This window comes from Arthrobacter sp. Cza30 (assembly GCF_059090765.1).
This window is the reverse complement of record NZ_JBNHGA010000007.1, coordinates 284,776-342,446: the sequence shown is the minus strand read 5'-3', so window position 1 is coordinate 342,446 and position 57,671 is coordinate 284,776. Positions and strand designations below refer to the sequence as shown.

The 57,671-nt window shown below is 66.9% G+C and carries 41 protein-coding genes and 1 tRNA gene (2 of these 42 only partly in view); 29 read left to right on the top strand and 13 right to left on the bottom strand.

The window, feature by feature from the left end:
• A protein-coding gene (locus AC5RVZ_RS24275) for an RDD family protein (RefSeq protein ID WP_494068192.1) crosses the window boundary here: on the bottom strand, positions 1-281 show its start. It extends 523 nt beyond the left edge of the window; the window shows 281 of its 804 coding nt (coding positions 1-281); it begins with the start codon at positions 279-281; the stop codon falls past the left edge of the window.
• A gap of 111 nt (positions 282-392) precedes the next feature.
• Here AC5RVZ_RS24275 and AC5RVZ_RS24270 point away from each other — a divergent pair, with 111 nt between their 5' ends.
• Together AC5RVZ_RS24270 and AC5RVZ_RS24265 are read left to right on the top strand one after the other, a co-directional pair.
• On the top strand, positions 393-1,385 hold the full coding sequence (locus AC5RVZ_RS24270) for a stage II sporulation protein M (protein WP_494068191.1): 993 nt from the start codon (positions 393-395) through the stop codon (positions 1,383-1,385).
• Positions 1,386-1,707: 322 nt separating this feature from the next.
• Positions 1,708-2,883 (top strand): TIGR01906 family membrane protein, encoded by a 1,176-nt coding sequence (locus AC5RVZ_RS24265; protein ID WP_494068293.1) that lies wholly within the window; start codon positions 1,708-1,710, stop codon positions 2,881-2,883.
• 21 nt (positions 2,884-2,904) lie between these two features.
• On the opposite strand, the gene AC5RVZ_RS24260 is transcribed toward AC5RVZ_RS24265, so the two are convergent.
• Positions 2,905-4,716, bottom strand: a complete 1,812-nt coding sequence (locus AC5RVZ_RS24260; protein WP_494068190.1) for an AMP-dependent synthetase/ligase — start codon at positions 4,714-4,716, stop codon at positions 2,905-2,907.
• Positions 4,717-4,765: 49 nt separating this feature from the next.
• Positions 4,766-6,406 carry a dolichyl-phosphate-mannose--protein mannosyltransferase gene (locus tag AC5RVZ_RS24255; protein WP_494068292.1) on the bottom strand — a complete coding sequence of 547 codons (1,641 nt, stop codon included), beginning with the start codon at positions 6,404-6,406 and terminating at the stop codon, positions 4,766-4,768.
• Between the two features lie 149 nt (positions 6,407-6,555).
• On the opposite strand from AC5RVZ_RS24255, the gene rsmI reads away from it, so the two are divergent.
• Entirely contained in the window at positions 6,556-7,440 is an 885-nt protein-coding gene (rsmI, locus tag AC5RVZ_RS24250; protein WP_494068189.1) for a 16S rRNA (cytidine(1402)-2'-O)-methyltransferase, read from the top strand.
• 220 nt (positions 7,441-7,660) lie between these two features.
• Positions 7,661-9,142: an NAD-dependent succinate-semialdehyde dehydrogenase gene (locus AC5RVZ_RS24245; protein ID WP_494068188.1), complete on the top strand. Its 1,482-nt coding sequence runs from the start codon at positions 7,661-7,663 to the stop codon at positions 9,140-9,142.
• Here AC5RVZ_RS24245 and AC5RVZ_RS24240 read toward each other — a convergent pair.
• Genes AC5RVZ_RS24240 through AC5RVZ_RS24230 form a run of 3 tightly spaced genes read right to left on the bottom strand, consistent with a single transcriptional unit; the run spans position 9,130 to position 13,939 of the window.
• Positions 9,130-11,508: a transglutaminase TgpA family protein gene (locus AC5RVZ_RS24240; RefSeq protein WP_494068187.1), complete on the bottom strand. Its 2,379-nt coding sequence runs from the start codon at positions 11,506-11,508 to the stop codon at positions 9,130-9,132. The two genes, AC5RVZ_RS24245 and AC5RVZ_RS24240, sit on opposite strands and share 13 nt — an antisense overlap.
• A complete protein-coding gene (locus AC5RVZ_RS24235) occupies positions 11,505-12,878 on the bottom strand; it encodes a DUF58 domain-containing protein (protein WP_494068186.1) in 1,374 nt (457 codons plus the stop codon). Before AC5RVZ_RS24235 ends, AC5RVZ_RS24240 begins: the two co-directional genes overlap by 4 nt.
• 5 nt (positions 12,879-12,883) lie before the next feature.
• On the bottom strand, positions 12,884-13,939 hold the full coding sequence (locus AC5RVZ_RS24230) for an AAA family ATPase (protein WP_494068185.1): 1,056 nt from the start codon (positions 13,937-13,939) through the stop codon (positions 12,884-12,886).
• A 148-nt stretch (positions 13,940-14,087) separates the two neighbouring features.
• Between AC5RVZ_RS24230 and AC5RVZ_RS24225 the strand changes: the two genes are divergently transcribed.
• From AC5RVZ_RS24225 to AC5RVZ_RS24205, 5 genes are all read left to right on the top strand, one after another.
• Positions 14,088-15,041 (top strand): TatD family hydrolase, encoded by a 954-nt coding sequence (locus AC5RVZ_RS24225; protein ID WP_494068184.1) that lies wholly within the window; start codon positions 14,088-14,090, stop codon positions 15,039-15,041.
• Positions 15,042-15,370: 329 nt separating this feature from the next.
• Entirely contained in the window at positions 15,371-16,483 is a 1,113-nt protein-coding gene (locus tag AC5RVZ_RS24220; protein WP_494068183.1) for a resuscitation-promoting factor, read from the top strand.
• Between the two features lie 114 nt (positions 16,484-16,597).
• On the top strand, positions 16,598-17,518 hold the full coding sequence (gene rsmA / locus AC5RVZ_RS24215) for a 16S rRNA (adenine(1518)-N(6)/adenine(1519)-N(6))-dimethyltransferase RsmA (protein ID WP_494068182.1): 921 nt from the start codon (positions 16,598-16,600) through the stop codon (positions 17,516-17,518).
• Between the two features lie 18 nt (positions 17,519-17,536).
• Positions 17,537-18,472 (top strand): 4-(cytidine 5'-diphospho)-2-C-methyl-D-erythritol kinase, encoded by a 936-nt coding sequence (locus AC5RVZ_RS24210; RefSeq protein WP_494068181.1) that lies wholly within the window; start codon positions 17,537-17,539, stop codon positions 18,470-18,472.
• A 68-nt stretch (positions 18,473-18,540) separates the two neighbouring features.
• On the top strand, positions 18,541-20,373 hold the full coding sequence (locus tag AC5RVZ_RS24205; RefSeq protein ID WP_494068180.1) for an ABC-F family ATP-binding cassette domain-containing protein: 1,833 nt from the start codon (positions 18,541-18,543) through the stop codon (positions 20,371-20,373).
• Positions 20,374-20,382: 9 nt separating this feature from the next.
• Here AC5RVZ_RS24205 and AC5RVZ_RS24200 read toward each other — a convergent pair whose 3' ends face one another.
• Positions 20,383-20,874 carry a MarR family winged helix-turn-helix transcriptional regulator gene (locus AC5RVZ_RS24200; protein WP_494068179.1) on the bottom strand — a complete coding sequence of 164 codons (492 nt, stop codon included), beginning with the start codon at positions 20,872-20,874 and terminating at the stop codon, positions 20,383-20,385.
• Between the two features lie 124 nt (positions 20,875-20,998).
• Between AC5RVZ_RS24200 and AC5RVZ_RS24195 the strand changes: the two genes are divergently transcribed.
• Positions 20,999-21,574, top strand: coding sequence for an NADPH-dependent FMN reductase (locus tag AC5RVZ_RS24195; protein ID WP_493978714.1), 576 nt, complete (start codon positions 20,999-21,001; stop codon positions 21,572-21,574).
• 166 nt (positions 21,575-21,740) lie between these two features.
• A complete protein-coding gene (gene zapE / locus AC5RVZ_RS24190) occupies positions 21,741-22,712 on the top strand; it encodes a cell division protein ZapE (RefSeq protein WP_494068178.1) in 972 nt (323 codons plus the stop codon).
• Between the two features lie 95 nt (positions 22,713-22,807).
• Here zapE and AC5RVZ_RS24185 read toward each other — a convergent pair whose 3' ends face one another.
• The 3 genes from AC5RVZ_RS24185 to AC5RVZ_RS24175 form a co-directional block, all read right to left on the bottom strand.
• Positions 22,808-23,782: a DMT family transporter gene (locus AC5RVZ_RS24185; protein WP_494068177.1), complete on the bottom strand. Its 975-nt coding sequence runs from the start codon at positions 23,780-23,782 to the stop codon at positions 22,808-22,810.
• 115 nt (positions 23,783-23,897) lie between these two features.
• On the bottom strand, positions 23,898-24,677 hold the full coding sequence (locus AC5RVZ_RS24180) for an ABC transporter permease (protein ID WP_494068176.1): 780 nt from the start codon (positions 24,675-24,677) through the stop codon (positions 23,898-23,900).
• A 47-nt stretch (positions 24,678-24,724) separates the two neighbouring features.
• Complete coding sequence (locus AC5RVZ_RS24175; protein WP_494068175.1) at positions 24,725-25,693, bottom strand: ATP-binding cassette domain-containing protein; 969 nt, start codon at positions 25,691-25,693, stop codon at positions 24,725-24,727.
• A gap of 256 nt (positions 25,694-25,949) precedes the next feature.
• Here AC5RVZ_RS24175 and AC5RVZ_RS24170 point away from each other — a divergent pair, with 256 nt between their 5' ends.
• A complete protein-coding gene (locus AC5RVZ_RS24170; protein WP_494068174.1) occupies positions 25,950-27,671 on the top strand; it encodes an ATP-binding response regulator in 1,722 nt (573 codons plus the stop codon).
• A gap of 80 nt (positions 27,672-27,751) precedes the next feature.
• On the opposite strand, the gene AC5RVZ_RS24165 is transcribed toward AC5RVZ_RS24170, so the two are convergent.
• A complete protein-coding gene (locus AC5RVZ_RS24165; RefSeq protein WP_493978674.1) occupies positions 27,752-27,913 on the bottom strand; it encodes a hypothetical protein in 162 nt (53 codons plus the stop codon).
• A 208-nt stretch (positions 27,914-28,121) separates the two neighbouring features.
• On the opposite strand from AC5RVZ_RS24165, the gene AC5RVZ_RS24160 reads away from it, so the two are divergent.
• From AC5RVZ_RS24160 to pth, 15 genes are all read left to right on the top strand, one after another.
• The gene (locus AC5RVZ_RS24160; RefSeq protein WP_493978675.1) at positions 28,122-29,156 is read left to right on the top strand and encodes a hypothetical protein; all 1,035 of its coding nucleotides are present in this window, start codon (positions 28,122-28,124) and stop codon (positions 29,154-29,156) included.
• A 214-nt stretch (positions 29,157-29,370) separates the two neighbouring features.
• Entirely contained in the window at positions 29,371-29,748 is a 378-nt protein-coding gene (locus tag AC5RVZ_RS24155; protein WP_494068173.1) for a DUF7793 family protein, read from the top strand.
• A complete protein-coding gene (locus AC5RVZ_RS24150) occupies positions 29,738-31,321 on the top strand; it encodes a bifunctional diguanylate cyclase/phosphodiesterase (protein WP_494068172.1) in 1,584 nt (527 codons plus the stop codon). The genes AC5RVZ_RS24155 and AC5RVZ_RS24150 overlap by 11 nt, the downstream gene beginning before the upstream one ends.
• A 109-nt stretch (positions 31,322-31,430) precedes the next feature.
• A tRNA-Gln gene (locus AC5RVZ_RS24145) sits at positions 31,431-31,502 on the top strand.
• A 56-nt stretch (positions 31,503-31,558) separates the two neighbouring features.
• Positions 31,559-33,097, top strand: coding sequence for a bifunctional UDP-N-acetylglucosamine diphosphorylase/glucosamine-1-phosphate N-acetyltransferase GlmU (glmU, locus tag AC5RVZ_RS24140; RefSeq protein ID WP_494068171.1), 1,539 nt, complete (start codon positions 31,559-31,561; stop codon positions 33,095-33,097).
• A complete protein-coding gene (locus AC5RVZ_RS24135; RefSeq protein ID WP_494068170.1) occupies positions 33,094-34,074 on the top strand; it encodes a ribose-phosphate diphosphokinase in 981 nt (326 codons plus the stop codon). Before glmU ends, AC5RVZ_RS24135 begins: the two co-directional genes overlap by 4 nt.
• Before the next feature lie 314 nt (positions 34,075-34,388).
• On the top strand, positions 34,389-36,656 hold the full coding sequence (locus AC5RVZ_RS24130) for a LuxR C-terminal-related transcriptional regulator (protein WP_494068169.1): 2,268 nt from the start codon (positions 34,389-34,391) through the stop codon (positions 36,654-36,656).
• Positions 36,653-39,355: a LuxR C-terminal-related transcriptional regulator gene (locus AC5RVZ_RS24125; protein WP_494068168.1), complete on the top strand. Its 2,703-nt coding sequence runs from the start codon at positions 36,653-36,655 to the stop codon at positions 39,353-39,355. The genes AC5RVZ_RS24130 and AC5RVZ_RS24125 overlap by 4 nt, the downstream gene beginning before the upstream one ends.
• 596 nt (positions 39,356-39,951) lie before the next feature.
• Positions 39,952-41,310, top strand: a complete 1,359-nt coding sequence (gene ectB / locus AC5RVZ_RS24120) for a diaminobutyrate--2-oxoglutarate transaminase (protein ID WP_494068167.1) — start codon at positions 39,952-39,954, stop codon at positions 41,308-41,310.
• 101 nt (positions 41,311-41,411) lie between these two features.
• Positions 41,412-42,902, top strand: coding sequence for an aspartate kinase (locus AC5RVZ_RS24115; RefSeq protein WP_494068166.1), 1,491 nt, complete (start codon positions 41,412-41,414; stop codon positions 42,900-42,902).
• A gap of 364 nt (positions 42,903-43,266) precedes the next feature.
• Entirely contained in the window at positions 43,267-48,510 is a 5,244-nt protein-coding gene (locus tag AC5RVZ_RS24110; protein WP_494068165.1) for a Pls/PosA family non-ribosomal peptide synthetase, read from the top strand.
• A gap of 22 nt (positions 48,511-48,532) precedes the next feature.
• Positions 48,533-49,783, top strand: a complete 1,251-nt coding sequence (locus AC5RVZ_RS24105; RefSeq protein WP_494068164.1) for a heparan-alpha-glucosaminide N-acetyltransferase domain-containing protein — start codon at positions 48,533-48,535, stop codon at positions 49,781-49,783.
• Positions 49,784-49,983: 200 nt separating this feature from the next.
• A complete protein-coding gene (locus AC5RVZ_RS24100; RefSeq protein WP_494068163.1) occupies positions 49,984-51,003 on the top strand; it encodes a M20/M25/M40 family metallo-hydrolase in 1,020 nt (339 codons plus the stop codon).
• Between the two features lie 188 nt (positions 51,004-51,191).
• Positions 51,192-51,794, top strand: coding sequence for a 50S ribosomal protein L25/general stress protein Ctc (locus tag AC5RVZ_RS24095; RefSeq protein ID WP_494068162.1), 603 nt, complete (start codon positions 51,192-51,194; stop codon positions 51,792-51,794).
• 115 nt (positions 51,795-51,909) lie between these two features.
• The gene (gene pth, locus AC5RVZ_RS24090) at positions 51,910-52,503 is read left to right on the top strand and encodes an aminoacyl-tRNA hydrolase (protein WP_494068161.1); all 594 of its coding nucleotides are present in this window, start codon (positions 51,910-51,912) and stop codon (positions 52,501-52,503) included.
• 706 nt (positions 52,504-53,209) lie between these two features.
• On the opposite strand, the gene AC5RVZ_RS24085 is transcribed toward pth, so the two are convergent.
• A complete protein-coding gene (locus AC5RVZ_RS24085) occupies positions 53,210-53,836 on the bottom strand; it encodes a glycosyltransferase (protein WP_494068160.1) in 627 nt (208 codons plus the stop codon).
• A complete protein-coding gene (gene pssD, locus AC5RVZ_RS24080; RefSeq protein WP_494068159.1) occupies positions 53,833-54,282 on the bottom strand; it encodes a PssD/Cps14F family polysaccharide biosynthesis glycosyltransferase in 450 nt (149 codons plus the stop codon). Before pssD ends, AC5RVZ_RS24085 begins: the two co-directional genes overlap by 4 nt.
• A gap of 426 nt (positions 54,283-54,708) precedes the next feature.
• Here pssD and AC5RVZ_RS24075 point away from each other — a divergent pair, with 426 nt between their 5' ends.
• Positions 54,709-57,462: a helix-turn-helix transcriptional regulator gene (locus AC5RVZ_RS24075; RefSeq protein ID WP_494068158.1), complete on the top strand. Its 2,754-nt coding sequence runs from the start codon at positions 54,709-54,711 to the stop codon at positions 57,460-57,462.
• Positions 57,459-57,671 carry the 5' portion of a helix-turn-helix transcriptional regulator gene (locus tag AC5RVZ_RS24070; protein WP_494068157.1) on the top strand. Its footprint extends 2,421 nt past the window's final position, so 213 of the gene's 2,634 nt are visible here — the first part of the coding sequence; it begins with the start codon at positions 57,459-57,461; its stop codon lies off the right edge, out of view. Before AC5RVZ_RS24075 ends, AC5RVZ_RS24070 begins: the two co-directional genes overlap by 4 nt.

Here is a 57,671-nt window from a genome sequence, read left to right as displayed (position 1 = left end):
ATCCGCAGGCCCATGGCCCAGCGGCCCAGCGACTTGCCGCGGGTAAGGGTTTCGACGGCGATGGGCACCCCGACCAGGAAGAACAGCACCACGGCGATGACCAGCGCCCGGGCGGCCGCGGCGTCGAACCCGACCTCGAGGGTCTCCGCCAGCAGCACGAAGGCGGCGATCAGCAGGATCACGTTGGCCACCACATCGATGATCGAGCTCAGCGCCCGGACGCCGAACGACGCTGGCCGCAGTTCCAGCACTACCGCCTCGCCGGTGATGACGTTGCTCATCGGATCCCTTTCCCGGGCGGCCTGTGCCGCGCCCGGTTCCACTCTATCGATCCGGGGCGGCGGGCCGGGCGGCGCCGCGGATCTTCCGCGCGCGGCGGCTAGGCTAGGAGCGTGGATATCGATGCCTTCGCCGCGGTGCATGAGCACGATTGGCAGCGGCTGGACGAACTGAGCGCCAAACGCAGGCTCACCGGCGCCGAGGCGGATGAACTGCTCGTGCTCTACCGGCGCACCTCGACCCACCTGTCGATGATCCGGTCGGTGGCCGCCGAGGGCCAACTGTCGGCGGCCCTCTCCACCCGCCTCTCGCGCGCCCGGACGCGGTTCACCGGGGCCCGCTCCAACTTCGCCCGGGACGTGGCGGAGTTCTTCGTGTTGTCGCTGCCGGCCGCGTTCTACCGTCTGCGCTGGCTGACCGTGATCATCGGCGCACTCTTCGTCCTGGTCGCCTGGCTGTTCGGCGCCTGGGTGGCGGGAACCCCCGAGGTCATCAAAGCGATGGGGTCCGACGAGGACATCCGGCAGTACGTGGAAGAGGACTTCGTCAATTACTACTCGGAGAATCCCAACGCCTCCTTCGCCGGCATGGTGTGGACCAACAACGCCTGGATTGCCGCGCAGGCGGTGGCCTTCGGAGTGACCGGACTGTGGGTGCCGTACATCCTGTTCATGAACGCCCAGGGGGTGGGCATGGCCGGCGGGATGATGGCCGCCTACGACCGGCTGGACGTCTTTTTCCTCTACATCCTGCCGCACGGGTTGATGGAGATCACCGCCATCTTCATTGCCGGGGCGGCCGGACTGCGGATCTTCTGGTCCTGGGTCTCGCCCGGCCGGCTCACCCGTACCGCCTCGCTGGCCCGGGAAGGCAGGTCGCTGATTACCGTCGCCCTGGGACTGGTCCTCGTCCTCCTGATCTCCGGCCTGGTCGAGGGCTTCGTGACCCCCAGCCAGTTGCCTGACTGGCTGCGCCTGGGCATCGGTGTGCTGGTGCTGGCCGCCTACTGGATCTATACCCTCGTCGTGGGCCGGCGGGCCTACCTGGCGGGGGAGCGCGGCGACCTGGGCCGGTTCGACGCCGGCGAGGCCGCCGCCACCGGGTAGCTGCCGTCCGGGCAGGCGACGGGGCCGGCAGGCGACGGCCGGGCGGGCCGCCCCCGGGGTGGCAACCGTGAAGCGCCGCCGGCCGGCGGTAGTCTCATAGGCAGAGAGGCCAGCGGTACAGAAAGAGGCGACGGACGTGGCAGTCGAAGACGTGAAATCCGGCGGAGACGAACGCAGGGCACGGACAGCGCCGGGAGAAGCCCCTGGCGCTGAACCGGAGCGCGCCCCCGCGCCTCCGGTCCCCGCGGTCAACGGCCGGTTTCGGGACGGCGCCAACCCGCTGCCCATGCGCCGGCCCAGTCGGCTCCCGGATTTGAGCGCCGTGGCGAACGGCCACGGCGCCGAGCGCGACGGCGGTGCCCCGGACGGCGCCGGAACGAAACCCCGGAGCGACGGGTCCACGCAGCCCGACGCCGAAGCGCCGGCCGCCGGAGGAGCGGGCGCCGCTGCCGAAGCCGCCCGGGTCGGAGCCCCCGTGCCTGCCGGCCGAGCCGCCGGCGGCTCCGCGGCCGGACGGCCGCATCCGGCCGACCCGCCGGCCGCCGCACCGGGCGACGGCCGCCGGGGGTCCGGCACAGCCGCCGCTGCCGACCAGGGCCCGGCTGCCCCGAAGCCGCTGCCGGCGCGCCCGCCCATGCCGCCCGCCGGCACGGCCGCAGCCGCCGCCGGCAGCGACGCCAACCCGGCGACCGGCGCGCTCTCGGTACGCCCGCCGCGTTCCGAGGTGGTCCGGCGCACGACCGAACGTGACGAGGCAATGAACGCCAAGCCGCTGGCCGGGCGAATCCTGCAGGTGGTCCTGGCGGTGCTGTTCCCGCCGCTGCTGATCATCGGGGCTATCCGGCTGGTGGCCACGCCGCTGTTCCTCTGGGCGGAATACCACCGCCCCGGGTTCCCGGCCGACAGCTTCGGCTTCAGCACCGAGGAGCGGATGACCTACGGCTCCTATGCGGTGGACTACCTGCTGAATTTCGCCGGCCCGCGATACCTGGGGGACCTCTCCGGCCCCCACGGCGGCAGCCTGTTTTTGGACTCCGAGGTCAGCCACATGGCCGACGTGAAGGGCGTGTTCCTCGCGACCATGCTTGCCGGGGCGGTCATGCTGCTGCTGGCCGTCGTCGCAGTGGTCTACCTGGCGCGCCGCTACCACGGGGGGATCCGGCGCGGCCTGTTCGCCGGTTCCGCCGCGACGCTGATCCTGGTCCTGCTGCTGGGCGTCCTGGGGGCGCTGAACTGGCAGCAGTTCTTCACCGAGTTCCACCGGATCTTCTTCGCCGACGGCACGTGGACCTTCTTCGTGGACGACACCCTGATCCGCCTGTTCCCGGCCCAGTTCTGGATGGACGCCGGAATCGTCATTGCCCTGCTGGTGCTGATGGTCTCCTCGCTGGTGCTGGCGCTGACCTGGCCGACCCGCGCGCGGCGGAACCGGAGCGCCGCTGCCGCCGAAGAACAGCGCCGCCGGCACGAACTGCTGCTCGCCCGCGAGCAGGACTAGGCGGCGGCTGCCGGCCAGGGCCTAGCGGTACAGGGAATCGATCTCGCCGGCGAAGTCTTCCAGCACGGTGACGCGCTTGAGCTTCAGTGACGGCGTCAGGTGCCCGGAGGCCTCGGTGAGCTCCTGTCCGAGGACCGCGAACTTCCGGATCTGCTCGGCCCGCGAAACCAGCTGGTTGGCCTGGTCCACGGCCTGCTGCAGCTCGGCCAGGACCGCCGGGTCTTCGGCGGCCTCGGCCAGGCCGACCGGACCGCGGCCGGCCGACGCAAGCCAGCCGGCCAGGCCCTCTTCGTCCAGGGACACCAACGCCCCGACGAACGGGCGTCCCTCGCCGACCACCACCGCCTGGGACACCAGCAAGTGTTCGCGCAGCGCGTCCTCCAGCGGACCCGGAGCGACATTCTTGCCGCCTGCCGTTACCAGCAGCTCCTTTTTCCTGCCGGTGATGGTGAGGTAGCCGTCGTCGTCCAACGTGCCGACGTCCCCCGTGCACAAGAAGCCGTCCCGGAAGTACTCGGCATTGGCGTCGTCGTTGTTGTGGTAGCCGCGGGTGATGCCGATGCCCTTGATCAGGACCTCGCCGTCGTCGGCGATTCTGACGGTGGTGCCCGGCAGCGGCAGTCCCACGGTGCCGATCCGGTTGGCCCCGGGCAGGTTCACCGCTGCAGGGGCAGTGGATTCGGTGAGCCCGTAGCCTTCCAGCACCGGCACGCCGATGCCGGTGAAGAAGTGCGCGAGCTTTGGATTCAGTGCGGAAGCGCCGGAGACGGTGTACTCCACGTGCCCGCCGAACGCCGCGCGCAGCTTTCCGTAGACGAGCCTGTCGAACACGGCATGCCGGGCCCTGAGCGCCAGCCCGGGCCCGGCACCGGTGCCGCGTGCCTGCGCATCCCGAGCCCGGGAGTAGGCGACGGCTGTCTGCGCCGCGGCGTCGAAGATCCTGCCCTTGCCGCCGTCGTGTGCCTTCTGCCGGGCGGAGGCATAGACCTTTTCGAACACGCGCGGAACCACCAGCAGGAAGGTGGGCTGGTAGGTGCCCAGGTCCTCGATCAACTCCGCCATGCTGGACGTGTGGCCCATCTTCACTCCGGCGGTCAGGCAGATCACCTGCACGGCCCGGGCCAGCACGTGGGCCAGCGGCAGGAACATCAGCGACTTCGCGTCCGGGCGCTTGAGGATGTCGGCCAGGAACTCCACGGTGTTGACCGCCAGTTCCGCGAAGTTGCCATGAGTGATGATGCAGCCGCGCGGCCGGCCGGTGGTGCCCGAGGTGTAGACCAGCGAGGCCGCGTCCTGCATGCCCCGGGAGGTCCGGCGCAGTTCAAGTTCCTCGTCCGTGATCGCGGTTCCGCGGGCTTCCAGCTCGGCCAGCCCCTCGGCCTTCCCGTCCAGCTGCCAGACCGGAAGCGCGGCCGGCAGCCCGGACATGGCCTGGCGCACCACGGCGGCCTTGGCGGCGTCCTCGGCGAACACCAGCTTCGCCGCCGAGTCCTGCAGGATCCACTGCACCTGGTGCGGGGACGAGGTCTCGTAGATCGGGACCACCACCGCGCCGGCGAACCAGCCGGCCAAGTCCACCACCGTCCACTCGAACCGGGTCTTGGACATCACGGCAATGGTGTCTCCGGCTTCGACGCCGGAGGCCATCAGGCCCTTCGCCACGGCGCTGACCCGGGCCAGGAGTTCGGCGGCCGGAACATCGGACCAGGCGCCGTTGCGCTTGACCGCATAGAGCGCCCGCTGCGGGTCGCGCTGATGCTGGGCCACCAGGATGTCCGTCAGGTTCGACCCGGCCGGCATCGCTGCCAGCACTTCGGTTACTGCTTCGCGCACGTCGTGCCCACTTTCTGAATCCGGTAAAAGTCGTGTTGTCTGGCCTGCATCAAATCCAACTCGGCATCCACATCCGCCAGCGCCACTGGTCGTAGCCGATCATCTCGGCGGTCCAGACCGGCAGGAAGAATGCCGACACCGCGAGTGCCGCCGCCACGAAGAGCCCGACCACCAGCACGCCTTGGCGCCGGCGCCACGGCGGATCCGTCGCCCGGCCCAGCGCCAGCCCGAGTACGTAGGTCAGGGCCAGGATGAGGAACGGCTGGAAGGAGATCGCGTAGAAGAAGAACGTGGTCCGGTCGGGGTAGAGGAACCAGGGCAGGTAGCCGGCCGCGACCCCCGCCAGAATCGCGCCCGCCCGCCAGTCCCGCCGCCCGGCCCAATAGAAGAGCAGCACCAGCAGCGACGCGGCCGCGGCCCACCAGATGAGCGGGTTGCCGACCACCGTGACCGCCTGGGAGCAGCGGGTGGCCGCCTCGCAGGCGCTCCGGCCGGCTTCTTCGGCATGATAGTAGAACGACGTCGGGCGGCCCATGAACAACCAGGTCCAGGCATTGGATTCGTACGGGTGCTCCGAATCCAGGCCGTTGTGGAAGGTGTAGGCGCTGCGGTGATACTCGGCCAGCGAGCGCAGCCAGTCCGGCAGCCAGCCCCAGGCAGCGGACGGGTTCGACGCCGCCCAGTTGCGGTCGTAGGCATCGTCCGAGCGCAGCCAGCCGGTCCAGGCCGCCAGATAGGTCACCGCCGCGGCCGGAATCATGGTGAAGAACGCCGGCACCCCGTCCCTGATCACGCCGGCGGAAAACCACTCCCTGATCCCCGCGGCACGCCGGGCGCCGAGGTCCCAGAACACGCACAGCAGGCCAAACACCGCGACGAACGCCAGCGCCGACCACTTGGTGCCCACGGCCAGCCCGAGGCAGACGCCCGCGGCCAGCCGCCACGGCCGCCAGAGCACCCAGGGCCCGTACAGCAGCCGCGAAGCGTGCGGCACCCCGGAGGGACCCGCCTGCCGGGCGATCTTCGCGGCCAGCCGGCGCCGTCCGTGGAAGCGGTCCAGCAGCAGCGCGCCGAAGGCGGCGACCACCCAGAACATGAGGAAGACGTCCAGCAAGGCCGTCCGGGAGTGGACCAGGTGGTGCCCGTCGATGGCCGTCAGCAAACCGGCGACCCCGCCCAGCGCCGGCGACTTGAACAGCGCCTGCGCGATCAGGGCGATCATCAGGATGGACAGCGTGCCGGCGAGCGCGGCGCCGAAACGCCAGCCGAAACCGTTGTCGGATCCAAAAAGCCACATGCCGGCGGCGATCATCCACTTGCCCACGGGCGGATGCACCACATATTCAGGGGTGTCGAGGAGGACGTCCGGATTGCCCGCGTTGAAGGAGTCGTTGGCGTCCTTGGGCCATTCGCGTTCGTAGCCGGACTGCAGGTAGGAGTAGGCGTCCTTGACGTAGTAGGTTTCGTCGAACACCAGCGAACCCGGCTCACCCAGGCGGTAGAAACGCAAAGCCCCGCCGAGGACGGCCGTGAGCACGGGGAGCAGCCACGCCCAGGGCCCGTACCGTGCCGGAAGGCCGAGCAGCCGGCGGCGCAGCACCGCCTCGCTGAACGCCCGTCCCGGCGATTCCAGCCAGCCGTGGCGGCCGGCAACCGCCGCCGGCGGTGGTGCGGTTCGGGTCACGGCCATCATGTTACCGGCCGGTAGGTGCAGGGGTGCGCGGCGCCACGGGCCGGGACGTCGGCTGCCGAACGGCGGTCCTCGCTGCAGTGGGGCACATACCGACTCTATATAAGGCGCCGCTGAAAGAGGGCAACGCCGCAGGTAGGGTTGTCCATGTGAATGAGCAGGAACGGGGCGCCCCGGCAGGGCGGCAGCCAGGGCAGATCGTGTTGGCCGGAACGCCGATCGGCAACGTCGGGGACGCCTCGCCGCGGCTGGTCGAGCTGCTCCAAACGGCGGATGTAGTCGCCGCCGAAGACACCCGCCGCCTGCACAAACTGCTGCAGTTGCTGGGTATCACGGCCACCGGCCGGATCATCAGCTACCACGAACACAACGAGGCGACCCGTACCGCCGACCTGCTGGAGCTGGTCCGTGCCGGCAGCACCCTGGTGATGGTGACCGACGCCGGCATGCCGGCCGTCTCGGATCCCGGTTTCCGGCTGGTGGAGGCGGCCGTGGCCGAGGGCCTGCTGGTCACTGCCGTGCCCGGGCCGTCGGCCGTGCTCACGGCGCTGGCGCTGTCCGGCTTGCCCACCGACCGCTTCACCTTCGAGGGCTTCCTGCCCCGCAAGCAGGGGGAGCGCGCATCGCGGCTGGAGGAGCTCGCCGCCGAGCGCCGGACCATGGTCTTCTTCGAGGCGCCGCACCGGCTGGCGGCCATGCTGCGGGCCCTCGACGCCGGGTTTGGCCCGGACCGGCGGGCGTCGGTCTGCCGGGAGCTGACCAAGCTGCATGAAGAAGTGCTGCGCGGTACGGTCCGCGAACTGCTGGAGTGGGCCGAAACCCATGAGGTGCGGGGCGAAATCGCCGTGGTCGTTGCCGGCGCGCCGGAAGCAGCACCCGAACAGCCCGAAGACCACGTGGACGGCGTCAACGCGCTGGTGTCGCAGGGTGCCCGGCTCAAGGACGCGGTGGCCGCCGTCGCGGCCGATGCCCGGGTGAGCAAACGCGAGCTCTACGCCGCGGTCCTGGCCACCCGTGCCCCCGGCGGGCGCTGAACTCCAAGCGGAGCCGGTGCGGCCGGCGGTCTTGGATGTCGTCATCTGCACGCTGTGTGACCCGCAACCGGCCCCCGGATTGGTATTGTCGATCTGCACAGTAGGGACCGTGGAACGTAGTGCACCCTCGCATTTACACCCGTGAAGCGGAACACCTACCGTGAAGGAAAACGGGCAACTGCGCCCACGGACTCAATCCCGAACACTTGGAGGCACCGCCATGGCTGAAACCGCAGCCCGCGAAGCAGAACTGCTCGCCAAAGTACCCACCGGCCTGCTGATCAACGGCGAATGGCGCGACGCATCCGACGGCGGGACCTTCGACGTCCACGACCCCGCCACCGGCAAGGTGCTGGCCACCCTGGCCTCGGCCACCAGCGAGGACGCGCTCGCCGCCCTCGACGCCGCCGACAGCGCGCAGGCAGCCTGGGCCCGCACGGCTCCGCGCCAGCGCGCCGAGATCCTGCGCCGCGCCTTCGAGCTGGTCACCGAGCGCTCGGAGGATTTCGCCCTGCTGATGACCATGGAGATGGGCAAGCCGCTGGCCGAATCCCGCGGCGAAGTGGCCTACGGCGCCGAATTCCTGCGCTGGTTCTCGGAGGAGGCCGTCCGCGACTACGGCCGCTACCTGACCACGCCGGAGGGCAAGAACAAGATCCTGGTCCAGCGCAAGCCGGTCGGCCCCTGCCTGTTGATCACCCCGTGGAACTTCCCGCTCGCCATGGCCACCCGCAAGGTCGGTCCCGCGGTGGCGGCCGGCTGCACCATGGTGCTCAAGCCCGCCAAGCTCACCCCGCTGACCAGCCAGCTCTTCGCCCAGACCATGATGGAGGCCGGCCTCCCGGCAGGCGTGCTGAATGTGGTCTCCTCCAAGAGCGCTTCCGGCATCTCCGGGCCGCTGATGCAGGACTCCCGCCTGCGCAAGGTTTCCTTCACCGGCTCCACCCCGGTGGGCAAGCAGCTGCTCAAGGACGCAGCGGACAACGTCCTGCGGACCTCGATGGAGCTCGGCGGGAACGCCCCGTTCATCGTCTTCGAAGACGCCGACCTGGATAAGGCCGTCGAGGGCGCCATGGCGGCCAAGATGCGCAACATGGGCGAGGCCTGCACGGCCGCCAACCGCTTCCTGGTCCAGGCCTCCGTGGCCGAGGAATTCACCACTAAGTTTGCGAACGCCATGAAGGCCCTCAAGCCGGGCCGCGGCACCGAGGCGGACACCACCGTGGGCCCGCTGATCGACGGCGGCGCCCGCGACGACGTGCATGCCCTGGTGACCGCGGCGGTGGAAGCCGGAGCGTCCGTCAGCACCGGCGGCGGGCCCGTGGAAGGCGACGGCTACTTCTACCAGCCGACCGTGCTGTCCAACGTCCCGAACGACGCCGATATCCTGCAGAGCGAGATCTTCGGCCCGGTCGCCCCGGTGACCACGTTCGAAACCGAAGAGCAGGCCATCGCCCTGGCCAACGCCACCGAGTACGGCCTGGCCTCCTACATCTACTCGCGCGACGTGAACCGCATGTTCCGCGTCTCCGAGCAGATCGAGTTCGGCCTGGTCGGCTACAACGCCGGCGTGATCTCCAACGCCGCCGCCCCGTTCGGCGGAGTGAAGCAGTCCGGCATGGGCCGCGAAGGCGGCGCGGAGGGCCTGGACGAGTACACCACGGTCCAGTACATCGGCATCGCGGACCCCTACGCCCGGTAGTTCCGATCCGTCGGCCGGCCGTCCCCCAGGGGCGGCCGGCGGCGGAACAGCGACGCCGGCCACAACAGCCCGGCCAGCCGCCGCCGCCATCCGGCCCGCTCCAGGAGCCTGACCTTGACGGTTTCCACATCGGACCACCGGGCGGTGCCGGCGCCGCCCGGTGGCGGCGTCTCCGGAGCCGCATACGCGGCCCGCTCATAGCCCGCCCGCAGCCGCGCCAGGGCAACGGAGGACTTCCCGGTGACCACGCCGGCGTCGTCGAGGCGTTGCTGGAAGGCCCGCGGTGTCTCCGTTGCCGCGGCCGCCCAACCGAGGTCTTCCGCGGTATCCACGGCTTCCGCCCAGGTGGCCAGGGCGGCGCTCCCGCCACCCCCGGCCATCGCTGCCCGGCGCCAGCCGGTCCGCCGCCGGCGCAGCACCAGCGGCGCCAGGAGGACGGCCAGCACCAGGGCCGCGGCCGCCGCCGACCACAGCCGTTGCGAGAGCATGTCTTCGTCCGCCAGGCCGGCGGAGCCTGAGGCAGTGGAATCCCGGGGGGTGTCGGTGGCGGCCGGCGGCGGCCCCGCCGGCCTGAGCGGGTCGTCGTTGGGAAGCACCGGGCCGCCGGCGGGTCCGGTCTGGGCGTAGGCCGGCAACACTCCCCGCGACGGCGTGGGCTCGAAGGCGACCCAGCCGATTCCGTTGAAGAAGAGCTCGGGCCAGGAATGGGCGTCCCGGGAATCGATCTCGAACTCCTCCAGCTCCGTGCCGGCACCGTCGTCAAGGACCGCACCGGTGGGACGCCCCGGCGCGTAGCCGACCGCCATCCGGCTGGGGATGCCCGCGATCCGGGCCATGATCGCCATCGTCGCGGCGTAGTGGATGCAGTAGCCGGACTTTTCCTCCAGGAACGCTGCCACGACCTCGAAACCGCTCTGGTCGTAGCCGCCGTCGACCGGAGCCTGTTCCGAGTACACGAAGCCGGACGTCCGCAGATACGTCTGGATTGCCATGGCCTGCTCGTACGGATTCTCCAGGCCCGCCAGCACGGTCGCCGTGGTGTCAGCGATGACGCCCGGCATGCTCTCCGGCAGCTCGGAGAAGACCGGATCGACGACGGAATTGGTCGACGGTTCCGATGCGCGCAGCGCCTCCCTGGTCAGCGCCGGCCTGACGCTGCGCACCTCGTACTCCTGGTTGGCGGTGGTGGTGCCGGACTCGCCGCGGATGTTGAGGGTGCGGGGATCCCAGCTCCACGTACCGCGGACGCCCGTGACCCGCGCCGGAGCGTACGGGGCTAGCAGCCAGGGGCTGGTGAAGGATGACGTACTGATCCGCGTGGTGGTCACCTCTCCGTCAGCCAGCAGGTTCCGCACGCTCGGCACCTCGAGTTCATCGATGCCGGTGCGGCGGTGGCCGTCGAAGTCGCTCGGGCTCCAGCGTGCGCCGGTCAGGTTTTCCAGCGTGACCGAGCGCAGATAGAGCGGTTCCCCGGCATCCGTGGCATAGGTCATCCTCCCGAAGGCGCCGGGCCGCCGGAGGTTGTCGCCAAGGCTCACGACCGGGTTGAGGCCCGTCGGCGCGCCCCAATTGAGCCGCGAGCCCTCCGGGAACAATCCGGACGTGAAGCCCGGGATGGCCAGCGGGAGCACCAGCGACACCGCGAGACCGGCCGCAGCTATGCCGCAGGCGCGGCGGATCTGCTCGACGGAGGCCAGCCGGCCCCTGCCGCTGCCGCCGGCGGCAAGCCACTGCGCGCAGCCCAGCACCAGCAGGTAACCCGCCGCGGCGGCCAGAAAACCCGCCGCTCCGATACTGTTCGGTTTGATGATGGCCGGAACGATGGCCAGGCCCAGCAGGCCCAGGCCGCTGATGGCAGGCATCTGCAGCGGAACCGCCAGCGTATCCACCAGCAGGGCGATCAGCCCCACACCCACGCAGGCCGCCAGCGCGATGCCGTCGTTGACCAGCACCGGAGCGACCTGCGAGACAACGGTGTCCCGGGCTTCCTCCAACATGGGATCAAGGGCAGCGAACGTGCCGGGGCCGGGGATCACGCCCAGGAAACCGGTCGGCGCCAGGAACATCGCCGTGACCGACATGACCAGTCCGGCCAGTCCCAGCAGTGCCCCGGCCAGCGGCGACCAGTCCAGCCGGCGTGCCAGCCCGGTGCCCGCCTCGGTGCAACAGACAGTCACGGCGGCTTGGAACAGCCAACTCCAGCCCTCCAGGACCCCGTGCAGGCTGGCCGCAGTGAGCAGGACGGCGAGTGCGACGGCGGCGCTCATCAACCATGGTGCGACGCCGGGGGAGGGCGGCCGCCCGCCGCTCCGGCCGGGTGCATCCGGGCCGCGGAGTTCCGTCTGCTTGTCGACCGTGAGGGTCACGTGACCGCTCCTGTTCCCACCGGATCGATCCGTTCGACCAGGTCGAAGTGCGCCCAGGCGGCCGGCAGCGAAGCCTTGGGGCTGACCGCCACGGCCCGCCAGCCGCCGGCTCGCAGCACGTCCATCGTCGCCCGGGCCTGTTGCGGCCGGTCGGTCACGATCAGGGCGAAGGCATGGGAGCCGAATTCGGCGGCCGGGGCCAGCAGGCGCGCTTCGCCGGCGCTGATCTGGCCCAGGACCGCGACCAGCGGCCCCTTGTACTTATGTAACGCAAGTTTGTCCATCAGCCGGTCCCCGAACGCCGGTTCTCCCGGATGCCGGTCGGACTTCCTGTGGTCTTCGGCCAGCCCCAGCGCGGCCAGCCCTTCGGCGAGGTCCTGATAGCCCGCCGGCCCGTCGAATTGCTCTTGGCCGGGCGACGGGGCCGAGGGGGACTCCAGGACTGCCGCCCGGGCCTGGACGTCCAGGAACCGGACCGTGTAGTTGCGCTGCAGGAAGTCGTTGGCGGCCGAGGCGACGGCAGTCACGGCCCACTCGAAGGAGGGCGAGGTGTGCAGCAGGTCCCCGTGCGGGTCGGCGCCATCGCCGAAGGAGGGCAGCAGCCCCGTGCCGTAGGCCGAGGCCCGGCGGTCCAGCACGATGGTCGCCTGCGGTGTGGTCACCGATTCTTCCTGGCGGACCATGAGCTCGCCGTGACGGGCCGTCGCCGCCCAGTGGACCCGGCGCATCGGATCCCCGTAGCGGTATTCGCGGGTCATCACGTCGTCGTCGCTGGGATTGGCCTGCCGCCGGGTGCTGGCCGTGCCGTCCGAACCCCGTGCGCCGGTCAGCGAGGTGGCCGGCAGTTCCACGGGGGACGGGGTCACCACCAATGGGCTGGTTTCGCCCAGCTGGTGCCGGTGGTTGGCCAGCCCGAAGGGGTCGGAAAAATCCGCCGTCACCGGCCCGATGGCGAACATCCCGCGCTTGCTGGATCGGAGTTTGTATTCGTACACGCTCGCCCCGGAACGGGACGGGTGCCGCGCCGGGAACCGGAAGGACGGGGCCTTGCCGAAGCGCAGCGGCAGCTGCTCTTCCATGTACACCAGCCCCGTCAGGCCGCCGCTGCGGCGCACCGACAACCGGACCTGGACCACGAGGCCGGTTTCGACGGCGGCGGGCCGGAACTTCCGCTCCACGGTGAACTGCGGCTTGAGGAGCACCATTGCCGCCGCGGCCAGCAGCGGCAGGCCGATCAGGAACACCGCCAGGGTCAGCAGGTCCCGGCGGCCCAGGATCTGCGCGAGCAGCAGTGCCAGCACGCCGGCCGCCAGCACGCCCCACCCGCGCAGCGTCACATACCTGGTGGGGAGCCAGCCGAACGCGTCCATGGCCGTCAGGAAGAGGCGCGGCGGGATTCGCCGCCCACGGGAACCTTGGCCAGCACGGAGGCCACCACGCTGGAGGCGTCTTCGCCGGCCGTCATCGCCTTGCGGTCAAGGATCAAACGATGCGCCAGCACTGCCTCGGCAACTGAGGCCACGTCGTCGGGCAGGACGAAGTCGCGGCCGTCCAGGGCCGCCGTCGCCTTGGCCGCACGCAGCAGCTGGAGCATGGCCCGCGGGCTGGCTCCCAGCCGCAGGTGCGGGTGTTCGCGGGTGGCCCGCCCGATGTTGACCGTGTATTCCTTCACGGCCGGCGAGACGTAGACATCGCGGACCATGGCCATCATGCTGCGTACCTCGCCGACCGTGACGACCGGGCGGACGGCCTCCAGCGGCGAGACGGACTGGTGGGTCTCCAGCATTTCCATTTCGGCGCGGGGATCCGGGTAGCCCATCGAGATCCGGGCCATGAAACGGTCGCGCTGGGCCTCCGGCAGCGGGTAGGTGCCCTCCATCTCGATCGGATTCTGGGTGGCGATCACCATGAAAGGCGTATCCAACGGATAGGTGTTGCCGTCCACCGTGACCTGGTGTTCCTCCATGCACTCGAGCAACGCCGACTGCGTCTTGGCCGAGGCGCGGTTGATCTCGTCGCCGATGACGATGTTCGCGAACACCGGTCCGGGGCGGAATTCGAACCGGTGCATGTCCTGGTTGTAGATCGAAACACCGGTGACGTCGGAGGGCAGCAGGTCCGGCGTGAACTGGATCCGGTGCACGCTGCAGTCGATGGTCTTGGCCAGCGTCTTCGCCAGCATGGTCTTGCCGACGCCGGGCACATCCTCCAGCAGCAGGTGCCCCTGGGCCAACAGCACCGTCAGCGCCAGCCGTGCCGCCTCCGACTTGCCGTCGATGACGGTCTCGATCGCGGCCCTGATCCGGCCGCAGGCGTCGTGGAACTCGGTCAGCGCGAGGCCCTCACCGGCCTCCAGGCCCTGACCTGTCCCCGGCCCCGCTGGATCGGAGCGGACGGTCCCGGCCTCTGCCATGTGCTGCTGCGTATCCATGAAGTACCTTCCGGTGTGCCTTCCCCGAGGGCCGGTTGATCCAACCCTACTTGCTGGCTGTGTGATGCGGTAGACACGCGGACCCGGCCCGGCCGGCCCGCCTGTCTTCACGCCGGAACCGCACCCGGCGCTTCAGTAGGCTGGAAACATGTCCAATCCCGCAGCCGCCGTTGCCGGCGAAACTCCTCCCGCCTACACCGCTGACAGCACCGCAGCCCGGACGACGGCGGAGCGGAGCCCCACCGAGGGGGACGGCCGGCGTCGTAATCTCAGCTATCCGCCGGCACCCGAGCCGCTGCCCGTGCCGGTGATGGACAACCACACGCACCTGGACTTCCGCGACGGGCTGGTGGCTGTCACGGTCCGGCAGGCGATGGACGCCGCCGAGGCGGTCGGTGTTGTCGGTGCTGTCCAGGTGGGCTGCGACCTGGAGTCCGCCCGCTTCACGCTGCAGGCCGTCCAGGCCGAGCCGAGGCTGTTGGGAGCGGTGGCCATCCACCCCAATGACGCGCCCCCGCTGGCCGACGCGGGGACGCTGGAGGAGGCCCTGGCGGAGATCGAGGCGATCGCCGCGCACCCGAGGATCCGGGCGATCGGGGAGACCGGACTGGATTACTACCGGACCGGCAGCGGAGGCCGGGGCGCCCAGCAGGACTCGTTCCGCCGCCACATCGACATTGCCAAGCGGCTGGGCCTCGCCCTGCAGATCCATGACCGGGACGCGCACGACGACGTGGTGCGCGTGCTGCTCGAGGAGGGAGCTCCCGAAAAAGTTGTCTTCCACTGCTTTTCCGGTGACGCGGCGCTGGCCAGGACCTGCAACGAGAACGGCTGGCACATGTCCTTCGCCGGAACCGTCACCTTCAGGAACGCCGACGGCCTGCGTGAGGCCCTGGCGGTCGCGGAACCGGCCCTGGTGCTGGCCGAGACCGACGCGCCGTTCCTGACCCCGCATCCCTACCGGGGACGGCCGAATGCCAGCTATCTGGTGCCCTACACCCTGCGCGCCATGGCCGAGGTCCTCGGGAAGGACCTGGCGCAGTTGTGCACCGAGGTGGCGGAAAACACGGGGCGCGTTTACGGCTCCTGGCAGCACGAATAACACGCGGGTAACTGTCCCGGCCAGACCCGACAACGGGCATGCCGGGAGGCCCGGACGGGGAAGCGACGCTCCCTGCCCGGTGCCGCCGACTGCAGGCGCCGCTTGTCGCCATGTCACGTTTCGATTACGGTAGGTAGCTAATGGCCGGGGTCGGGGAAGGCAACCGGACATTGTGACACCTGTGGCGGTAGCCGTTGGACGTTCCGTTCGTACGCCCAAACAGCCGCCGCGGGTGCTGCCTGCACTCGCACCGTGCCGTTAAAGCCGGCACGTCCCTCGCGCGTGTCTTGATGTCCCCGTGCCCGGAAACTGCAACAGATTCGGGAACCGTGACAAACGCACTGAAGAACCGCTGGGTGAAGATCGCCGGCCAGGTCGTCGTCATGACCGCCTTGGTCCTTGGGCTGGTGGCTTTTGTGGGCAACAACAAGTCGGTCACGCTGACCGTGGACGGGCAGGCGAGCACCGTCACCACGTTCGGTTCCACCGTTGCAGACGTCCTGGCCGAATCCGAGGTGCAGGTCGGCGAGCTCGACGACGTCACCCCTGCGGTGGGCGAAGAGATCACCGACGGTGCCAGCATCGAAGTGGTCACCGCCAAACCCGTGGACGTGAACGTGGACGGCGAGGCCTCCACCGTGCACACCACCGCCGCCACCGTCGAGGAACTGCTGGACGAACTGGAAGTCAACGAAAAGTCGGCCCTGTCCGCCCCGTTGACTGCCGAGCTGGCCTCGGTGGGCGCGGTGACGATCTCGACGCCGAAGAACGTCACCATCGCGGTCGACGGCAAGACCCGCAAGGAAATCACCACCGCGACCACCATCGGCGACCTGCTGCAGGAACAGAAGATCAAGCTGGGCAAGGAAGACAAGCTGTCCGTTGCCGAGGCCGAGCCGGTGACCGAAGGCACCAAGGTCAAAGTGACCCGGATCGACCGCGAACGTGTGGAGGAGGCCGAGTCCGTCCCGTTCGAGACGGCCACCACGACCAACTCCGCCATGTACGAGGACGAAGAGAAGGTCACCCGGGCCGGGGAGCCCGGCGAACGCGTCAAGGTCTACGAGGTCGTCCTCACCGACGGCAAGGAAACCGACCGGAAGCTCGTCAGCGAAAAGGTCACCCGCGAACCGGTCAGCCAGAAGATCACGGTGGGCACCAAGAAACGCCCGGCCAAGGTCAACAACGCCAACGTCGGCGGGACCTGGCAGGCGCTCGCCGAATGCGAGTCCGGCGGCAACTGGTCCATCAACACCGGCAACGGCTACTCCGGCGGACTGCAGTTCAGCGCAAGCTCCTGGCTCGGCGCCGGCGGCGGCAAGTACGCGCCCTACGCCTACATGGCCACGCCCTCCGAGCAGATCGCTACCGCCGAAGTGCTACGCAGCAACGGCGGCTGGGGCCACTGGCCTGCTTGTGCCGCCAAGCTGGGACTGCTGTAGGCATCCCGCCTGCCATCCACCGGCCTCGGGCCCGGGCTTCGCTGCCCGGGCCCGAGGTGCGTTAACCGGGCGGCGCCGCCACGGCCGCGGCCGCCGGCCCGATACGATGGCACAGTGACAGAACCCCAATCCGCCTCCGGTACCGACGCACGGCACGACGCCGGGGGAGCCGCGCCCGCCCCCACCCGGCCCTTGCTCGGAGCGGCCGACATCCGCCGGCTCGCGGCCGAACTGGACGTGCGTCCCACCAAGACCCTCGGGCAAAACTTCGTGATCGACGGCAACACCATCCGCCGGATCGTGGCTGCCGCCCATGTTGTCCCCGGCGAGACAGTCCTGGAGGTCGGGCCCGGCCTGGGGTCGCTCACGCTCGGGCTGCTGGACGCGGCCGGGCACGTGGTCGCCGTCGAAATCGATCCCAAACTCGCCGCCCGCTTGGAACGCACGGCGGCCGAATGGCGTCCCGATGCCGCCGGGCGCCTGGACGTGGTGCTGGCGGACGCGCTGCGGGTCAGGGAACTGCCCAAGGCCCCGGATGCGCTGGTCGCCAACCTGCCCTATAACGTGGCCGTGCCGGTGGTGCTGCACCTGCTGGAGCACTTCCCGTCGCTGCGGCACGGACTGGTCATGGTGCAGGACGAGGTGGCCGACCGGCTCGCGGCCAAGCCCGGCTCCAAGATCTACGGTGTGCCCAGCGTCAAGGCCGCGTGGTACGGCACCATGCGCAAGGCAGGGGTGATCGGCATGAACGTGTTCTGGCCCGCACCCAAGATCGCTTCCGGGCTGGTGGAGTTCACCTGCGGGCAGCCGCCGGTTACCCGCGCCCCGCGCCAGGAAGTGTTTGCCGTCATCGACGCGGCGTTCGCGCAACGCCGCAAGACGCTGCGCGCCGCGCTGGCCGGCTGGGCCGGCAGCGCCGCCCGGGCCGAGGAAGCGCTGCGGCTGGCGAACGTGGACCCCGGCGCCCGCGGAGAGGTGCTGGACATTGCCGCCTTTGCCCGCATCGCCGAGTTCAACCATCCGCTTGTCGGCTAGGAAGGTGGCGGCATCGATATGAGCAGAACACGTCCCGTCCGCGTCATGGCGCCCGGAAAGATCAACGTCTCCTTCCGGGTCGGCGGCCCGCGTCCGGACGGCTACCACTCGGTGGCCAGCGTCTATCTGGCGCTCTCGTTGTATGAGGAGGTCACCGCTACAGCGCGTGAGGATGATGCCATCACGGTCAGCGTGCGCAACGGGCCCGGGCTGGACTTCGATCTGGACGGCATCCCGCTGGATGCTTCCAACCTGGCGGTGCAGGCCGCCGACCTGCTCCGCGAAACCTCCGGACACCTGCAGGGCGTGCACCTGGACATCACCAAACGGGTGCCGATTGCCGGCGGCATGGGCGGCGGCTCCGCCGACGCGGCCGCGGCCCTGGTGGCCTGCAGCGCGCTCTGGAACACCGGCTACTCCCGGGACGAGCTGATCGGCCTGGCCGCCGGGCTCGGCGCGGACGTGCCGTTTGCGCTGCACGGCGGAGTGGCCGTCGGCCTGGGGGTCGGCGACCGGCTGACGCCGGCGTTGGCGCGCAGCGAAATGCACTGGGTCCTGGTGCCCGCCTCGTTCGGTTTGTCCACGCCCAAGGTTTACGCCGTGGCCGACGACCTGCGCGCCCGCCGCGGCCACGTCCCGGACGAGCCCGAGCAGGTGGACCCGGCGATCCTGCAGGCAATGCAGTCCGGCGACGTCCACCAGCTGGCCGGCTGCCTGCATAACGACCTGCAGGAGGCCGCCATCGAGCTGGCCCCCGAACTGGCCGATATCCTAGAACTGGGCGAGGCCGAAGGCGCGCTGGCGGGCTTGGTCTCCGGGTCCGGGCCCACGGTAGCCTTCCTGACCGCCGGACGGCGCGAGGCGGCCGAACTGGGGCAGCGGCTCGCGGATGTCGCCGGCGTGGTTGCCCTGCCGGTCCGCGGACCGGTGCACGGCGCCCGCATCATGGCCTGACCGCCCGGCCCCGCCCCTGGAACGCGGCGGCGCGTCCGCCTCTACCAACGCAACAGAAAGCAGCATCCTTGGTCCACCTGCTCGGCGCAGAAAACGTCAGCGTCTCCTTTGCCACCCGCACCATCCTGGACTCGGTGTCCCTCGGCCTGAACGAAGGGGACCGGATCGGCATGGTCGGGCGCAATGGCGACGGCAAGTCCACCCTGATGCGGCTGCTGGCGCACCGCTCCACGCCCGACGACGGCCGGGTCACCAAGCGCGGCGACGTCAACGTGGGCTACCTGGACCAGCAGGATGTGCTGGACGGAGACCTGCCGGTCGGCGTGGCGATTGTCGGCGAAGCGGCCGAGCACGAGTGGGCCTCCAACCCGCAGATCCGCGAAATCATGAACGGCCTCGTCGGCGACGTCGACTGGCACGCGACGGTGTCGTCCTTGTCCGGCGGGCAGCGCCGCCGGGTCGCCCTCGCCAAGCTGCTGATCGAGCCCCATGACGTGATCATGCTCGACGAGCCGACCAACCACCTCGACGTCGAGGGGGTCGCCTGGCTGGCCCGGCACCTGCAGACGCGGTGGCGCCCCACCGAGGGGGCCTTCCTGGTGGTCACCCACGACCGCTGGTTCCTGGACGAAGTGTGTACCCGCACCTGGGAGGTCCACGACGGCACCGTCGACCCGTTCGACGGCGGGTACGCCGCCTACGTGCTGGCCCGTGCGGAACGCGACCGGACGGCCGCCGTCGTCGAAGGCAAGCGGCAGCAGTTGGTGAAAAAGGAGCTCGCCTGGCTGCGCCGCGGTGCCCCCGCCAGGACCGCGAAGCCGAAGTTCCGGATCGAAGCGGCCAACGAGCTGATCGCGGACGTGCCCGAGCCCCGGGACGCGGTGGCCCTGAACAAGATGGCCACCGCCCGGCTCGGCAAGGACGTGCTGGACCTCGAGCAGGTTTCCTACACCCCGCCGCCGCGGCCCACGGACGGCGACGGCGGGCCCGCCGCGCTGTTCGACAACATCACGCTGCGGCTGGCACCGGGGGAACGGCTCGGCCTGGTCGGCGTCAACGGGGCGGGCAAGACCACCCTGCTGCGGCTGCTGAACGGCGAGATCCAGCCCACGGCCGGCAAGGTCAAGCGCGGCAAGACGGTGCAGACGGCCATGCTCACGCAGGAAGTCCGCGAACTCGACGATGTCGTGGACCTTCGTGTGGTGGAGGTGATCCAGCGCGAACGCCAGGTTTTCAACATCGGCGGGCGCGAGGTCTCCGCCAGCCAGCTGGTGGAACAGCTCGGCTTTTCCAAGGAGAAGCAGTGGACGCCGGTCCGCGATTTGTCCGGCGGGGAACGGCGGCGGCTGCAGCTGCTGCGGCTGCTGGTCGGGGAGCCGAACGTGCTGATGCTGGACGAGCCCACCAACGACCTGGATACGGACACGCTGGCGGCCGTGGAGGACGTGCTCGACGGCTGGCCGGGCACGCTGGTGGTCGTCTCGCACGACCGCTACCTGCTGGAACGGGTGACCGACCACCAGGTGGCGCTGCTGGGCGACGGCAAGCTCCGCGGGCTGCCCGGGGGAGTGGACCAGTACCTCGAGCTCCGCGAAGCGGCGCTCGCCGGCAGGCCCGCGCCGTCCCCGGGCGGCGCAAGCGCCGCCGCACCATCCTCCGGCGCCGTGCACAGCGAAGCCGACAAGCGCCAGGCCAAGAAGGACCTCAACCGGATCGAGCGCCAACTGGGCAAACTGGGCCAGCAGGAGGACAAGCTCAAGGAGCAGATGCACAAGGCAGGTGCCAAGGCCGACGTCGACTTCGCCGGGCTGGCGGAGCTGAACCGCAAGCTGCAGGAAATCGCCGAGGAGAAGGAAGGCCTGGAGCTGGAGTGGCTGGAGGTCTCCGAAATCCTGGAGTGATCCCTCGGCTCAGGACGACCTGCCGCTGTTCCCCCAGAGGCCCGCGTCGCGGATGGACTGCTGGATCTTGCTGGTTGCCGAGAGCAGCGCCTCGCGCTCCGCGGCCGAGAGCGGATCGAAGACGTTCTCGCGCACGAAGCTGACGTGGCCGGGGGCGGCCTGCCGGATGGCATCCCAGCCGGCGTCGGTCATCGAGATGTTGAAACCCCGCGCATCCGTGGCACACGCCACCCGCTCCACCAGTCCGCGGGCTTCCATCCGCTTGAGCAGGTGGGACAGCCGGCTGCGCTCCCAGTCCAACTGCTGCGCGATGTCCCGGGCCCGCATGACGCCCTCGTCCGCCTCCGACAGGGACGCCAGGACCGAATACTCCACGCCGGACAGGTCGGAGTCGCGCAGCAGCTGGCGGTCCATGGCGGACTCGAAGCCCCAGAGCAATTCCCGGAAGGCGCGCCAGATCTCTTGCTCGTGATCGTCCAGCCAGCGGGTGTCGGAGTTCACGACTGTCACTTCCTCGTCTTTGGTTGACAATTCAAGTTTCCGCCCTGCATAATTGACGTGTCAACAAAACCATGACGCGTCAACATTGTTGGCACGTCGGGACCAGACCTCGAAGGGGTTATTTATGACCAAGATCGCTATCGTTACCGGCAGCACCCGTCCGGGTCGTGTCAACAAGCAGGTTGCCGATTGGGTTCTCGCCCAGGCCGCCGGCCGCACCGACGCCGAGTTCGAGGTCGTCGACATCGCCGACTTCAACCTGCCCCTGCTGGACGAAGCTTACCCGGCTGCCTACCAGAACTACCAGAACGACCACACCAAGGCGTTCTCGGCCAAGATCAGCGAGTTCGACGGCTTCATCTTCGTCACCGGCGAGTACAACCACACCGTTACGCCGGCCCTGACCAACGCCCTGTCCTACCTGAACGTCGAGTTCAACAACAAGGCCGCCGGCATCGTTTCCTACGGTTCCATGGGTGGCGCCCGTGCCGCCGAGCACCTGCGCAACATCCTGTCTGAACTGCAGATCGCCCACGTGCGCAACCAGGTCATGTTCTCGCTGTTCACCGATTTCGAGAACTTCGCCGACTTCAAGCCGACCGAGCAGAACGCCGGCACCCTGGCTCCGATGATCGACCAGCTCATCCCGTGGACCAAGGCCATGGAGTCCGTCCGCGCCGCTGCTGTCGCCGCCAACTAACCTGCAGCCCCGGCGGCATCGCGCCGCTTGACGCTCCGCATCGCAGGGCGCTCCGATCTTCCCGTCAGGGAAGCCGGGGCGCCCTGCGCCGTTAAGGCGGGGACGGCCGGAACGGTGGCACCGGCGGGTAGGGTTTCGTAGGTACCGGGAGAGGGAGGGGCACGTCGTGGACGCAGGAAACGCTGCGGCCGGCCTGCGGGGGAGGACCCACAGCCGCCGCCGGATGCTCGACCATCTTGAGCAGGCCGCCTCGGCAGCAGGCTTCCGCCTCGACGAAGACCAGCACCAGGCCGCCCGCCTGCTCGCCGAAGCCGCCGCACCGCTCCGCGCCGGCCTGCCCGCGTTGCCGGGCTCGCGCCGCGGGCTGTACCTCTGGGGTCCCGTCGGACGGGGCAAGAGCTGGTTGGCCCGGGCATTCTTCGAGGCCATCGACGTGCCGGACAAGCAGCGCTGGCACTTCCACGACCTGTTCCGACAACTGCACGTCCTCCGCCGGGACGCGCAGGACCCGGAGGCCAGGCCGCCGGGCACCAGCGCCATCGAGGTGGCCATCGACGGCTTGCTGCGCGGCTGCGCCCTGCTGGTCCTGGATGAATTCCACGTCCACGATCCGGGGGACGGCCAGTTGCTGGCCCGGCTGCTGCGCGAGATCCACCGCCGCGGCATAGTGCTGGGCACCACCTCGAACTATCCGCCCGAGCGGTTGATGCCTGGCGAGGCCTTCCATGAGCTGTTCGAGCCCACCATCGCCCTGATCCGCCGCACCATGCACGTTGCCCCCGTCGCCGGGCCGGTCGACTACCGCACGCAGCCCGCCGGTCGGGCCGACGGCCGGCTCGACGACGGCGGTGCCCGCCCCGGCCGGTTCGACGACGGCGCCATGGTCGTTGCCCCGGACGGTCCCGGGGACCCGCGGATTGCCGAGGCAGGCCTCGACTGGCCGTCCGCGGCAGAAGCGCGCGAACTGCGGCCGGGGAGCTGGCCGCTGCCGGTCCTTCGGAGCACGCCGGCCGAATTGTGGTTCGATTTCCGTGACCTGTGCGAAGGCCCCACGGCCGCCTCCGACTATCTGGGCCTGCTGGCGCATGCAACCCACTGGATTATTTCCGGTGTGCGGCCCGGGAAGCGATCAGCATGAACGGCTGGCAGCGCTTCAGCAATATCGTGGACATCCTCTATGACGCCGACGTGCCGTTGACGGTCATCAGCGCGGAGCCGCTTGACCTGGCCCCGTCAGCCAGCCCGTCCGCCGTCGACATCTCCCGCATTGCCAGCCGGTTGGGCACGCTCGGCCGGGTGGGTGCCGCGCCCTGACTGCCGTTCCCGCCGGTCGCGCCGGCGGGACAGCGCTACGCCCAGCAGGCACACGCCGCCGCCGATGACGGCCAGCACGGTGGGCGTCTCGCTCAGGAACAGCCACCCCAACACGATGGTGACCGGAGGAACAAGGTAGGACGAAACGCTCAGTTGCCCGGCCGGCATCCGGGCCAGGGCATAGGCCCAGGTGCTGAAGGCCAGGGCCGTGGGCACCAAGCCCAGATACACCACGCCCAGGGTCGCTTCGGCCGGAGCGCTGCGCAGGTCCGCCAGGAGGTCTCCGGCAAACGGCAGCGACGAGAGTGCACCGATGCTGCAGGCCAACCAGGTGACCTGCCCGGCGGGCACGCTGCCCAGGGCAGGCTTCTGGAGCAGCACCCCGGCGGAGTACGTCACCGCCGCTGCCAACGCCCAAAGCAGCCCGACGCCGCCGGCGGCACCGCCACCGGTGCCGAAGCCGATCATGACGACTCCCGAGAAGGCGACGCCGGCGCCGATGGCCAGCCACCTGGGGATGCCTTCGCCCAGGAACAGTCCGGCGCCCAACGCCGTGAGCACGGGTGCGAGATTGACGATCATGGCGGTGGTGCCGCCGTCGAGCGTTTGCTCCGCGGTGTTGAGGGCGAAGTTGTAGACGCCGAACCACAACAGGCCGCAGCCTATGATCAGCAACCACGCCCGGCGGCCCGGCCTGACCCACGGCCGCCCGACCAACAGCAGCGCCAGTGCTGCCGAGCCGATGGCGAGCCGCATCAGGCTGAGCGGCCCGGGCCCGAAATGCGGCAGCACGCCGCGGATCACGACGAAGGCGCTGGCCCACGCCAGGACCGTCACGATGATGGCCGCAAGGACCGAAAACGGGACGGCGGCGATCCGCGGGACGTGTGTCATGGTCGCAACGCTAACCCAAGCGGCAGTGCACCGGCCGGGGCCGGAGCGGAATGTCCGCTTCCCGCGCCAGGTGTCGGGGCCCGCAACGGCCCTGCTGCGGCCAGGCGGGCGCGTCTCACAGGGTCTGCCGTTTGGTGGTCCGCACGCCGACGACCAGCCCAACCGCCGCGGTGAGCACCGCCGCGACCAGGCCCCACAGCGTGTCCGAGCCGATGGCGCCCGCGAACAACTCCCGCTCGGCATTGACCAGATACGTGAGCGGATTGAACCGGCTGAGCGCCTGCATCCAGCCGGGCCCGGCCTCTACGGGCAGCATGATGCCGGAGAGGATCATCAGCGGGAACAGCAGGGTCTGCTGCACGCCCCAGAACACCCATTCCGTCCCCTGCGTGACCAAGGCCAGCGTGTAGGAGAGCGCCCCGATGCCGACCCCGAAGATCCCGAGGATCAGCAGACCCAGCAGGACCTGCAGCGGATGGAAAACGAACCCGAACGGGATGCAGACCACGGCGATGAGCAATCCCTGCGCCACCAGCGGCGCCCACTCTTTCAGCGCCCGTCCGATCATGAGCGAGGAGCGGGACAGCGGTGTCGCCAGGACCCGCTCATAGGAGCCGGTCATCAGTTCGTATTGCAGGTTGGAGCCGGTCATGGTGGTGCCGAACAGGGAAATCATGACGACGACGCCCGGGAGGAACCACTGCAGCGAGCTCTCCCCACCGAAGGCCTCGGTCCCGACGGCCGCGCCGAGCAGGGGGCCGAAGAGGGCCAGGAAGATCAACGGCTGCAGCAGCGAGAAGATCAGCGAGAACGGATCCCGCAGCACCAGGAGCAGCTCGCGCCAGAAGACAAACTTGGTGTCCCGGACGATTTTGCCCAAGCCGGGTTTGATCACAGGGGCGCTCCCGCTGAGGTTTGCCGCGTCTGTCCGCTGCGGTTGCATCAGGCGTCGGATCCTTCCCGCAGGCTGCGCCCGGTCAGTTCCAGGAACACGTCGTCGAGGGTCGGCGGGTTGAGCTGGAGCGACGTCACCGGGGCGCCGGCATCGTCGAGCGCCTTGAGCAGTCCCGGAGCCAGCCGGGCGCCATCCGTGAGACGGACGCGGAAGCGGGCGGCGCCGTCGTTGCTGCTTTCTTCGAAGTCACCGTCCGCGGCAGCGCGGCCGAGGATGGCACGGGCGGACTGGGCGGAGTCCCGGGAAACCTCCACGGCCAGCAGGTCCCCGGCCAGGTTGGCTTTCAGTCGGGCCGCCGTATCGTCGGCAATGATGCGGCCGTGGTCAATGACGATCACCCGCTCGGACATGGAGTCCGCCTCGTCCAGATAGTGGGTGGTCAACACGATGGTGGTTCCGTGCTCGGCCCGCATCCGCATGATGTGCTCCCACAGATTCGCCCGGTTCTGCGGATCCATCCCCGTCGATGGTTCGTCGAGGAACAGCAGTTGGGGCGAATGCATGAGCCCCAGGGCCACATCCATGCGGCGGCGCTGGCCGCCGGAGAGCTTGATGACCGTCCGCTTTTCCAGTTCCTGCAGGTCGAGCGTTCGCAACAGTTCGCGGGCGCGCGACCGGGCGTCGGCGGCGTTCATCCCGTAGAAACGGCCCTGCATGACCAGCTCGTCGATGACCCGAAAACTGTGGCCGCCGCCGTTGCCCTGACCGATGTAGCCGATGCGTGAACGGACCCCTGCAGGGTCGGCCGTCACGTCCACGCCGGCGACGGTGGCGCTGCCCGAGGTGGGCCAGAGCAACGTGGTCAACATCCGCAGCGTGGTGGACTTGCCGGCGCCATTCGGGCCCAGGAAGGCCACCAGTTCGCCGGGCGAGACATCGATGTCGACGCCCTTGACCGCCTCCACCGTTTCCTTCTTGTTTTTGAAATGTTTGGTGAGTTTGTCCGTATGGATCACCGGGGGCTCCCAGTCGTTGCGATGGAAAAACGCTACGCCCGCCGGGAGCCTGGAGTCTACGGACACGAAGCCATCGCGGACAGCATCGGTCCTGAAGCGCGCACCGGCCTTTCGGGGCCGGCTACGGGGGAAGGGGGGTGCGCGCCGGAGGCAGGACGGAACCTCCCGTCGTACCGCTGAGAGCACTGCTACTCTTCATTCATAACGTCGGGGGGCCGGGACGACGCCGGGCCGCGTTCAATGCAGGAGGAATGCAGTGCGGACCGTTGCAGGTGAGCCCGGGGCGGCAGCGCGCCCAACCGTACTGGTCGGCGCGGTGGACCCTGAGACCCGCGGGTTCCTGCGCAGCGTCCTGAGCGATGCCGGCATATCGGTCGCGGCGTTGACTTCCGCGGCCGAGGTGCTGGCCGAGGTCCAGCGCAACCCGCCCGACATCCTCTTGGTGGACGCCGCCGACATGTCCCTGGCAGGGATGGAAGCCGTGCGACGGCTGTCGGACAGCCAGCCGGGCGCGCAGTGGCGGGTGATGCTTATGGCCACCGAGGACGAGCTGCACTTGGTGGAGCGCGGTTATGAGCTGGGCGTCTCCGACTACTTGATCAAGCCGCTGACGGCCGCCAGTGTGGTGAACCGTGTCCGCGTGACCCTCGCGAGATCGGAACACCGGCGACGGGAACGCAACGGGGTGGCCGTCCTGCGGGAGCGGATCCGGAATGTGTCCGACGGCATTCGCAGTACGAACGACCCGGATGAAATGATCAACCTCGCGTTGCGTGGCATCGGCGAGGCCTTCGAAGCCGACCACGTCTGGGTGCGAACCCTGGCGGACGAACGGGTGCCGCATACCACCGCTCAATGGATCAGCGAATCCACCCAGGGCTCCATGCCCTACCGCAGCGACGAACAGGTGCTGGAGCTGTCCTCGGCGCTCTGGGCCAAGCACAGCGTGCTCACGTCGGCCGACGACGGCGGCATCGACATCGCCGCATATCCCCATGTGGCCGAATGGCTCGCCACTCCCCGGGGCAAATTGTCCCTGCTCGCGCCCTTGGGGCAGGGCCCGCAGGCTTTCGGCTTGCTGTGCCTGATCCGCACGGGGCAGCCGCGGCCATGGTCGCCGGCCGAGATTTCACTGCTCCAGCACGTAGCCGGCAACCTGGCCCACGGTCTGATCCAGGGGCACCTGATTACAGTTCAACAACAGGTCGTGGAAAAGCTCCGCGAGCTGGACCAAGCCAAGTCGAACTTCGTGGCAACGGTCAACCATGAGCTCCGGACTCCGTTGACCTCTATCGCCGGGTACCTGGAGCTGGTGCTGGACGGAGACGCCGGTGAGGTCCCGGAATCAGTGGCACGGATGCTGAAGATCGTGGGTCGCAATGCCGCGCGGCTCCGCGAGTTGATCGAAGACATGCTCACCCTGTCCAGGATGGATTTCCAGAGCAGCGGGTTGAAGACGGAACCGGTGGACCTGCCACGCCTCCTGCGCACGGTTTCCACCGCGCTGGAGCCGGTGGCGCAGGCCAAGAACGTAAAGCTGGTCGGTGAGGGGCTGGACAGCCGGCTCGCCGCTGACGGCGATACCAAGATGTTGGAGCAAGTCTTCACCAACATCCTGTCCAATGCCGTCAAGTTCACGCTGCAGGACGGGGAGGTGCGGGTCACGGTCGGCCTCGGCGGCGAGAACGACGACGGCGTCCCCTGCGCCGTGGTCAAGGTCGCCGACAGCGGGATCGGCATCCCGGAAGAAGACCTGCCCCAGCTCTTCTCGCGTTTCTACCGGGCATCCAACGCCCATGCCATCCAGGGCACCGGCCTTGGCCTGGCCATCGTCAAGGGGATGGTCGACCAGCACCGCGGCGATATCTCCGTGGAGTCGAGGGTCGGCATCGGCACGACCTTCACGATTACACTGCCGCTAAATTCCGGACCGAAACAGCAACCCGCCGACGCCTCGGACGCAGTGGCTGTCTCTTAAACCACAAAGGCCGTGGCACGCGTCCGAAGATGCATGCCACGGCCTGAGCGGCGAGCGGGAATCCCGCTCTGTTTACTTACTTAGTGCGGCCAGTTGCCGGTCTGAATCGAAAAGCCACCAGAAACCGGTGCCGACTTGACTGTGGTGGCCGGTGCAATCGCCGTTTCTGCTGCTGATGCAGCCGTCGCGCCGGTAATGGCCAGAACTGCAGCAATGAGTACTGATGCCGAGAACTTTTTCATCGGGTGCTCCCTCGTTTTTTATGCATAGACTCGCAAATCGATGCAGTGGTGATGACACTGTTTAGTGTACAGACAGGTGGGCGTTCCAACTACCGGTTAAACGACACATTTCACGGGTTCCCCAGTTAGCGCGCCGGGCCTAATAGGATGATGCAGATGGGACCACTTGCCTGTCTGAATAAACTTCGATGCATGGAGGATAGGCACCATGGCTCCTGATCCGTCCGGAGATAGTTTCCTCATCGAGCTGCGCGCGCGGGAGGCTTTCGGCCGAAGGGACTTTCTGCACGGGCTGGAGCTTGCACTCCAGGCCGCGTGTCGTGCGAAACAGGCGGGTGATGAAACGGCATGGTGGCAGATGACCTTGTTCCAAGCCGAATGCCAGCGCGGCATGGGTGACATACGATCTTGCATTAATACGGCAGAAATACTCCGAAACCATCCCATCACGCTGGGGTCGCGAGAACTCGAATGCCGTGTACTCACCCTGCTGTCGGATGTTTGTCAAGCAGCGGGCGAGCTAGACCGAGCTGTTCAGTTCGGGGCCAACGCGGTCCACATTTCCTCGGACATAGACGTAGGTGAGAACCTCAGAATAGGTTCTTTTCTGGCCTTGATCGCTTCCCTCGCGGAGAGCGACGAATTGGAGCAGGCCTGGCAGGAGTGCCTGAAGCTTGTCGGAATCTTGGGGTCAGGCATCGATTCACAGGCTACAGGTAAGGGCTACTGGGTCATCGGTAATGTGGCCTTCCTGCGGCATGAGGCCGAGGACGGGATTAAATACCACAAGCTCGCAGCTGAGTACCTGTCGCCCTTGAATGATCTGGCTCTGTGGGCTTGGTTTAATCGCGCTTCTGCGTCAATGCGATTGTCGGCAGGTGTGGCAGACGCAGAAACAGAACATTGCATGGAGCGCGCTGAGTTGGCCGCGTCGATTATCGGTGAGGATGGCAGCGACCGGTTTAAGAACCGCTTGAACCGCGCCAACTGGCACGTCCTAAACCAGGAATTGGATCAAGCCGTGGCGATACTCGTCGCTATCTGCAGCGAGTCGGAGGCAATGGGCCACCAGACCGCGGGAGAAGCGAATCTTCTCCTCGGCAGGGCCCTGCGGGAGCAGGGCGACTTCATGAATGCGCTGCGTTGCCTTAAGGACAGCCAAGCCTATTTTAGCCAAGCGGGTGCGAAAGATCGGGCGGCGCAGGTCGCGGCTGCAATCGAAGAATTTCCGAGGGCTTCGTAACATGCATTCTTGATCGTGTCATTGAGCGTGTCGTGAACTCCGTTCGTTTACGCTGTGAACAATTGGCAGTTCTGAAGCAGTAAGTTCTGGATTTGTTGGACGGGAGCGAAAGCTTCCACCGAATCGTTGGGGAGCGGATGCACGTGCTAGGTCATGGCTGGCCCGAGAGGCTTGCAGGAGCGGTATCCAATGACGACGCGGCCGCATGAGGCGCGTGGTTGACGCGGCCGATGCCGTTGCAGCCGATGTAATCAGTGCCGGCGACGGCATCATCAGCGTCGATCTTCCGCGCGGAGCTGCCTTCACCGACGAAATCGCGGCCCACACGTCAACCCAGCTTCGCGTGCTTTCCGGCGGCCACCCTTGCCGCGTCCTGATGCGGATGACGGGTGTCACCTCGATTTCCCGCATGGCCCGGTCGATGCTGGGGCGGCAGACAAACGCATCCGCCATTGCCCCCGTGGGCGAGTCTCCGGTAGACCGCGTGATCGCCAACTTCGTGCTGGGAACCGAACCGTCCGAATGTCCGGTCCGCTACTTTGATTCCGAACCACAGGCCCTTGCCTGGCTGGAACGGGACAATGCCGCATAATTCCGACCCTCGGCTCCAGCAGTTAGTCGACGGGATGGTTCGCCTGGCCGGAGGCGATCTGACCACCAGGATCGCCCCCTCCCCGGCACGCGACGATATTGACGCCGTCATCACGGGCGTCAACCTCTTGGCGGAGGAATTGCAGCTTAGCTACATGGAATTGGAACAGCGCGTCGAGCAACGGACGGCCGAACTGCGCCAGGCCCATCGGGACATGAGCCGGATGGCCCTCACAGATGCCTTGACCGGGCTGGCGAACCGCACGGCCTTGGCAAAAGACATGGACGTCGCGCTCGACGATGCGCGGTCCGGCCAGCGCGCCCCGGCATTGCTCCTGCTGGATATGGATTCCTTCAAGCAGGTCAACGACAGTTTTGGCCACGACGCCGGCGACCGCGTACTTACGGTCGTGGCGAACAGGCTGAGGTCCGTCGTGCGCGACGGAGACACGGTCGCACGGCTGGGCGGCGACGAATTTGCGGTCCTTCTTCCGCGCGCGACGACGGACCTCGCGCTCCAAGTGGCCCAGCGGATTCTGGGCGTGCTCAATGACGAAATCCAACTGGACGAAGTCACCGTCTGGCCCCAGGCCAGCATTGGCGTCCGGGTGGCAGATGCGGGACAAACCGCGCAGAGCCTGCTGCTGGACGCGGACACGGCCATGTACGAGGCGAAAAAAGACTCTCAGAACCGCACCAAGGTCTTCCAGTCCCACATGCTCCAGGCGCGCCAACTGCACAATCAGATGGCGTCCGAACTCCGCGGCGCCATCGCGACCGGCGGTTTCGAGCTCGAGTACCAACCGGTGGTGGATCTGTGCACGGGCCTGCCGATCGGGGTGGAAGCGTTGATCCGGTGGAATCACCCGGTGCGTGGACGGGTGATGCCGACCGATTTCATCCCCATGGCGGAACAGACCGGCCTGATTGTTGACCTGGGCCGGTGGACATTGTCGGCGGCCGCACACCAGTTTGCCCAGTGGTCCGCCGATCTGAACCTGGACCCGGCGTTCCAGATCCGCGTAAACCTCTCGGTAGCCGAGCTCCAGCGCATCGACTTGGTGGAGCACGTTCGGGGCGTCTTGCGGGATTCCGGGATGCCGGCCGAGTCGCTGGTGCTGGAAATCACGGAGACCGGTTTGGTTACCGGGGGAGAAGTCGAGACCTACTCCTTGCTTGCCCTTCGCAAGCTCGGGATCGGCATCGAAATTGATGACTTCGGAACCGGCTACTCATCGATCAGCTACCTGCGCCGGTTGCCCGTTGACATGGTCAAGGTGGACCGGTCCATCATTGCTACGCATTCAGCCGACGGCTCCCAGCAGGACTTCATCGGTGCCGTACTTCAGCTCATTCGTGCTGCGGGGCTGGACGCGATCTTCGAGGGCATCGAGACGCGGGAACAGGCCGAACAATTGCGCGATCTTGGCTGTAGCGTTGGCCAGGGGTTCTACTTCAGCAAGCCGGTGTCGGCAGCACTCATGACCCGGCTGTTGCGCAGCGGTGCCAGCCTGCCGGCGGCCCTCGAGCCATCGTTTGGGGACGTACCAAGCCTGGCGACCGGGGTGGAGTGACCGGCACGAAAGCCATGTGTCGGCGGCCCGTGCCGCCGAGTCGCATCGAGGTTGGCAAACGTGGCAAAATGGACACTTGTGCCACCGGGTCGTGTTCTTGGCGGCACGGTCCGCCCTGGTGTAATGGCAGCACCCCGGCCTTTGGAGCCGTGGAGTATAGGTTCGAATCCTATGGGCGGAACGACCACCGGCCGGTAAACCGGAGGTGCCGCGGCAGGTAGGATGCCGTTAACCCAAATGCACCGGCCACACCGGAATCACCGCAGCGAGGAGTGCTACTTAGTGAGCCCCCAGGACGTCCCTGAACAAAACGTCACAAACGCTTCAACACCGGCAGCGGTCATCGTCCTGGCCGCGGGGGCGGGCACCCGGATGAAGTCCAAAAAGCCCAAGATCCTGCATGAGATCGGCGGCGTCTCCATGGTGGGCCACGCGCTCGCTGCGGCCCGCGGCCTGGCACCCACGGTGCTCGCCGCCGTCGTACGCCACGAGCGTGACCAGGTGGCGGAACACATTACTTCGCTGGATCCGGACGTACTGATCGTCGACCAGGACGAGATCCCCGGTACCGGGCGCGCAGTGGAGGTGGCGCTGGAGGCCCTTCCCGCCCAGCCGGACGGACCCGTGGTGGTCACCTACGGCGATGTTCCGCTGCTGACCACGGCGCTGCTGAAGGAACTCGTGGCCGAACACGCCTCCAGTGGAAATGCCGTTACCGTGCTGACCGCGGTCCTCGATGACGCCGGCGGATACGGGCGGATCATCCGCGCCGACGACGGCAGTGTCCAGGGCATCGTCGAGCACAAGGACGCCACGGACGAACAGCGCGCGATCCGTGAGGTCAACTCCGGAATCTATGCCTTCGATGCCGGCGTCCTTCGCGCCGCCCTGTCCAGGATCACCACGGACAACGCCCAAGGCGAGAAGTACCTGACCGACGTGCTGTCGCTGGCCCGGGCCGACGGCGGCCGGGTAGCTGCCGTCGTCACCACCGACCGCTGGCAGGTGGAGGGGGCCAACGACCGGGTCCAGTTGGCTGCCCTGGGGGCGGAGCACAACCGGCGGGTCTTGGACGCGGCCATGCGGGCCGGCGTCAGCATCGTGGATCCCTCCTCCACCTGGATCGACTCGACGGTGACGTTCGGCACCGACGTGACGCTGCTGCCCGGCACCCAACTGCACGGCGCCACGCACGTCGCCTCCGATGCCGTGGTGGGGCCGGACACGACCCTGACGAACGTGACCGTGGGCGAGGGCGCATCGGTCGTCAGGACGCACGGCACCGATTCCGAGATCGGGCCAGGCGCCACCGTTGGCCCGTTCACCTACCTACGCCCCGGCACGGTGCTGGGCGAGAAGGGCAAGATTGGCGCGTTCTACGAGACCAAGAACGTGACCATCGGCAAGGGCGCCAAGCTGTCCCACCTGGGCTATGCCGGGGATGCGGAGATCGGTGAGTATGCCAACATTGGCTGTGGCAACATCACCGCCAATTACGACGGCGAAAAGAAGCACCGTACCGTCATCGGCTCGAACGTGCGCACCGGCTCGAACACCGTCTTTGTGGCTCCCGTGCACGTGGGTGACGGTGCCTACTCCGGCGCAGGCGCGGTGATCCGCAAGGATGTGCCGCCCGGAGCGCTCGCGGTCAGCGTCGCACCGCAACGGAACCTTGACGGCTGGGTGCAGAAGAACCGCCCCGGCAGCTCATCTGCAGAAGCTGCCACCCGAACTTCCTCCACGCAATCCCCAACTGCAGAAAGTGATCCTTCATGAGCGGTATCAAGGCACAGGGCGAAAAGAGGCTGGTGCTGGCCTCCGGACGCGCCCATCCGGAACTGGCGCGGGAGATCGCCAAAGAGTTGGAGATCGACCTCCTGCCGACGTCCGCCTACGACTTCGCAAACGGCGAGATCTACGTCCGGTTCGAGGAAAGCGTGCGCGGTACCGACGCCTTCGTGATCCAGGCGCACCCGGCTCCCATCAACGAATGGCTGATGGAGCACTTGATCATGGTGGACACGCTCAAGCGGGCCTCGGCCAAGCGCATCACCGTGGTCGCTCCGTTTTACCCGTATGCCCGGCAGGACAAGAAGCACCGCGGCCGGGAGCCGATCTCGGCCCGTCTGGTGGCCGACATGTACAAGACGGCCGGCGCGGACCGGCTGATGTCCGTCGACCTGCACACGGCGCAGATCCAGGGCTTCTTCGACGGTCCGGTCGACCACCTCATGGCCATCCCGCTCCTGGCCGAGTACGTGCGTACACGGGTTGACCTGGACAACGTGACCGTGGTGTCCCCGGACACCGGCCGCGTCCGCGTTGCCGAACAGTGGGCCGAGCGCCTGGGCGGGGCTCCGCTGGCCTTCGTGCACAAGTCCCGCGACGTGAACGCGCCCAACCAGGCCGTGTCGAAGCAGGTCGTCGGCTTGGTTGAGGGCCGCACCTGCGTGCTGATCGACGACATGATCGACACCGGCGGAACCATCTCCGGCGCCGTCCAGGTCCTGAAGAACGCCGGCGCCAAGGACGTCATCATCGCGGCAACGCACGCCGTGTTCTCGGATCCCGCCGCCCGCCGGCTGTCCGAGAGCGGTGCCCGGGAAGTGGTGGTCACCAACACGCTGCCGATCCCGCCGGAGAAGAACTTCAAGGAGTTGACCGTCCTGTCGATTGCTCCGCTGATCGCCCGCGCCGTACGCGAAGTCTTCGAAGACGGCTCGGTCACGAGCCTCTTTGACGGCAAGGCCTGACAGCGGCGGCCTGACTTAGTTTCAACCAATCTTCACGGGTTCCTGAGCGGGGCCGGCGACGGGGGTGACTGCCTACTCCCGTGGTCGGCTCCGTTCCCGTCTCAGGAGGCTTCCCGTCTCCGGAGCCGTGGTCGCGGGGTGGAGTAGTCCTTCGAGACCGGGACTGCGCCTTCGCCGTCGTAAATCATCTGCCGCTGCCATTCCCGGCCCACCCGACTGCTGCTCGTGTACAAGGCCGGACTCGCTGGCTATGGTTAATTCCACGTCCGATGGGGGTCGGGCGTTGGGGGCAGGGGAAGAAAGACGGTCTCGCCATGAAGGCTGACACTTTATTCAGTCATGCGCTTGTGCCCGGCCCGGACACCGTTCTGATCGGCCGGGTGGAGGCCGCAGGAGCGGTTCTTGTAGCGCTGACGGACAGGGGATCCGCGGGCGCAGTCGTCGTCGCGCCCTCTGGATACGGGAAGACACTGCTGGCACGGCATGTGGTTGAACATCTTGGGGAACGCGTCCTGGTCGTCCAACTGCGCGGCACAGAGTACGCGCGCAGCCGCTCCTACGGGGCGCTGACATACTTGCTGGCCGAGTTGGATGACTCGCAACTGACGCACCCGATGCTGGTTCTGGACGGATTGTCACAACAACTGAGCCAGGCAGCCGGCGGCAGAGACATCGTCCTGCTGATCGACAATGCGGAGCATATCGACGGCGACTCCGCGACACTGATCGGCCAACTGGTCACGAGGGGAGACGTACGAACCATTATTCTCGCCCGGGATTTTTCGGCGGTTCCGCCGGCGTTCCTGAGCCTGGGCCACGACCCGCGAATGCGGCGGATCGACCTGCCCCCGCTGAATCAGTCGGAAGTTGGGCAGCTGGCTGCGACCGGGCTGGACGGACGGCTTTCACGCGAAGCGGCGCGGGTGCTGCAGGCGCATTCCGGCGGGAGTCCAAGGCTGGTTCCGTTGCTGGTCAGGGATTACTTATCCTCAGGTGCTCTCCGGGAACGGAACGGCGTATGGGTCCACACCGGAAAACCGGTCTGGCTGGGGCCGCCCACGGTGAGCACTGTGTGCGCGACCCTGAGCGGTTTGAACGACGACGTTCTGGATCTCGCCTGCCAACTCGCGGAATCCGGTGGTCTTCCCCTGTCCGATCTGCAGGCGACCGGGCGCGGCGGTGCCTTGGACCAGCTGCAGTATCGCGGGATAGTTGGCATCGGTTACCGTCCGGCCCCAGTGGCCGAAATCGCTGACAGGCTCATGGCCGAGGCCCTCCGCGCTACGTCGCCCGACGGCCACTATCGGTCCCGGCCAGCGGCCGTGACCCGGACGGCCCTCCACAGCCACCCGCAACCAGTCCGGAACGGCTTGGTGCCGCCGCTGGATACGGCCCGGTCCATGGTCTTCCAAGGTGAGTACGCTGGCTCGGTAGACCTGCTTCGGCGCTGTGCAGAGGATCCCTTTGTCCCGACGTGGCAGAGGCTGCTCAGCCGGGCCCTGCTCTGCGAGTCCTTGGCAGTCACCGGGCGCAGTGACGATGCGCTGGCGGTTGCCGACGAGCCGTGGCCCGACCTTGCAACGGTGGCTGAAGAACGCCGCCTGGAGATCCACCAGCACCGCGCCGCAGCCTACTTGCTGTCCGGCTCCTGGTTGGACTCCGCCGGGCATATCCGCCAGTGCGGTCGCCGTGGTGATCCCGGCGGTACGTGGGAGGAACTCGTTGACGGCATCGTGCTGGCCTTGACCGGTGATCTGCACCCTGCAGCGGGCCTGCTGCGCTCTGCCCGCGCGCAGTTGTCGGAAGCGGATCCCGACGGCTTGGGACCTTTGGCCGAAGCGGCCTCGGCTTATTGCCGGGCCATGCTCAATGAAGCCGGCGGCGAGGCGGGAACAAAGCCACCCGGCGGCGGGGCAAGCCCCTGGCTCATTGGCCGCTTGGAACGGCATTTTCGCGCCATGGCACGGGCGGCCAGCGGCGACGTCGAAGGTGCGCTGCGGCTGCTGCGGCAGCAAGCGGCTGCGGACCGGTCGGCGGCGGTCGGCGCACTCGAGATGATGGCGCTGGCGGCCATGGCGCGTCTATCCGGGGTGGACGAGGATCAACGGCTGCTGGCGCTTGCCACGCGGTGCCAAGGACCTTTCGCCGGTGTCTGCGAAACGTATGCGAAGGGCCTCGCTGCCGGAAACGCCAGCCTGCTTCTCCAAGCGGCCGAGCAAGCGGCTCGAGCCGGTCAACTGACCTTTGCCCGCGACGTGGCCGGCCAGGCTGAGGAGGCCGCAGACAGATCGGGACGGGCCGATGTACTCCGCAGGGTCAGGCGCAAGGTTCGTACACTCCTTGAGGACGGGACGGAATCAGGCTACGAGGCCGCCTGGCGCGGGCGCCTCACGGCGCGTGAACAGGCTGTTGCCAGGTTTGTTGCCGAGGGCCGCAGCAATCACGCTGTTGCCCGGGAACTGGGTGTCTCGACCAGAACGGTCGAAGGCCACTTGTATCAGGTATTTTCCAAACTGCTCATTCGCAGCCGTCAAGAGTTGGCCGAGATGCTGGCTCCGGAGTCCCCTGGCTCAACCGCATGAACGTGTCCGGCTCCGGGGGCGGGCGCCGGAACCTCGTCGATGCGGTGACCGCTTGCCTCGCCGGCCAGGCAACCGGCGGCGCGGTGCTTTACGGAGACGCGGGCATAGGGAAGTCCACTGTCGCGGATGAGGTTGTTCGGAACCTTGGGGACACGGTGCGGGTGCAGCGGGCACGGGCCGAACCAACCCTGGCACAGGTGCCCTACGGCGCGCTCTTTCCTTATCTGAGGGGAGTGACCCCCGCGGAGTTGGAATCTCCGCTGGCAGTCCTGCGGACGGTGCGCTCCTCCCTTGCCAAGGGCCCCGCAGGCGAGGCTCGTCCCCTGTTGCTGATTGTCGACGATGTCCATGATCTGGACGACGCGAGCAGCCACCTGCTGGCGCAACTGGTCATGGCGCGCTCGCTCAAGATCCTTGCGCTCTGTAGAAGCTGGAGCGCGCAGCCGCGGGAGCTCCTTGAATTGTGCCAGGACGGGATCCTGGAAGCCTTCGAAGTGTCGCCGCTCACGACGGCGGAAGTCCGCAACGCCCTTGAACAGATGTTCGGAGGGACCGTAGCGGGCGGGACGGTGCTGATGCTGCAGCACAAGTCTTTGGGAAATCCGCACCTCCTGAAGGCCCTGGCCGCCCACGCTGCTGCAGCCGGCAATGTGGTGCAGCACCACGGAGTGTGGCGGATGACCCGGGAGCCCACTGGCCTGGATCCAGGTACCACTGATCTGTTCAAGGGACTGGTTAACGGGCTGGAGGCATCTCAGCGGCGTGTGGTAGACATCGCGGCGTTGGCCGGCTCCGTGCCCGCTGCAGCGGCCGGTGCCCTCTTCGACAGTACGGCGATCCGATCCTTGGAGGAGATGGGGCTGTTGGCGGATATGCGCACCGGAAACCTCGCCGTGCGGCTTCGGTTCCCGCCGTACGCGGAGGTTATCCGATCCATGGTGCCCGCAGGCTGCAGCGGGGAACTTCTCAACCAATTTTTGGACGTCATGAACCGTCTGGAACCTGCGCCTGAGAGAGCCAGGGTGGAGCTGGTGCGCTGGCAGGTTGACGCCGGCCGGCCGCCGTCACCTGAAGAATCACTGCGTGCCGCGTGTGCCGCCAATGACGAGTGTGACCATCCGCTGGCCTTGAGGCTTGCCGATGCCGGCACCAACGGCCAGCCTGCCGCTCTGGTGGAACGAGCGCGCGCTCATTGGGGGCTGGGTGACAGCTCGGAGGCCAAAACGGCACTGGACCTGATCCATGAGAACGTGGACCATCGGACAATCGCGGCCGCCGCGCTGCTCCGGGCGTCCCTCGTGGAGCCGGAAGCCGGCTACCGGGCCCAGCTTGAAAAGATTTCCTCCGGTTGGATGGAAGCAGCGGGGGCGCAACCCTCGACGGCCCCGGGCGACGCTCCGGTCGCAGCGGCCGCGTGCCTGGATGCAGCAACCGGTGCTTGGTTGCTGCAGGCTTATGCGCACATGTTGGAAGGAGACTTCGGGACAGCCCTTGATCGGCTGGCGAACGCCCCTGCCCCTGGGCCTGAGGATGCTGGAGTTACCCGGCTGCTTGCCGGTACCGTCAAGGCGCTTTGCCTGGCGGAAACCGGCCGCTTCCGGCAGGCGGCGGAAGCCGGGACAGAGGCCCTGAAGTTGGTCGCGGCAACTCCCTCGCTGCGGGCCTTCTATCCCTTTGTCTTCTCCCGGAATTTGGAGTCCCTGTTGATCGCCGGCCGCTACCAGGAGGCCGAACGCGCCCTGGATGAATACAGCAGGACCGCGCCGTGCCGGCACCGTTGGTTTTCAGGCAATGAATCCGCTCTGCGGGGACTGCTTCTCTTTCGAAGGGGCCGGATGAAGCCCGCGGTCCAATCGTTGGCGGAAGGTATCGGCCCGCTGCGCCATGAGGATCAGGGGATGCTGCTTCCCTCCGTGCTCGGAGCTGCAGCAGCCGGAGCGGCTCTGTTGGGCAACGGCGGGCAAGCCAAGGACTTCCGGATTGGCCTGCAAGAAGAAGCGGGCGCCGGGAGCCGCCCGCGTTTGCTTGTAGCCTCTGCCTACGCTGCGGCTGCTGCAATAAACCGCGGGGGCCCGCGGGAAACGGCAGGCCCGAATCCTGTTTTTCTACTGGACGAACTTCAAGCCGGCGCGGCAACGGCCAGTGCCGCGGGATGGGTCAGCGCAGAGAAGGAGATCCTGGAGCATCAGCTCCTGCTCGGGGACGGTAGCGGGGCGGCCCGTCTCGCGGAGCTGTGCGCCCCGTTGGACGGACCCGAAACCCAGGCTTTGGCGGCTGTCGCGTCCAGCAGGGCCTCATCGGATCCGGGGGGTTTGATGGCAGCAGCCGAGGTGGCAACGCGGGCAGGCAAAGATCTTCTAGCGGCCACGGCGATGTCCTGGGCATCGGGCATCTACGAGCGGCAAGGGCTTCAACGCCAGCACAACGGTGCACTGCACCAATTGCGGGTAGCCCTGCGCCGACTCGACGGCGTCACGACTCCTGCGACCGAGCGTGCCCGGGGGAGTGCACCGGCATTGACCGCGCGGGAGCAACAAATTGTCCTCTTGGTGCGCCGGGGCGCCAGCAACAAGCAGATCGCCGAGTCCTTGACGCTCTCTCCCCGGACCGCCGAGGGACACCTGTACCGGATATACCGAAAACTCGGGGTCGAGAACCGCCAGCAGTTGATCCGGTATGCCGAAGTACTTGATCAGTGAGGGCCAACAGCGAGTATCTGACGCGCGGATCCAAGTACCGCCCGCGAAGCAGCAAGTAGGCCGTCGGTCATGCCGGGGCAGGAATCGGCCGGATTGTCGCTTTAAGTCGAGTGTCGGCTACTTGGGCATACAACGTAGCCGCTTCCTAGGCTGAAACTGTCGAAAGCTTCGGAAACACAAGGGGGCGTGAGGCTTTCGACGGTTATCGGTTTCCGGGACAGTCCGCGGGCATGCGTCGGCGGGCTGTGACATCCATCCCGGCAGCCGTATTGGGGTACGGGCCTCGCTTGGGACACGGGCAGCATCGCGCATCCCCGCAGGAGCACAGCGCGCGCTGGTCGATCGCAGAATCCGTCTGGCGGAACGGATTGGGGACCCGGTTGGACAGATTGGGGAATCGTCATGATCGAAGAACTCGTCAAGGTCTCGAGGGTATGCCACACGCATGTTCACACATGCGGCGGTCCCGCACGGTCCGAGGCAGCAGGACGGGACGCCGGGGTTGTCCGCGCCTGGATCCCGGCACTCACACGCTCCCCTCGCCCGAAGGAGACGTGCCCGGGGCGGCGGCCAACGACAGCTAAGGCAGGCAACTGATGGATATTTTTACCTCTCTGGAGTCGGAGGTCCGCAGCTACTGCCGGACCTGGGATACCGTTTTCGACTACGCCGCCGGGGACACGCTGCATAGCGAGGACGGCAGGGAGTACCTGGATTTCTTTTCGGGCGCAGGAGCACTTAATTACGGGCACAATAATCCGCTTCTGCTGGAGCCGCTGATCACTTACCTGCGCTCCGGGTCGGTCATTCATTCACTCGATATGAAGACGACGGCGAAGCGGCGATTCCTGGAGACGTTCCTGGAACTAATCCTGGCACCGCGCGGTCTCGACTATAAGGTCATGTTCACCGGCCCCACCGGGACGAACAGCGTCGAAGCAGCGCTGAAGCTGGCGCGCAAGGTTACCGGCCGTCACCAGGTGTTGAGCTTCACCAATGCGTTTCACGGGATGACCCTCGGTGCCCTGGCGGTAACGGGGAATTCACTAAAGCGCCAAGGCGCGGGAGTTCCGCTCAATAACGCCTCCAGCTTCCCTTACGACGGCTACTTCGACCAGCCCACGGAAGATTTCCTGTGGCTGCAGCATGCGTTGGAGGACAGCGGGTCCGGACTGGACAAACCCGCCGCAGTCATAGTCGAGACGGTTCAGGGCGAGGGAGGATTGAGGGCGGCCAGTGGAAGGTGGCTGCGGCGACTCTCTGATCTCTGTCACGAGCACGGCGTGCTTCTGATCGTCGATGATGTCCAGGCCGGTTGTGGGCGTACCGGCACGTTCTTCAGCTTTGAGGAAGCAGGTATCCACCCCGATATTGTCTGCCTGTCGAAATCGCTGTCCGGTTTCGGACTGCCGCTTGCCGTCATGCTGTTAAAGCCCGAATTGGACATCTGGAAGCCCGGGGAGCACAACGGCACCTTCCGCGGCCACAACCCGGCCTTCGTGACCGGGACAGCGGCCCTGGAGCACTTCTGGAACGGCCGGGGATTCGAACGCGACATCGCGGCACGGTCAGCACAGTTGCATGCAGCTCTGGCAACGATGGCGGCCGGCATCGAAGGCGCCCTTGTGCGTGGTCGAGGGCTCTTGGCCGGCGTGTATTTTCCGGACCCGACAATGGCACGAAAAGTTGCCGCCGAGTCCTTCGCCCGTGGCCTGCTGGTGGAAACCTCCGGGCCGGAGGGAGAAGTGCTCAAGGCCATGCCTGCCTTGACTATCAGCGCGGAAAACATGACGCGCGGGCTTGACCTGCTGGCAGAGGCAGTCCGGTCGGTCGCCGGTGAACGGCACGTCGAAGTGCCGGGAAACCGTGGTGGGGACGTGCCAAGGCCACGGGCGTCCAGCTCGGCGCTGCTGCAGGCAGCGGGCACGCCGGGCCGGGCACACATTGGCAAATAGGCGGATTGCTCTGGACGGGCGCAGCAGGGGAAGCCGGACTTGTGGCGGGGCGGCGACCGCACCCGAGGTGCAGCGGCAGCCCAGCAAGATTGGGGGTCAGGGTGAAAAACTTCAAGCGCATAGATGAAGCCATGGATGAAGCTGCTGTCCGCATGGCGCAGGACTCATTCGAGCTGCCGCGCAGCGCCCCGACGATCAGCGGGCCGCTGCCGTGGGGCGAACGACCGGCGGCGACGGTCGCGGCGGGACGACCAGCGGACATCATCGTGCAGAAGTTCGGCGGTTCGTCGGTAGCGAATGCGGACGGCATTCGACGCGCCGCTCAACGCGTGGCTGAGACACAGGCATCCGGATATCACGTCGTTGCGGTCGTCTCCGCGATGGGCGACACCACCGACGAGTTGTTGGATCTCGCGGCCAGTGTCTCGCCGCATCCCCCGGCCCGCGAACTCGACACCCTGCTGATGACCGGCGAACTCGTTTCCGCGGCCTTGCTGGCGATCGCCTTGGCCGATCTCGGCGTCGATGTCCGGACCTTCACTGGCAGCGAGGCGGGCCTCATCACCGACGACTGCCACGGCAAAGCACGCATTATCGATGTCGATCCGCGCCGAATACGTACCTGCCTGAAGAACGATGAGGTCGCCGTCGTGGCAGGGTTCCAGGGCAAAAGCCGCAAAGGGAAGACGGTCACCACTCTTGGGAGGGGAGGTTCGGACCTGACCGCCGTCGCGCTCGCGGCAGCCTTGGGTGCAAGCGTCTGCGAGATCTACACGGACGTCGACGGTATTTATACGGCAGATCCGCGGATCGTCCCCAATGCCCGCAAGATCGACGTGCTCGCCAGCGAGGAAATGCTTGAGTTCGCAGCCGCGGGGGCAAAAGTTCTCCACCTCCGATGCATCGAATACGCCCGCCGCTTCGGTGTTCCGATTCATGTCCGATCTTCGTTCGTGCAGAAGCGGGGCACCATGATCCTGCCCGGCCTCGACCAGCCCCTTTCGGATGCGCACGCAGGCGAACAGACTCTGGTTTCGGGCGTGGCAAGCGTTAACTCCGCGGCACAAGTCACGGTCGCCGGTATCCCAGCCTGCTCGAGGACAGCCTCACGACTCCTTCAGGAACTCGCCGGATCGGGTCTGAACATCGAAATGATTGCCCAGAATCCGCGGGACGCGGCGACCGAAATCGCCGATATCACCTTCACCCTCCCGTCCACGGAGGCCTCGGCAGCCCTTGCCGCCCTGGACGCGGCCCGGAGCCGCATCGGATTCGAAGCCCTGTATCACAGGGGAGAAGTGGGCAAGGTCTTGCTCACCGGACTCGGGATGCGCTCTTCGCCCACTACCCTCAGCACCTTCTTCAGGGCGCTTTCGGACGCCGGGATCAGTCCCGAAATGATCTCCATCTCGGAGCTGTGCATTGCGGCCGTGGCACGCGCCGATGAGCTTGCCGATGCTGTCCGCGCGCTCCAGAACGCCTTCGGCCTCGGGCCGCCGGAACAGGAAGCAGTGAGGGACCGTACGCCAGACACGCTTCCGCAGTTCGGGGTTCAGGCGCTCGCCGCTACGCAACCAGGATCTTCCGCATGATACCTGCCGGAAAGGAAAGGTCCGAGGTTAGGTGCCGTGCCGGCCTAAGAACTTCAGCTTTCTGTCCCAGCGAGCAGGGACTGGCCCCAGTGACCCCTTACACCCACGTGCACCGCCGAAACGGGAGGCACCAATGGCTCCAGCCGAGAACTCGTACCCTGGATCAGAGGACACGACCATGCTGGTCAGGCAGTCCCACGCACGGAGACCGTCGGCCGGGGCGCATAAGGCGTCGCCCAAAGAATTAGTCGCGCTGGCTGCTCCAAGGGACCATGCCCCGGCAGGAGCCAACGAGCGGGCCGGCAGCACAATCACTCCCGCCACCGGAGTGTACTCAGGGGGGCCTGCCCCGATCCCTCGAACTTTGCTGGACATTCTCTTTGGCACCGTGGACGAGTACCCGGACGCGGTAGCGGTGGATGACGGCACCACCTCATTGAGTTACCTGGCGCTGCTGGATCGGATCGAGTCCCTGGCCCTGGACCTGCGCGAACGCGGGATCAGTGCCGGAGACCGGGTCGGAATCCTGATGACCCCTGGTACGGTCGACCTCTACATCGCAGTGCTGGCCGTACTCGTTCGCGGAGCGGCATGCGTCCCTGTCGATCCTGACGAGCTCGGTGACCGGGCCGCGTTGGTATGGGAAGAGGCTAGAGTATGCGCGGTAGTCGGACCCGGGCTTCGGGTCCGTCCCGTCATCGGAGCGCCCGCCCATGGGGAAGCACGACCGCCCACCGCCGACGACGATGCATGGGTCACCGCCAGCTCAGGCTCAACCGGCCGATTCAAGGCAATCGCCGTTTCACACCGGTCGGCGGCCGCCTTCGTGGACGCTGAAGCGTCGGTCTTCTGCGCCGAGGACCCGCTCGGGCCCCGCGATCGTGTGCTGGCCGGTCTCTTCGGCAGGTCCGGCCTGTGCGACGAAATGTGGCTGGCCTGGCGGCACGGCGCCTGCTTGGTGCCGGCACCTCCCGAAGTCATCCGCTCCGGCGAAGACTTGGGCCCGTGGCTGGTGTCACGGGGTATCACCGTAGTCCCAACTGTGCCTGCCCTGGCTGCACTATGGCAGACGGAACAGCTGCAAGACGTCCGATTGCTGATCTTCGGCGAGGAATGCCCACCGGATCTTGCGGCGCGGCTGGCTGCCCCCGGCAGGGAAGTATGGACCACGTACCGTCCCATCGAGGCCGCCGTCGCCTGTGCTTTGGCCCATGGGGCGACCCCGGCACCCATCGGCCGGCCGCTTCCCGGCTGGCAACTGGCCGTCGTGGACAGGAACGACCAGCCTGTCGCCTGGGGCGAAGAAGGAGAGCTGGTCATCGGCGGGGTCGGCCTGGGCCGGTGCCTCGATCCCGGTGATGATGCCGAGAGATATGCCCCCCTGGACACCCTCGGCTGGCCCCGGGCATACCGCACTGGAGACCTTGTCCGCGCCGATTTCGAAGGCCCGGTATTTGTCGGCGGCACCGGCGGACATGCCGGACTCGCCGGACGCCGAGCCGGGCGCCCCGAGACGGGGCTCACCGCAGCGCCGCACGAGGTTCGCTCGGAGGATCCGGCACGAGCGGCTGACCTTATCCAGGAAGCGATGACAGCCACTTTGAACCCGTTGCTGTTGCAGTCCCCGCACCACCAGAGCGTGCGGTGGTCTCCGGGGGAGCGGCTGGAAGCGCTCTTCGAGAGCCGCTGCGACTCGTTGCGCCGCGAAGGCCGGGCAGGCCAGTTGGCCGTCGACTCCGAAGACTCGACCTTGACCTACGATCAGCTTGACGCACGGGCCAATCAGCTGGCCCGGTACCTGCTCGCCGACGGAGCCCACGCCGGCGACCGCATCGCGCTGCTGTTCGACCACGCGGTTTGGTCCTACGTCTCAATACTGGCGGTGCTGAAGATTCAAGCGGCGTATGTACCGCTGGACGCCGGATTTCCGCCGGACCGGCTGGGCTACATCATGGAGGACTCCGGGGCCAGCCGCGTGCTGACCCTGAGCCACCTGGCCGGTCTCTTGCCGGAGGACTGCCCGCGCGCCCTGAGTTTGGACACGGCCGCCACAGACATTGCCTCCCTGTCCGGCTCCCGGCTCACAGACAGTGAGAAGCCCGCCCCTGTCGAGAACTTGGCCTACGTCATCTACACCTCGGGGTCCACGGGCCGCCCCAAAGGGGTGGCCATTGAACACACCAGCATCTGCAACTTCGTCCGGGTCGCCGCCGAGGTCTACGGATATCAGAGCGACGACCGCGTCTATCAGGGACTGACGATCGCCTTCGACTTTTCTGTCGAGGAGATGTGGGTGCCGTGGATGGTCGGCGCGACCTTGGTGCCCAAGCCGAGTTCGAAGAGCCTGCTCGGGGCCGACCTGGAACGGTTCGTGATCGACAACCGTGTCACAGCGATGTGTTGCGTACCCACCCTGCTGGCCACACTGGAGCATGAGCTCCCCGACCTGCGTTTTCTGCTGGTCTCCGGGGAGGCCTGCCCGCGCGATCTGGCCGAGCGCTGGCACCGGCCGGGCCGGAGATTTCTTAATGTGTATGGGCCTACCGAAGCGACCGTGACTGCCACGTGGGACGTTATGCATCCCGACAAACCGATCACCCTCGGCCAGCCTCTACCGACCTACACGGTCATGATCCTGGACCCCGAGGAACCGCGGGCTTTGCCGCGGGGCGAAATGGGGGAGATCGGCATCGCCGGGATCGGGCTGGCCGTGGGTTACGTGAATCATCCCGAGAAGACAGATTCAGTCTTTATCCCCGACTTTCTGGGCATCCCGAACAACCCTTCGGGACGCATCTACCGCAGCGGAGATCTTGGGCGCATCACCGACGACGGGCTGATCGAGTACTACGGCCGGATCGATACCCAGGTCAAGATCCGCGGCTACCGGATCGAGCTGTCCGAGATCGAATCGGTGCTTCTGCAAATCCCGGGGATCGCGCAGGCAGTAGTCGAAACGCACGAATCAGCACCGGGGATGACCGAGCTTGCCGCGTTCTATACGTTGCGCAACGGCGTCTCCGCCCTCGCGCCCGAGGAGATCAGGGAGGAGCTCCGCGACCGACTGCCAAGCTACATGATCCCGGCCTTCTACGAGCAGCTTGAGACCATGCCGATGCTGCCCAGCGACAAGGCCGACCGGAAGAACCTGCCGACGCCCAGCAACCGGGTGAGCGCTTCGTCCGACGCCGAGTACTGCGAGCCGACGACGGACGCCGAGGCCGCTCTGGCCGAGCAGCTTGCCGCCGTGCTGGGATTGGGACGCGTCTCCGTCGAGGCCCACGTGTTCGACAACCTTGGGGCCAACTCCCTGTTAGTCGCGCGCTTCTCCGCCGCGCTGCGCACAAACACCGACCTGCCGCCGGTCGACCTGCAGGTCATCTACGAGCATCCGACGATCCGGGCGCTCGCCGCGGCGATCACTGCTCCGGCCGCCGCGGACGCGTGGGCGGAACAGGAACCGGACCCGCGGCCCAAACGAGGGCGGATCGCCACGTTCGACATCGCGCTTTGCGGTTTCCTGCAGGCGGCGCTCGCCATCGGTTACTCCTATGCTTTCATCACGGCGATCGTGGTCGGCTACACCTGGGTCATAGCAGGGGCCGGCATCCTGGAGATCTGGGGACGTGCGGTCGTCGTCGGGGTCAGTTTCTTTCTGGCCCTCAGCATCGTGCCAATCGTGCTCAAATGGCTGATCCTGGGACGGTGGAAAGAGCAGAACATCCGCATCTGGTCGCTGGCCTACGTCAGGTTCTGGTTTGTCCGTGCACTGGTCAGGCTCAACCCGCTGGCCTACTTCGTCGGCACCCCGATTCTTCCCTTCTACCTGCGGTTGATGGGGGCAAAGGTCGGCGCCAACGTCACCATCCTCACGCCCATCACTCCGGTGTGCACCGACCTGTTGACGATCGGCAGCGGGACGGTGATCAACAGGGATACGTTCTACCTGTGTTACCGGGCCCACAACGGCTGGATCCAGACCGGCCGGGTCACGCTTGGCCAGGACGTCTTAATCAGCGAGAGGTGCGTGCTGGACATCGGCACTTCGATGGGTGACGGAGCGCAACTGGGCCACTCGTCGTCGCTCCAGAGACAGCAGTCCGTCCCCGCCGGCGAAAGCTGGCACGGATCCCCCGCGGTCCCGGCCGACGTGAACTACCGGCTGGTCGAGCCGCTGAGGTGCAGCCGGGTGCGGCGGGTCATTTACAGTGCCTTCCTCCTGGTCAGTAACACGGTCCTGTTCGGCCCGCTGCTTCTACTGGCCATCGCGCTGCTTTTGCCGGCCTACGTGGGAAGCGGCCATTTGAACCATGCCAACCCGGGGTTCTACCTGGACCTGGCCTTCGCTTCTTTCGTCGTGCTGTTCGGGGGCATGCTCGCCGTTCTGGCGGCAATGTCGACGGTTCCTCGAGTGCTTAACCTCTTCCTCAAACCGGGGCGGGCCTATCCGCTGTACGGTCTGCGCTATGCGGCCCACCGACTCATCTTCCGGATGACCAATGTCTTCCAGTTCATGCACATCAGCGGGGACAGCTCCCTGATAGTGCACTACCTCCGTCTGTTGGGTTACAAACAGCCCAACCTGGAGCAGACCGGATCGAACTTCGGGACGGAACTCGACCACGACAACCCGTACCTGACCACCGTGGGATCCGGGACCATCATTTCCGACGGCGTGTCGATCATCAACGCAAACTACTCAAGTACGTCCTTCCAGGTTTCCGAGGTGAAAATCGGGGCAAAGAACTTCTTCGGTAACGACATTCCGTATCCCGCCGACGCCCGTGTGGGCGACAACGTTCTGTTCGGCAGCAAAGTCATGATTCCCATCGACGGCGAGGTCCGGCAAAACGTCGGCCTGCTCGGTTCACCTGCATTCGAGATTCCCCGGTCGGTCGATCGGGACACAGCGTTCCTCAGGATCGACCGCCGGGAGGAAATCGTCCGCCGGCTGCCGGCCAAGAACCGGCACAATGCACTGTCGATTGGGCTGTACCTCGCCAGCCGCTGGATCCTCGTCCTCACCGGCATGCTGGCGTTCTCCTTCGCCATCATCCTGTTCCCGGGTGTTCCGGGCCTCGGCCTCTACATGGGCACCGTCTGCTTTGGCGCCTTCATGATCGCCTTCTTCATCGTGCTCGAGCGTGCCGCGCAGGGGTTCAAAGCGATGGTCCCGACCGTATGCTCGATTTATGACGTGCAATTCTGGCGACACGAACGGTTCTGGAAGTTCATCACGTATCCGCTCTATTTCTTCGACGGGACCCCGTTCAAGCCCCTGTTCTGGCGCCTGCATGGTGTCCGGATGGGCAAGCGGGTCTTTGACGACGGGTGCGTCATCCCGGAGAAGACGTTGGTGGCCATCGGGGACGACACGACTCTCAATACCGCCAGCGTCGTCCAGTGCCACTCAATGGAGGATGGCGTCTTCAAACTCGACACCATCACCATCGGCCGGGGAGTCACCTTGGGGGTGGGCGCCTATCTGCTCTACGACGTCGTCATGGGCGACGGTTCGGTGCTGGAAGCCGATTCCTTTTTGATGAAGGGCAGCCAAGTGCCGGAAGGCACGCGGTATGGCGGCAACCCCGCACGGGAAATTGTCTAGGCACCGGAAGACAAGGACGACGATGGGCGCTATCCAGGACAGCCAGGGACGCGACGTCGACCCTGCAGGCGCTCAGGGGATGCAGAGCCGGAGGCGGCTGGCCGGCATCGACGCGGCCCGCGGACTGGCCCTTCTCGGGATGATCGCCATTCACATCTTGCCGGACGCGAACGAGGACACCGGCGAGCCGACCCTGGCATGGATCCTGTTCGCCGGGGACTCCGCCGCGCTGTTCGCCCTCCTCGCCGGAGTAGGCTTGGCCCTGGCCTCGGGCGGGTACAGACCGCACACCGGGCGAAGGATGGCGGGGGACCGGCTGGGACTGGCCGTGCGGGCCGTCCTGATCGGGGTGATAGCCCTGGCGATCGCGCCCTTCTTGCAGCAGGAGGATCCTCCCGCCTACGGCATCTTGATCTACTACTCGGTGTTCTTCCTGCTCGCCATTCCTTTCCTCCACCTGCGGCCAAGGACATTGTTCATCAGTGCGGCCGTCTTCGGCATCGTCTCGCCGATCCTGCTGCAGAAGCTGGATCCAATGCTCCCGACATCGTCGACGTTCAACCCCACCGTGGGGCATCTCTTCTTCGAACCGACCGGCGTCGCCTCGGATTTACTACTGACCGGCTCATATCCGGCGCTGCCGTACATGTGCTACATCCTGACCGGTATGGGGATCGGACGACTGGATCTGCGAAAGCCCAGAGTGCAGGGATACATCGCCGGTATCGGTGCAGGCCTGGCAATCTTCGCCAACGCAGCCTCAGCCATCCTGCTGTACGCCATGGGAGGCTTCGAGCAGTTGCTCGCCACCAGCGGGATGACGGAGGAAGAGCTGGACTATGGTCTCGTCTTTGGGCCGGGGATCATTCCGGACACCTCCGCGTGGTGGCTCGCCATCGCGACACCGCACTCCAACATGCCGCTGGCAATCGCCAGCAGCCTGGGCCTCGGCCTGTTGGTGACCGGCCTGTTCCTCCTCGCCGAGCGGGCGGACGGACGCGTGCTGGCACCACTTGCCGCGATGGGCACGATGACACTAACCCTCTATTCCGCGCACCTGCTCGCACTCAGCCCCGAGGTGCACTACGAGGCACCCTTCGTGTGGTTTATTGTGCATCTAACGGTCGCCGTGGCGTTCGGTTTGATCTGGCGCCGCTGGCTGGGGCAAGGCCCCTTGGAAAGACCGGTCGCTGCGGCCGCCAAAAACTTCGGGCAGATCGTGGACGACGGATCGTCCGGCGCCCCTGCTGCCTCAGGAACGGCTCCCCGCTGATCCGGGACCTCCTGCCTACCGGGGGGGTGCTTTGGGCTGCACCGACCCTTAGGTACCGCCTCATGATCCGGCCCCGGTTCCCCTCGGGTCTCCCTTCATTCCTGCTCATCCTGACGAGTCCAAACCTGTCATCGGACATTGCTTGGCCGATGGAGTCGGCAGCTAGAATGCTGTGGTGATGTTGCACACATGAGGACGACATGAAACTGCACTGGCCCCGGCGCCGGAGATCCCTTGTCGTCGTCGCGGCGCTCGGGCTGGTTGTTCTCCTCGGCGCGCTTGTCCTGGCCTCTGTGCGGGCGGAGCAATCCGGGCCGCAGGCGCAGGCTTCCACGGTGTACGAGCACCTGGAAGAGTTTCAAGCAATTGCGGATGACCACGGCGACCGAGCCATCGGCAGCGACGGATATGAGGCCGCGGCTCAGTACGTAGAACGGCAACTCGAGAGTGCAGGTTATGAAAGCACGCGCCAGTACTTCACGTTCGAAACGCGTGGCGAAAGCTACGAGTCGTTCAACATCATTGCCGAGACGGCTGGCGGCAGCGCCGACAACGTGATCATGCTTGGCGCCCACCTCGACGGGGTGCGGAACAGTCCGGCAATCAATGACAACGCCTCCGGTGCTGCGGCTCTTTTGGAGGCCGCGCAAGAACTCAGTCAACGGGGTGAACCCAACAATAAGGTGCGCTTCGCGTGGTGGGGGGCGGAAGAATTTCCGGAGGCGTTCGGCTCCAGGCATTACGTCGAGGACTTGGCGGAGCACGACAGCGGCGAACTCGACTACATCGCCGCCTATCTGAACATCGACATGGTGGCTTCACCCAACTACGTCATCGCCGTCTACGACCCTCGGGAACCCGATGACGACTCCTGGTGGAATGTACCCGACGGTTCGGTGGAGATCATGGAGTTCTTCACGGACTACTTCGACTCCCAAGCCCAACCCTGGGTGCCCACGGGATGGGAATTCTATTCCGATCAAGTGGCGTTCATCGAGGAAGATATTCCTGTGGGCGGTCTCTTCACCGGCAGCAACGAAAAGAAGTCGGTCCGGGAGTCTATCCTCTTCGGCGGCGCTGCACGGCAACCACGCGATCCGAACTACCACAAGCCGGGCGATGACATCAGCAACGTCGACCTGGAGGCGCTAAGCATCATGACCGACGCGATCATACATGCCGCCACCAGCCTGGCTGAGGACAGCAGCGCCCTGGAGTGACTGGCTGCAGGATTCGGGCCGGCGGCCTTACCCTGATAAACTTCTGGCATTGCCTAGGCGAGGGAGGGCCGGAACCGGTCCTCCGTTATCGACGGTGGCTAGCAGCTTCGTTTCTCTGCACTGGTATCGGTGCGGCGGGTCGGTCTCTAGGCACCCGCCTTAAAACCACCCAGCACAAGGAGAACATCATGTCCGATCAGAAGCTTGCAGCTGAAGTCCGCAGCGAATTCGGCAAGGGCGCCGCGCGCCGGGCCCGCCGCAACGCCCAGATCCCCGCCGTCATCTACGGCCACGGGGCCGAGCCGCTGCACGTGCTGCTCCCGCAGAAGGCCACCACGCTGGCGCTGCGTACCTCCAACGCGCTGCTGACCCTGGACGTTGACGGGAACGAGCACCTGGCCCTGGCCAAGGACATCCAGCGCGATCCCATCGCCCAGATCATCGAGCACGTTGACCTGCTCACCGTCCGCAAGGGCGAGAAGGTCCACGTCGACGTCAACATTCATGTTGAGGGCGAAGTCGCCCCGGGCGCTATCTTGGACCTGGAAGAGTTCACCGTTCTGGTCGAGGCCGATGCGACCGCTCTGCCGGAGGCGCTGACCATCAACGTTGAAGGCCGCGAGGTTGGCGAGCACGTTCATGCCACCGACATTCAGCTGCCCGCCGGCGTCAGCCTGCTGATCCCCGAGGACACCGTGATCGCCGCGGTTTCCGCTCCGACCGTGGCCGAGCCTGAAACCGCTGAAGAGGGCGCAGCCGCCGAGCCTGCTGCCGAAACTCCGGCCGAGTAACGACGCTGCCTTCAAAGCCCCCGGCGATGCCTTCGCGCATTCGCCGGGGGCTTTGGTCTATCCCTAGGATGATCTTGAATCCTTCGCATCTACCGTCCGAGGAGCACCCGTCTACGTGAGCACCGACACCTGGCTGATCATCGGTTTGGGCAACCCGGGCCCCGGCTACAGCGGCAATCGGCACAACGTCGGCCAAATGGCCCTCGACGAGCTGGCCGGCCGGGTCGGCGGTTCGTTTAAGTCACACAAGGCGCACGCGCAGGTCCTGGAAGGGCGTCTGGGAATTGGCGGGCCCAGGGTCGTGCTCGTCAAGCCACTGACGTTCATGAATCTGTCCGGGGGCCCGACGTCGGCGCTGTGCCGGTTCTTTTCGATCGAACCGGACCACGTGGTCGCCTTGCACGACGAGATCGACATCCCCTTCAATACGATCAAACTCAAGATCGGCGGGGGAGAGGGCGGGCACAACGGCCTCCGCGACATGTCCAAGGCGCTGGCGACCAAGGACTACTACCGGGTCCGCATAGGCGTTGGCCGCCCGCCCGGCCGAATGGACACGGCGGACTATGTGCTGCGTGATTTCTCAGGTGCCGAGAAGAAAGACCTGCCCTTCCTCCTGGACGATGCAGCAGACGCCGTCGAACTGCTCTTGGTAGACGGGCTCCTGGCCGCGCAGCAAAAGTTCCACGCCAATGCCAAGCAGGGGTGAGTGTCAGGAGACCGCTGGGGTATCCCGCGGTTCATAGGCGCAGCAACTTGGCCTAAGAACGAGTGGCGACTACTCGTGTCAGCTCACCCTCGCCTCTTTACGCTGGGAAAGTGGTGCTGCGCCGCCAAGGCGGTGCCGCCATACCGTGCGCGTGGGGCTCAAGTCCCACGCGCATCCAGCGGACCGGCGGGGTTGGTGAAAGCCAGAGGAACCGCGCAGGCGGAACCTTCCCCCCAGGCCCCGTCGGTCCTTGCTGGATAACCAAGACAAGCGGGCTCGCAGGAAAGACGGTCAGATGCGGGAGCAACAGGGATCGCCGTAGCGGACGTCAGCTGCGCCGCCGTCGAGCACAGGCTGCGATGGTGGGCAGGGCCCCCGCGGGCGTCACACAACCGTCAACTGGCACGTCGGCACCAACCGTGCATAAAATCGTTTCAGCCTGAGTGGCTCCCTGAGCGGGGCCGACGATGGGCGGCCTCCGAGACTGGGCCACCCCCATCCCATCGTCGGCCCCTTTTTCATGGCCGTTCCGATGCAGGCGTGCCGCTGGCAAACCTCGGCGCGGGCAAACCTCGGGTTGCGCTGCGTCGGGGGCATTTAACGCAGCGCAACCCTTCGGTCGGGGATTCTGCCCGCCTGCGCAGGCGGGCTCGTCCCCGTCTAGTGGGACTACGGCAGTTCCGGCTCGATCCGGACTGCCGCAGGCCTAGTTTCGGACGACGCGTGGAGTTTTCGCCCCCGCGTGTGGGTGAACCTCCTTCTGCCGCAGCGCCAGAAGCTGCCGGATACGGCGAAGGGCAATGGGCCCTGTGGGTGTCTTCTCCAGCCGTTCGACTTCCGCGCTGAGCCGTTCGGCAGCCTCGGCTGCCAAAGAAACGCGCGGCGTCGTACGAACAGACGAGGGGTCGAGCAGCGCCTTCTCGAGTTCGGCGGCCAATGACCGCTGGTCCTGCGCGAGGATCGCGTCGCCGTGCTGCGCCATCGTCTCGGTAAACGCGATCTGATGCCCGTCGACGACCTCCCGCAGTTCCGGCCGCCGGGGCACCGCGATCGGCAAGTGGCCAGCTTCACGGGCGTCCAGGATGGACCCTGGCCCGCCCTGGACGACGACGACGGTGGCAGTTCGATACAGTGCCAGCAAGTCCTCGCGCGGCATCCTGGTGACCCCGTCGGCGTGGCGGGGCGCACGGCTGGCTCCGTGCTGCACCAGGCACGACGGCGGATCGGGAACACCGGCCAGCCACTCGTCGATCCAGTCGACCAGGCGGTCGAACGTGTGATGGTCCGTTCCCAAAGAGACCACGATCTGCGGAGCGGGGTGCGCGCCGTTCACAGGACCGGTCCAATGTTCACGGCTTCGGGATAGAAGCGCCGCTGTTCTTCCCACTGGATGCAGAAGAGCTCGGATAACGGGTAGCAGAGGCGGCCGCTCAGGGTCGGCATGGTAATCCGGTCGAAGCACTCTATGTACACCGTGTGGATGCCGAGCAGGCGGGCGACCAGGAAGAACGGGACACTCACGCCGGCGCCAACGGAAACTACCACGTCGGGGCGCTCCCGGCGGAGCGTCGGCCAGGCCAGCAGCAGGTTTCTGACGGCATTGCGGACATTCCGGGTGGTGGGATAAAAGCACCAGGTGACGTTTTCGTTGTGCAAAGCAGCCTCGACCTCGGGCCGCTGGAACGTCACCCAACTGCGGGCGTGCTGGCTCCACCACTTATCCAACGGCAGCAGCTGGGCCAAATGCCCGCCCGCCGACGTCACGAACATGATTTTCATGCGCGATCCTCCCCCTACCGGGATGCGCCCCAAGGCACCCCGGATCACCGACCTCTGCGGTGATGAAGCGAGCCTATTGACCGGTGGCGGCGGATACACGAGTGGTGCTTACCGGGATCCAGGAGCTGCGCCGGCCGGGGCCGTTTCCGCTACCGGGTTTGCCGGTCAATCGGTCCGGGGAAACACGTTGCTTCCCCGGAGCAGGGCGGTAAGACACTCATCTTTACGGTGACTGCTACGGGCATTACCTGACCACGGCGCATCATTGCTACCTGCAGGTTGCACAAACGGAGGCGCTTTCTCCGTAGACGCCGCATGAAATCGGCTTTAGACTGTGGACCACACCGGTTGGGGATCGGGCCTTGCGGACCTTGGGGGAACGCGGCCTGCGGCCGGCGAAGGCATGGCCGGTAGTAACGTACCGCCGTGCCTGAGCGACTTTGGGGGGAGACGCTGATGACTGCTGTATTTAATGGGCCGATGAGTGGCCCGCTTACCGACTCTATCTCGCCGGGGCGCCGCCGCCTTGCAGAGGACATCTTCGCGGCACTGAAACCCGGACACCAGGGAGTGCTGCTGATCGGTGCTGCCGGCATGGGGAAATCCACCATCGCCCAGCAAGTGCTGAAAATGTTCGGCCCGGAGACGCACCTCGAATTTGTCCGGGGGAGCCACGCCTCGTCGCGCACCCGTTATGCCCCGTTGGGAATCCTGCTCCGGGGCGTGGGCGACGACGGACTGGAGCACCCAGCGCTCGTGCTCGAGGGAATCGCCGCCACGCTGCTGAACCGTGCCAAGGGCAAACGCATTGTCCTGTTTGTGGACAACGCTGAGAACCTGGACGCATTCACTTCAGCTGCCCTGGCCCAATTGGCACGCGCCGGAGTCGTCACCCTTGCGGTGGCCAGCCAGGGCGTCGCCGCCGGCGACGGCGCCTTCATGCAGCTGTGGATCGATGGAGATCTCCGCCGATTCGACGTTGCGCCGCTGGATCCGGCAGACAGTGAGGCGCTGCTGACCGAGATTCTCGGAGGCAACATATCTACCGTTGCGGCACGCTCGTTGTGGCGGAACACCGGTGGAAATCCCCGCTACCTGCGGGTCTTGGCTCAAGACCAGGTGGCAGCACGGACTTTGGTTGAGCAGGACGGGACATGGGTGCTGGCGCAGCCGCTCGTTTTCACCGGCGACATTGCAGACGTGATACGACCGCGGCTGCAACAACTGCCTCCGGGGCACCGCCGGCTGGTCGAGCAACTGGCACTGGCAGGCGGCATCACGCTCTCGGCTCTGCAGCGGTTGGCCGATCCGCTGGCTCTCGAACACCTGGAGGCCCGCGGCATAATCACGGTCGACCTGGGCGTCGACCCGCTGGTACGGGTGGGCGGACATTTCCTGGGCGGAGTCGTCAAGAGCACGCTCACTCCCGGCCGGACGCGTGAACTGTGGGATGAGGTGGCGCACGTCCTGCACCCGGGGGAAGCGCCGGAGCGCTACCTGCCGGATCTCGGCCTCTGGGCGTTGGCAGGAGGCGCCGCGCTGAGTCCGGAAGAGACCCTGCGGGCTGCTGCTGCCGCCAACGACGAACTGGAGCCGGGGCGCGCCCTGCAGTTGGTCAGGGCGCTGGGCCGGCAACAGCGCGGCGCGGCCGGCCTCCGGGAAGAAGTCCGGGCCCTGCTCCTGCTGGGAAAACCGGGCCAGGCCGCTGCCCTGCTCGCGTCCTCCGGTCCGCAGGACGGCAAGGAACCCGCGGCCGCCCTGGCCGCGCTGGCCGGCGAACGCCTCGCCGTTTCGCGGGCCACGGGCGGAACCGTAGGCGACGGATTGGAGGATCTGAAGCGCCTGCGCGAAAGGCTCGGCGCGGAAGTGCGCACGACGTTAGCGGTGGCCGACGACGGCGGCCAGGCACTCGGTGCTGCCGCCCGGACGAAGGACATACTGGAAACCGCGTTCGATGAATCCTTGCTGATCGAAGCAGAGCAGGCCGCTTTCGACGGCCGCTACGGCCGAGTCCCCGAGCTAATCCAGCTGCTGCGCGACGACTGGGATAAGCCTCCGCAGATCAGGCTCCGCGCCGGAGCCCTTCTCTGCGAAGCCTTTGCGGTCATGGGCCGGCAAACGGATGCCCTCAGCCTGGGAAACATGCTGATGGCAGAGCTGGCGGATCAGCGCTTGCCCAAGGGGCTGCGCAACTTCGTGGGGACCCGGGTCTTCGCGTCGCTCATCGTGGCAGGCCAGCTTGATGCGTGCCTGGACTATTGCCAAGCCTCCGCGGCGCAGGAGGGGGCGTCCCTGTGCGGCGACGGGAGCGAGCTCGCCTTGGGGCTCGTCCACGCCCGCGCCGGCCGGGCCGAAAAGGCACTTGCTGCCCTGTTGCCGGCCATCAGCCAGCTGAAGGTCACCGGCAACAGCGGCGGCGCCGGCCTTGCCAACGCCGCGGCCGCCTACGCCTACTCGCTGCTGGCGGACGAGAACAATACCCGACGCCACCTGGCCGCTGCCGCTGCTTCACCGGCAGGTTCACGCCGGCTGGCGCGGCGCGCCACCGAATACTTCAGCATCCTTGCGTCCCAGCGGCTGCGGCGGGGGGACGACGCAGCAGCGGTGCTGGATCAGACCGGTGCCGAGGAACTGGCCGCCGGAAATTCTGCCGCGGCCATGATTTTCCATGCGGCAGCCGCGCGGGTCGGCGGCAGGTCCTATGCACGGAAGCTACAGACATCAGCCGCCGCCTGTGACGGCGAAGCCGCACGGCTCTGCAGTGAGTACAGCGAGGGCCTGATGTCCCAGAACCCCGAGATACTGCTTAAGGCGGCCGATGCCGCGGCCGCCCTGGGCGACATCCTTTTCAGCTACGACGCGGCGCGAGCCGCCCAAAGCGCCGCGGTCACCGGAGGCGACCGCGCGGCGGCCCGCAAAGCACGCGCCATGGAAAACGCGGGATACCGCATGCTCCGGGACAGCAGCACCATCGTTGCGATGCTGGCGTCCCTGAGTCCCTTCGAGCTGACCTTGGCGCAGTTGGCCGCCGAAGGCAGCAGCAGCGCGGCACTGGGCCGAAGGCTGCACTTGTCGCCGCGGACCGTTGATTGGCACTTGGGCAAGATGTTTGCCAGGCTTCATGTCTCCGGCCGCGCCGACTTACGCGACTTGCTGGGAGCGGCGGGTTCGGCGTCATGATTGATGCAGGTCAAGGACGCCGGCTGGTGGGGCGGGACGCCGATGTCATGGCTGCCGCCGAGAACATCCGCAGTGGCAACGGGACCTGGATCGTTGCTGAATCCGGACTCGGCAAGAGCGCCCTTGCGACCGCCGTACTGCAGGAATTGGCGGACGACGTACGGCCGTTTCGCGTCCACGCCAGCCGGACCTTTTCCTCGGTCCCGTAC

Excerpts from the sequence above, each read along its gene's own strand:
- AC5RVZ_RS24255 (WP_494068292.1), bottom strand. The coding sequence starts at position 6,406 with ATGGCCGTGACCCGAACCGCACCACCGCCGGCGGCGGTTGCCGGCCGC.
- AC5RVZ_RS24245 (WP_494068188.1), top strand. The coding sequence starts at position 7,661 with ATGGCTGAAACCGCAGCCCGCGAAGCAGAACTGCTCGCCAAAGTACCC.
- AC5RVZ_RS24235 (WP_494068186.1), bottom strand. The coding sequence starts at position 12,878 with ATGGACGCGTTCGGCTGGCTCCCCACCAGGTATGTGACGCTGCGCGGG.
- AC5RVZ_RS24230 (WP_494068185.1), bottom strand. The coding sequence starts at position 13,939 with ATGGATACGCAGCAGCACATGGCAGAGGCCGGGACCGTCCGCTCCGAT.
- AC5RVZ_RS24225 (WP_494068184.1), top strand. The coding sequence starts at position 14,088 with ATGTCCAATCCCGCAGCCGCCGTTGCCGGCGAAACTCCTCCCGCCTAC.
- AC5RVZ_RS24210 (WP_494068181.1), top strand. The coding sequence starts at position 17,537 with ATGAGCAGAACACGTCCCGTCCGCGTCATGGCGCCCGGAAAGATCAAC.
- AC5RVZ_RS24195 (WP_493978714.1), top strand. The coding sequence starts at position 20,999 with ATGACCAAGATCGCTATCGTTACCGGCAGCACCCGTCCGGGTCGTGTC.
- AC5RVZ_RS24185 (WP_494068177.1), bottom strand. The coding sequence starts at position 23,782 with ATGACACACGTCCCGCGGATCGCCGCCGTCCCGTTTTCGGTCCTTGCG.
- AC5RVZ_RS24165 (WP_493978674.1), bottom strand. The coding sequence starts at position 27,913 with ATGAAAAAGTTCTCGGCATCAGTACTCATTGCTGCAGTTCTGGCCATT.
- AC5RVZ_RS24160 (WP_493978675.1), top strand. The coding sequence starts at position 28,122 with ATGGCTCCTGATCCGTCCGGAGATAGTTTCCTCATCGAGCTGCGCGCG.
- AC5RVZ_RS24150 (WP_494068172.1), top strand. The coding sequence starts at position 29,738 with ATGCCGCATAATTCCGACCCTCGGCTCCAGCAGTTAGTCGACGGGATG.
- glmU (WP_494068171.1), top strand. The coding sequence starts at position 31,559 with ATGCACCGGCCACACCGGAATCACCGCAGCGAGGAGTGCTACTTAGTG.
- AC5RVZ_RS24135 (WP_494068170.1), top strand. The coding sequence starts at position 33,094 with ATGAGCGGTATCAAGGCACAGGGCGAAAAGAGGCTGGTGCTGGCCTCC.
- AC5RVZ_RS24130 (WP_494068169.1), top strand. The coding sequence starts at position 34,389 with ATGAAGGCTGACACTTTATTCAGTCATGCGCTTGTGCCCGGCCCGGAC.
- AC5RVZ_RS24125 (WP_494068168.1), top strand. The coding sequence starts at position 36,653 with ATGAACGTGTCCGGCTCCGGGGGCGGGCGCCGGAACCTCGTCGATGCG.
- ectB (WP_494068167.1), top strand. The coding sequence starts at position 39,952 with ATGGATATTTTTACCTCTCTGGAGTCGGAGGTCCGCAGCTACTGCCGG.
- AC5RVZ_RS24105 (WP_494068164.1), top strand. The coding sequence starts at position 48,533 with ATGGGCGCTATCCAGGACAGCCAGGGACGCGACGTCGACCCTGCAGGC.
- AC5RVZ_RS24100 (WP_494068163.1), top strand. The coding sequence starts at position 49,984 with ATGAAACTGCACTGGCCCCGGCGCCGGAGATCCCTTGTCGTCGTCGCG.
- AC5RVZ_RS24095 (WP_494068162.1), top strand. The coding sequence starts at position 51,192 with ATGTCCGATCAGAAGCTTGCAGCTGAAGTCCGCAGCGAATTCGGCAAG.
- pssD (WP_494068159.1), bottom strand. The coding sequence starts at position 54,282 with ATGAAAATCATGTTCGTGACGTCGGCGGGCGGGCATTTGGCCCAGCTG.